Annotated in this window: 50 protein-coding genes (1 of these 50 running past the window's edge); 36 read left to right on the forward strand and 14 right to left on the reverse strand. The window is 41.6% G+C overall.

Translation table 11 applies throughout. The annotated features are described in order from the left end of the window. The 7 genes from G327_RS27030 to G327_RS0105630 form a co-directional block, all read left to right on the forward strand. A partial coding sequence (locus G327_RS27030) for a transposase (RefSeq protein ID WP_019613778.1) occupies nucleotides 1–984 on the forward strand: 984 nt, incomplete at its 5' end. A 526-nt stretch (nucleotides 985–1,510) separates the two neighbouring features. Beyond that, nucleotides 1,511–3,133 (forward strand): alpha-keto acid decarboxylase family protein, encoded by a 1,623-nt coding sequence (locus G327_RS0105605; protein WP_019613779.1) that lies wholly within the window; start codon nucleotides 1,511–1,513, stop codon nucleotides 3,131–3,133. 46 nt (nucleotides 3,134–3,179) lie between these two features. Continuing rightward, nucleotides 3,180–3,845, forward strand: coding sequence for a hypothetical protein (locus G327_RS25610; protein ID WP_019613780.1), 666 nt, complete (start codon nucleotides 3,180–3,182; stop codon nucleotides 3,843–3,845). Between the two features lie 315 nt (nucleotides 3,846–4,160). Continuing rightward, nucleotides 4,161–4,676: a cytochrome b gene (locus G327_RS0105615; protein WP_026339202.1), complete on the forward strand. Its 516-nt coding sequence runs from the start codon at nucleotides 4,161–4,163 to the stop codon at nucleotides 4,674–4,676. An 878-nt stretch (nucleotides 4,677–5,554) separates the two neighbouring features. After that, nucleotides 5,555–6,094, forward strand: coding sequence for a hypothetical protein (locus G327_RS24025; RefSeq protein ID WP_019613782.1), 540 nt, complete (start codon nucleotides 5,555–5,557; stop codon nucleotides 6,092–6,094). Nucleotides 6,095–7,190: 1,096 nt separating this feature from the next. Beyond that, complete coding sequence (locus G327_RS0105625) at nucleotides 7,191–8,111, forward strand: phosphatidate cytidylyltransferase (protein WP_019613783.1); 921 nt, start codon at nucleotides 7,191–7,193, stop codon at nucleotides 8,109–8,111. Between the two features lie 123 nt (nucleotides 8,112–8,234). Next, nucleotides 8,235–8,492 (forward strand): DUF2999 domain-containing protein, encoded by a 258-nt coding sequence (locus G327_RS0105630; protein ID WP_019613784.1) that lies wholly within the window; start codon nucleotides 8,235–8,237, stop codon nucleotides 8,490–8,492. Between the two features lie 170 nt (nucleotides 8,493–8,662). Here the strand turns inward: G327_RS0105630 and G327_RS0105635 are convergent, their stop codons facing one another. Both G327_RS0105635 and G327_RS0105640 read right to left on the reverse strand, forming a co-directional pair. Continuing rightward, nucleotides 8,663–9,196, reverse strand: a complete 534-nt coding sequence (locus G327_RS0105635; RefSeq protein WP_019613785.1) for a hypothetical protein — start codon at nucleotides 9,194–9,196, stop codon at nucleotides 8,663–8,665. Between the two features lie 578 nt (nucleotides 9,197–9,774). Continuing rightward, on the reverse strand, nucleotides 9,775–11,034 hold the full coding sequence (locus tag G327_RS0105640; protein WP_019613786.1) for a GGDEF domain-containing protein: 1,260 nt from the start codon (nucleotides 11,032–11,034) through the stop codon (nucleotides 9,775–9,777). A gap of 538 nt (nucleotides 11,035–11,572) precedes the next feature. Here G327_RS0105640 and G327_RS0105645 point away from each other — a divergent pair. Continuing rightward, complete coding sequence (locus tag G327_RS0105645) at nucleotides 11,573–12,340, forward strand: substrate-binding periplasmic protein (protein ID WP_019613787.1); 768 nt, start codon at nucleotides 11,573–11,575, stop codon at nucleotides 12,338–12,340. 123 nt (nucleotides 12,341–12,463) lie between these two features. Continuing rightward, entirely contained in the window at nucleotides 12,464–14,326 is a 1,863-nt protein-coding gene (locus tag G327_RS0105650; RefSeq protein WP_019613788.1) for a TIGR00341 family protein, read from the forward strand. A gap of 94 nt (nucleotides 14,327–14,420) precedes the next feature. Here the strand turns inward: G327_RS0105650 and G327_RS0105655 are convergent, their stop codons facing one another. Both G327_RS0105655 and G327_RS0105660 read right to left on the reverse strand, forming a co-directional pair. Then, nucleotides 14,421–14,720, reverse strand: a complete 300-nt coding sequence (locus G327_RS0105655; RefSeq protein WP_019613789.1) for a hypothetical protein — start codon at nucleotides 14,718–14,720, stop codon at nucleotides 14,421–14,423. Between the two features lie 392 nt (nucleotides 14,721–15,112). Next, nucleotides 15,113–16,456, reverse strand: a complete 1,344-nt coding sequence (locus tag G327_RS0105660) for an MATE family efflux transporter (RefSeq protein ID WP_019613790.1) — start codon at nucleotides 16,454–16,456, stop codon at nucleotides 15,113–15,115. Between the two features lie 238 nt (nucleotides 16,457–16,694). Between G327_RS0105660 and G327_RS0105665 the strand changes: the two genes are divergently transcribed. The 5 genes from G327_RS0105665 to G327_RS0105685 all read left to right on the forward strand — a co-directional run bounded on the left by G327_RS0105665 (nucleotide 16,695) and on the right by G327_RS0105685 (nucleotide 25,935). Next, nucleotides 16,695–19,382 carry a bifunctional acetate--CoA ligase family protein/GNAT family N-acetyltransferase gene (locus tag G327_RS0105665; protein ID WP_019613791.1) on the forward strand — a complete coding sequence of 896 codons (2,688 nt, stop codon included), beginning with the start codon at nucleotides 16,695–16,697 and terminating at the stop codon, nucleotides 19,380–19,382. Nucleotides 19,383–19,673: 291 nt separating this feature from the next. Next, complete coding sequence (pepN, locus tag G327_RS0105670) at nucleotides 19,674–22,316, forward strand: aminopeptidase N (RefSeq protein WP_019613792.1); 2,643 nt, start codon at nucleotides 19,674–19,676, stop codon at nucleotides 22,314–22,316. A 165-nt stretch (nucleotides 22,317–22,481) separates the two neighbouring features. Beyond that, entirely contained in the window at nucleotides 22,482–23,900 is a 1,419-nt protein-coding gene (locus tag G327_RS0105675; RefSeq protein WP_019613793.1) for an SLC13 family permease, read from the forward strand. Between the two features lie 45 nt (nucleotides 23,901–23,945). Then, complete coding sequence (locus tag G327_RS0105680; protein ID WP_019613794.1) at nucleotides 23,946–24,422, forward strand: response regulator; 477 nt, start codon at nucleotides 23,946–23,948, stop codon at nucleotides 24,420–24,422. Nucleotides 24,423–24,513: 91 nt separating this feature from the next. Continuing rightward, nucleotides 24,514–25,935, forward strand: a complete 1,422-nt coding sequence (locus G327_RS0105685; RefSeq protein ID WP_019613795.1) for an SLC13 family permease — start codon at nucleotides 24,514–24,516, stop codon at nucleotides 25,933–25,935. A 137-nt stretch (nucleotides 25,936–26,072) separates the two neighbouring features. Here the strand turns inward: G327_RS0105685 and cysZ are convergent, their stop codons facing one another. Then, nucleotides 26,073–26,852: a sulfate transporter CysZ gene (cysZ, locus tag G327_RS0105690; protein ID WP_019613796.1), complete on the reverse strand. Its 780-nt coding sequence runs from the start codon at nucleotides 26,850–26,852 to the stop codon at nucleotides 26,073–26,075. 187 nt (nucleotides 26,853–27,039) lie between these two features. Here cysZ and zipA point away from each other — a divergent pair, with 187 nt between their 5' ends. The 4 genes from zipA to G327_RS0105715 all read left to right on the forward strand — a co-directional run bounded on the left by zipA (nucleotide 27,040) and on the right by G327_RS0105715 (nucleotide 31,260). After that, nucleotides 27,040–27,975: a cell division protein ZipA gene (zipA, locus tag G327_RS25935; RefSeq protein WP_019613797.1), complete on the forward strand. Its 936-nt coding sequence runs from the start codon at nucleotides 27,040–27,042 to the stop codon at nucleotides 27,973–27,975. An 86-nt stretch (nucleotides 27,976–28,061) separates the two neighbouring features. Then, on the forward strand, nucleotides 28,062–30,068 hold the full coding sequence (gene ligA, locus G327_RS24035) for an NAD-dependent DNA ligase LigA (RefSeq protein ID WP_019613798.1): 2,007 nt from the start codon (nucleotides 28,062–28,064) through the stop codon (nucleotides 30,066–30,068). Nucleotides 30,069–30,143: 75 nt separating this feature from the next. Then, nucleotides 30,144–30,404, forward strand: a complete 261-nt coding sequence (locus G327_RS0105710) for a DUF5062 family protein (RefSeq protein WP_019613799.1) — start codon at nucleotides 30,144–30,146, stop codon at nucleotides 30,402–30,404. Between the two features lie 91 nt (nucleotides 30,405–30,495). Next, nucleotides 30,496–31,260 carry a DUF4344 domain-containing metallopeptidase gene (locus G327_RS0105715; RefSeq protein ID WP_019613800.1) on the forward strand — a complete coding sequence of 255 codons (765 nt, stop codon included), beginning with the start codon at nucleotides 30,496–30,498 and terminating at the stop codon, nucleotides 31,258–31,260. 11 nt (nucleotides 31,261–31,271) lie between these two features. Here G327_RS0105715 and G327_RS0105720 read toward each other — a convergent pair whose 3' ends face one another. Beyond that, nucleotides 31,272–32,462, reverse strand: coding sequence for a benzoate/H(+) symporter BenE family transporter (locus G327_RS0105720; RefSeq protein ID WP_019613801.1), 1,191 nt, complete (start codon nucleotides 32,460–32,462; stop codon nucleotides 31,272–31,274). A 78-nt stretch (nucleotides 32,463–32,540) separates the two neighbouring features. Here G327_RS0105720 and G327_RS0105725 point away from each other — a divergent pair, with 78 nt between their 5' ends. Continuing rightward, nucleotides 32,541–33,092 carry a helix-turn-helix domain-containing protein gene (locus G327_RS0105725; protein WP_019613802.1) on the forward strand — a complete coding sequence of 184 codons (552 nt, stop codon included), beginning with the start codon at nucleotides 32,541–32,543 and terminating at the stop codon, nucleotides 33,090–33,092. Between the two features lie 25 nt (nucleotides 33,093–33,117). On the opposite strand, the gene G327_RS0105730 is transcribed toward G327_RS0105725, so the two are convergent. From G327_RS0105730 to G327_RS0105745, 4 genes are all read right to left on the reverse strand, one after another. Beyond that, entirely contained in the window at nucleotides 33,118–33,732 is a 615-nt protein-coding gene (locus G327_RS0105730; RefSeq protein WP_019613803.1) for an HAD family hydrolase, read from the reverse strand. A 111-nt stretch (nucleotides 33,733–33,843) separates the two neighbouring features. Then, complete coding sequence (locus tag G327_RS0105735) at nucleotides 33,844–34,284, reverse strand: hypothetical protein (protein WP_019613804.1); 441 nt, start codon at nucleotides 34,282–34,284, stop codon at nucleotides 33,844–33,846. 79 nt (nucleotides 34,285–34,363) lie between these two features. Beyond that, nucleotides 34,364–35,278, reverse strand: coding sequence for a LysR family transcriptional regulator (locus tag G327_RS0105740; protein WP_019613805.1), 915 nt, complete (start codon nucleotides 35,276–35,278; stop codon nucleotides 34,364–34,366). Nucleotides 35,279–35,583: 305 nt separating this feature from the next. Further along, nucleotides 35,584–35,880: a hypothetical protein gene (locus G327_RS0105745; protein WP_026339204.1), complete on the reverse strand. Its 297-nt coding sequence runs from the start codon at nucleotides 35,878–35,880 to the stop codon at nucleotides 35,584–35,586. 187 nt (nucleotides 35,881–36,067) lie between these two features. Here G327_RS0105745 and G327_RS0105750 point away from each other — a divergent pair, with 187 nt between their 5' ends. The 7 genes from G327_RS0105750 to G327_RS0105780 all read left to right on the forward strand — a co-directional run bounded on the left by G327_RS0105750 (nucleotide 36,068) and on the right by G327_RS0105780 (nucleotide 44,451). Then, entirely contained in the window at nucleotides 36,068–36,769 is a 702-nt protein-coding gene (locus G327_RS0105750; RefSeq protein ID WP_019613807.1) for a response regulator, read from the forward strand. 16 nt (nucleotides 36,770–36,785) lie between these two features. Then, the gene (locus G327_RS0105755; protein ID WP_019613808.1) at nucleotides 36,786–38,072 is read left to right on the forward strand and encodes an ATP-binding protein; all 1,287 of its coding nucleotides are present in this window, start codon (nucleotides 36,786–36,788) and stop codon (nucleotides 38,070–38,072) included. A gap of 197 nt (nucleotides 38,073–38,269) precedes the next feature. Continuing rightward, the gene (locus G327_RS0105760; RefSeq protein WP_019613809.1) at nucleotides 38,270–38,881 is read left to right on the forward strand and encodes a MarC family protein; all 612 of its coding nucleotides are present in this window, start codon (nucleotides 38,270–38,272) and stop codon (nucleotides 38,879–38,881) included. Nucleotides 38,882–38,953: 72 nt separating this feature from the next. Continuing rightward, the gene (locus G327_RS0105765) at nucleotides 38,954–41,356 is read left to right on the forward strand and encodes a DNA polymerase II (protein ID WP_019613810.1); all 2,403 of its coding nucleotides are present in this window, start codon (nucleotides 38,954–38,956) and stop codon (nucleotides 41,354–41,356) included. A 245-nt stretch (nucleotides 41,357–41,601) separates the two neighbouring features. Beyond that, nucleotides 41,602–42,378, forward strand: coding sequence for a substrate-binding periplasmic protein (locus tag G327_RS0105770; protein ID WP_019613811.1), 777 nt, complete (start codon nucleotides 41,602–41,604; stop codon nucleotides 42,376–42,378). A gap of 276 nt (nucleotides 42,379–42,654) precedes the next feature. Beyond that, the gene (locus G327_RS0105775) at nucleotides 42,655–43,431 is read left to right on the forward strand and encodes a substrate-binding periplasmic protein (protein ID WP_026339205.1); all 777 of its coding nucleotides are present in this window, start codon (nucleotides 42,655–42,657) and stop codon (nucleotides 43,429–43,431) included. Nucleotides 43,432–43,674: 243 nt separating this feature from the next. Beyond that, nucleotides 43,675–44,451, forward strand: coding sequence for a substrate-binding periplasmic protein (locus tag G327_RS0105780; RefSeq protein WP_019613813.1), 777 nt, complete (start codon nucleotides 43,675–43,677; stop codon nucleotides 44,449–44,451). Nucleotides 44,452–44,540: 89 nt separating this feature from the next. Here the strand turns inward: G327_RS0105780 and G327_RS27510 are convergent, their stop codons facing one another. Together G327_RS27510 and G327_RS0105790 are read right to left on the reverse strand one after the other, a co-directional pair. Further along, a complete protein-coding gene (locus G327_RS27510) occupies nucleotides 44,541–45,041 on the reverse strand; it encodes a pilin (RefSeq protein WP_019613814.1) in 501 nt (166 codons plus the stop codon). Nucleotides 45,042–45,824: 783 nt separating this feature from the next. After that, nucleotides 45,825–46,445 carry a LysE family translocator gene (locus tag G327_RS0105790; protein WP_019613815.1) on the reverse strand — a complete coding sequence of 207 codons (621 nt, stop codon included), beginning with the start codon at nucleotides 46,443–46,445 and terminating at the stop codon, nucleotides 45,825–45,827. Between the two features lie 264 nt (nucleotides 46,446–46,709). On the opposite strand from G327_RS0105790, the gene G327_RS0105795 reads away from it, so the two are divergent. Beyond that, nucleotides 46,710–47,633, forward strand: coding sequence for a LysO family transporter (locus G327_RS0105795; protein ID WP_019613816.1), 924 nt, complete (start codon nucleotides 46,710–46,712; stop codon nucleotides 47,631–47,633). A gap of 110 nt (nucleotides 47,634–47,743) precedes the next feature. Continuing rightward, nucleotides 47,744–48,028: a nitrogenase-stabilizing/protective protein NifW gene (locus G327_RS0105800; protein WP_019613817.1), complete on the forward strand. Its 285-nt coding sequence runs from the start codon at nucleotides 47,744–47,746 to the stop codon at nucleotides 48,026–48,028. Nucleotides 48,029–48,123: 95 nt separating this feature from the next. Here G327_RS0105800 and G327_RS0105805 read toward each other — a convergent pair whose 3' ends face one another. Further along, nucleotides 48,124–48,855 (reverse strand): DNA/RNA non-specific endonuclease, encoded by a 732-nt coding sequence (locus G327_RS0105805; RefSeq protein ID WP_019613818.1) that lies wholly within the window; start codon nucleotides 48,853–48,855, stop codon nucleotides 48,124–48,126. Nucleotides 48,856–49,397: 542 nt separating this feature from the next. Here G327_RS0105805 and G327_RS0105810 point away from each other — a divergent pair. The 3 genes from G327_RS0105810 to G327_RS0105825 all read left to right on the forward strand — a co-directional run bounded on the left by G327_RS0105810 (nucleotide 49,398) and on the right by G327_RS0105825 (nucleotide 52,188). Then, nucleotides 49,398–49,613, forward strand: a complete 216-nt coding sequence (locus tag G327_RS0105810) for a thermostable hemolysin (RefSeq protein WP_019613819.1) — start codon at nucleotides 49,398–49,400, stop codon at nucleotides 49,611–49,613. A gap of 262 nt (nucleotides 49,614–49,875) precedes the next feature. Further along, nucleotides 49,876–50,478 carry a DUF4082 domain-containing protein gene (locus G327_RS0105815; RefSeq protein ID WP_019613820.1) on the forward strand — a complete coding sequence of 201 codons (603 nt, stop codon included), beginning with the start codon at nucleotides 49,876–49,878 and terminating at the stop codon, nucleotides 50,476–50,478. Between the two features lie 699 nt (nucleotides 50,479–51,177). Beyond that, nucleotides 51,178–52,188 carry a substrate-binding domain-containing protein gene (locus tag G327_RS0105825; protein WP_019613822.1) on the forward strand — a complete coding sequence of 337 codons (1,011 nt, stop codon included), beginning with the start codon at nucleotides 51,178–51,180 and terminating at the stop codon, nucleotides 52,186–52,188. A 65-nt stretch (nucleotides 52,189–52,253) separates the two neighbouring features. On the opposite strand, the gene G327_RS0105830 is transcribed toward G327_RS0105825, so the two are convergent. Next, a complete protein-coding gene (locus tag G327_RS0105830) occupies nucleotides 52,254–52,679 on the reverse strand; it encodes a universal stress protein (RefSeq protein WP_019613823.1) in 426 nt (141 codons plus the stop codon). Between the two features lie 559 nt (nucleotides 52,680–53,238). Here G327_RS0105830 and G327_RS0105835 point away from each other — a divergent pair. From G327_RS0105835 to G327_RS0105855, 5 genes are all read left to right on the forward strand, one after another. Further along, nucleotides 53,239–53,754, forward strand: coding sequence for a PEP-CTERM sorting domain-containing protein (locus G327_RS0105835; protein WP_019613824.1), 516 nt, complete (start codon nucleotides 53,239–53,241; stop codon nucleotides 53,752–53,754). Between the two features lie 350 nt (nucleotides 53,755–54,104). Then, nucleotides 54,105–55,745 (forward strand): dihydroxyacetone kinase subunit DhaK, encoded by a 1,641-nt coding sequence (locus G327_RS0105840; protein ID WP_019613825.1) that lies wholly within the window; start codon nucleotides 54,105–54,107, stop codon nucleotides 55,743–55,745. A 50-nt stretch (nucleotides 55,746–55,795) separates the two neighbouring features. After that, the gene (sixA, locus tag G327_RS0105845; protein ID WP_019613826.1) at nucleotides 55,796–56,248 is read left to right on the forward strand and encodes a phosphohistidine phosphatase SixA; all 453 of its coding nucleotides are present in this window, start codon (nucleotides 55,796–55,798) and stop codon (nucleotides 56,246–56,248) included. Between the two features lie 56 nt (nucleotides 56,249–56,304). Then, nucleotides 56,305–57,276, forward strand: coding sequence for a nucleoside hydrolase (locus G327_RS0105850; RefSeq protein WP_019613827.1), 972 nt, complete (start codon nucleotides 56,305–56,307; stop codon nucleotides 57,274–57,276). Between the two features lie 258 nt (nucleotides 57,277–57,534). Beyond that, a protein-coding gene (locus G327_RS0105855; protein ID WP_019613828.1) for a GNAT family N-acetyltransferase crosses the window boundary here: on the forward strand, nucleotides 57,535–57,671 show its 5' end (the start). 364 nt of this gene lie beyond the right edge of the window; the window shows 137 of its 501 coding nt (coding positions 1–137); it begins with the start codon at nucleotides 57,535–57,537; its stop codon lies beyond the right edge, outside the window.

A 57,671-nucleotide genomic window follows, 5' to 3' on the forward strand; every position in this document is an offset into this window, starting at 1 on the left:
CGTGAAACGCAAGTCTCATTGGTTGATACTCCTTATTATCACTGTATTTCGCGCTGTGTCCGCCGTGCTTTCTTATGTGGCGAAGACAGGTACACCGGAGAAAGCTTCGAGCACCGTCGCCAGTGGGTCGTTGAACGGATGCATTTTCTTGCTGGTCTGTTTAACATTGATATCTGTGCTTATGCGGTGATGTCCAATCACTATCACCTTGTTTTACATGTGAATGAACAGGCAGATCAAAAATTAAGTGATGAAGAGGTTTGTTTACGCTGGTGCCAGCTGTACTCTGCCCCGCCTTTGGTGGATAGATGGTTGAAAAATCAGTTAGTTTCTCAATCAGAACAGGAAGTGGCGTTGGAAATTATCACTAAGTGGCGAAAACGGCTACTTGATATCTCATGGTTTATGCGCAGTTTAAATGAGTTTATTGCACGTAAAGCGAACAAAGAAGATAATTGTAAAGGACGGTTCTGGGAGGGGCGTTTCAAATCTCAAGCATTATTGGATGAAAAAGCTTTATTAACCTGCATGGCTTATGTTGATTTAAATCCTGTCCGGGCGAAAATGGCTGAAACAGTAGAAGCATCAGAATACACCTCAGTATTTGAACGTATTCATGGAGCGGCGAGTTACGAAAGTAAAGATGCACAGGATAATGTCACTAAACCTTTGCTGGTTTTTGTGGCTGCTGAATACAACGAACAACCACAAGGTATCCCCTATGCATTATTAGATTATCTTAAGCTGGTTGACTGGACCGGACGCGTTATGAGAGGTGACAAGCGCGGTGCAATTAGTGAACGAAGACCGAGTCTGCTTAGCGTACTGGGCTTAGAAAGCGATACCTGGATAGAATTAGCCAGCAGCTTTGGTAAAGAGTATCACGGCGCCGTCGGTTCACTTGAAGAATTGGCTCTGTTTGCAGAGCATACCGGTAAACGCTGGATATCGGGAAAAAGCAAGCTACAACGAATACTTCATTAATAACTCGTTTACTACTGATTGATTCCATTAGTTATAGTCGTTAAGCCTTACTAAGGATCAGTGTGCCTGTCACTTCGCTTTATTTTCTTTTTCTATATCAAATATTCATTTTCGTAGGTCAATTATAGAAAAATGTACTGAAATACAGTCGAATTAAATTTTCAACTTTGCCTGCTCTGTACAGGAAAAGCTTTGGGGGTCCGCTTTTTTCATTTTTCAACTTTGCCTGCTCTGTACAGGAAAAGCTTTGGATGTCCGCTTTTTTCATCCAATTAGATCATATTTTTACTTAGATTGGTATTAGATAACATAATCGACTTTGAGGGGGGGAAACCTGATAAGGTACTTAAACGAAACAAAAACAGTTAGTTATGTTCCATTTCACAATGAATTTAATCAATAATTTCCTTCGCTACTGTATTATAAAAAATAAATAGGGTCAGATCTTGTTTTTTGTTCTTAAAGGAAAAGCGCAAGACCCGAACTTCAATTTTTTCTTTAAACGACAATAGCTAAGGAGAGTAATATGTTAGTTTCCCGTTTTCTTATTGATTGGTTAGAAAGAGCTGGTATTCGGCATGTAATGGGGGTTCCCGGAGATTACATTCTGGACTTCTACAGTGAACTTTGGGATTATGAAAATATAGAAGTCATCAACAATACTGATGAAAATCATTCTGGATTTGCTGCAGACGCTTACGCACGAATAAATGGCATTGGTTGTGTCGTTGTGACTTATAATGTTGGTGCGTCTAAAGTCATCAACGCTGTTCAGTGTGCCTATGCAGAAAGATCACCCCTTGTTATTATTTCGGGAGCTCCCGGAATGAATGAACGAAACGAAGATTTTTTGTTGCATCATATGGTTGGTAACTTTAATTCTCAAAAAGCTATATTTGAGAACATTACATGTGCAAGTATTGTTCTAGATGATCCTGCCACGGCTGAGTATGAGATTAAGAGAGCTTTTGAAGCTTTACATCGTTATAAACGGCCCATTTATATTGAACTTCCTCGAGATGTCGCTAAGCAGTCAATTATTGAGGGGGCCTGCAGACCAATCCCCGTGGCGCCGGCCTGTAAAACAGAAAATCTTTATGCTGCTCTTAATGACGTAACAAGTTGGATTGAAGAATCCAAACAGCCAGTTATTATTGCTGGTGTAGAGCTTGGAAGATATGGACTGGAAGAGGAGTTAATGCGTTTTGCAGAGCGGACAGGCATTCCGGTCGCTACAACGCTTCTGAGTAAGTCTGTTTTTAATGAACGTCATCCTTTATTTGCAGGTATATATTCCGGTAACAGTAGTAATGAAATAACACGCCAATTAATAGAAGAATCCGACTGTCTTCTTATGTTTGGTGTGATGTTGACAGATATGACTTTGTGTTTTAGACCTGCAAAGTTCAGCAAGAGGCAAGTCGTGCATTCAACGGTTGAGGGCTTGCAAGTTAAAAACCATAATTATGCAGACGTTCAGTTCAGCGATTTTTGCTCTTCACTGTTTAAAATGGAGTTCGTTAAAAAAACTTTGCCTGTGCTTCCTGTAGTAAAAGAAAAGGAAGCTTTTGAAGCAAAGGATATTTTAGTAACTACACAAAGAGTGTTTGAGGCTGTTGAGTCTATTTTGGATGAAAACATGGCTGTTATCGCTGATGTTGGTGATAGTTTATTTGGAGCTGCTGGTTTGACGATTCATAATAGAAATCATTTTTTGAGTCCTGCTTTCTATACTACTATGGGGTTTGCCGTTCCTGGTGCTTTGGGGGTACAAACAGCAAGCCCTGATATTCGTCCAATTGTGGTTGTTGGAGATGGCTCTTTTCAGATGTCGGCTACTGAACTCAGTACTATTGTTCATCGTGGTCTTAACCCTATTGTTATTGTTTTAAATAATGATGGATACACAACTGAGCGTTTTCTTTTAGATGGAGATTTCAATAATATTCATCGTTGGAATTATCACAATATCACTTTGTTAATCGGTGGGGGAGAAGGGAGGTTAGTTAAGACAGAAATCGAACTTTTTGATTCACTGAGAGAAGCCCTAGACTCTAAAATACTTTATGTGTTGAACATTGAAGTTGAAAGAAGCGATATTTCAGAGGGCCTAAGAAGAATAACGAGGGCTCTGGCCAAGAAGGTTTAGAGGGATAAAAACTGTAAAATTAATAGGATCAGATCTTTTTTGAGCTATGTCTGAGTTAGCTGTTGCGGTGTTCGCCCAACAGCTTCAAATAAGTAAACATCTGGTGTTATCTCTGCTTGATATCTCATGGTTTATGCGCAGCTTAAATGAGTTTATTGCACGTAAAGCGAACAAAGAAGATAACTGTAAAGGACGGTTCTGGGAAGGGCGTTTCAAATTTCAAGCATTATTGGATGAAAAAGCTTTATTAACCTGCATGGCTTATGTTGATTTAAATCCTGTCCGGGCGAAAATGGCTGAAACAGTAGAAGCATCAGAATACACCTCAGTATTTGAACGTATTCATGGAGCTGCGAGCCGCGAAGGTAAAGATGAACAGGATAATGTCACTAAACCCTTGCTGGCTTTTGTGGCAGCTGAATACAACGAACAACCACAAGGTATCCCCTATGCATTATTAGATTATCTTGAGCTGGTTGACTGGACCGGACGTGTTATGAGAGGTGACAAGCGCGGCGCAATTAGTGGCCGAAGACCGAGCCTGCTAGGCGCACTGGGCTTAGAAAACGATACCTGGATAGAATTAGCCTGCAGCTTTGGTAAAGAATATCACGGCGCCGTCGGTTCACTTGAAGAATTAGCTCTGTTTGCAGAGCATACCGGTAAACGCTGGATATCGGGAAAAAGTAAGTTACAACGAATACTTCATTAATAACTCGTTTACTACTGATTGATTCCATCAGTTATAGTTGTTAAGCCTTGCTAAGGAGCAGTGTGCCTGTCACTTCGTTTTATTTTCTTTATTTATTTAAAAACCACCTACAGATGTTCATTCTTTTACAATCTTTACATATGACAGTATTGCTATCTTTCGGGGTTTATTTATACTAGATCAACAACTTGATAATCATTATCATTTGCTGGTGGCCCTGTGAATAATAAGGCTATCTATTACTTATTAAGCCTTATATTTTGCATTTCAAAGTATGATGAGTAATAAGTGTCCATTCTATATTGGGTAAATAATATGAACAATAATCTATCGAAACCAACAATATTATTTCACTGGCTAACAGGCGGGGCTTTCATTTTCGTATTTTGCTTGGGTCTATATCGAGATATGTTACCTGAAAGCATGAATATAATGAATAACCATAAATCACTTGGTGTGATTGTTTTTGTGATCGCTGTTCTACGATTATTGTGGCGCTTTAAAGAAGGTGCTATCACTAGCATCACTAAACTGAGCAAAGTGCAGTCAGTGGCTGCTAAAGTTGTTCACTATCTATTACTGCTCGCAACAATTGTAATGCCGTTATCTGGAATTTTAATGAGTATTGGTGGTGGCAGAGCAATTTCAGTTTTTGGCTTGGAGCTAATAGCATCGGGTGAAAAAATTGAATGGCTTGGTTCAATTGCTCATAGTTCCCATATCGCTTCAGTGGATTTTATAATTGTAATTTTATTTTTACATGTTGCCGGCGCATTGAAACATCAGCTTATCGATAAAGATGGAACACTAAGTCGAATGTTAGGCAGGTAATCACAACAGTCACTTTTTGCAATGGTGAGTGTGTTAGAAGTAATTATATATTACCCCCCTGATCAGCTGGGGGGCTCGCATAGGTTTCAGCGTAACAACGATAGGGGGCTCAATCACGTAACACCTTAGTTTCCTTAGAAGATACTCCTTATTACCACTGCATTTATCGTTATGTCCAGCGCTCAAAGTTTTGATCATCGCTGACAGTGGATGGTTGGCCATATTCATTATCTAGCTAATATTTTTGCTGTTGACCTCTGCTCTTACGTCTAATCACTATCACCTTGTTTTACACATTAATGAAGCTTGGTTAGTTTTAGCCTGCAGTTTCAATATAGATTGCCACGGTGCGCCTGGCTGCCTTGATGAACTTGCTTTGTTTGTTGAGCATACGGGAAAACGCTGGATATCTGGCAAAAGGAAATTACAGCGTATGCTTCATTAATTCACGGGGTAACAAATTATTAACGTAATCAGCGGTACTCGATAAGCATTGTTAATGGGTAATGTTCCTATTCTTTCACTTCACTCTATCTTGCAGTATCAAACATGATATTGAGGGCGGTAAATAATTAAAATGTTATAAGTTGCTGATTTAAAATATACTTAATTTCGTGAAATTAAATAAAGAGGGAAGTGTTCACTTCCCTCTTTGTGTTGCAAGTTTGAGGGGCTGGCCTTGTTTTTGCCTTTAAAATACAAAATTTCATAATTTCCATTATCGCAATCATCGTGTTATGAGATAAAACACCTTCTCAGTTAACATTTTCTTTACATTTTGTTGGCGAAGAACTTGTGTCCTTCTATACTTTATTTTATTCCTATGTTCTGTGATCCGCCGCTTCTTTTTAATAATAATTAAGTCGAGGAGTTGTACCATGAATAATTTGAGACTAGTTGGTCTAGCTGGTGTACTTTTCTTAGCGAGTATTTCGAATACCCAAGCTTCTGTTTTTGATGCTGATGTTTTTCAAATTGGTGACTGGAGTCGTGCAGATCCTATTCTATTTTTAGGCATTAAGTCTTACCATATTCAAAAGAGTAGTCATGAACATCTTAATGAGAATAATCCGTCAATAGGTATTGAACTTTGGGATATTAGTGTTGTGTATGTTAGCAAGAATAGTTGGAATGATACTTCAGTCTTTGTTACATATGTTCCTGATTATGAAGTGAATAACTATTTATCATTAAGAGCGTTTGTAGGTTTTGCAACTGGTTACTATGATACGACTTCACTGAGAGTTCAGTCTGGTGAAAATGAATATACAACCCTCACTCCTTCAGTTAGCTCTTCTAGTGGAGTAATACCTATAGCTGGAGTAGGATTAACCGTATACCCTCTAGGCAGTAATTTTGGTATAAATGCTGATCTAACTCCTGACGTTTTGATGTTTTCAGCTTCTTATAAGTTTTAATAACTTGAACTTAACATATTGGCACAGATTATTAACCACTAACTAGCTAGTTTTCTTGAGGCTGATCCCTTTTCGTTCTGCTCTTAACTGCTTGGTACACTTGTCCATTGTTTATTTACCCACGTTCGTTGCTGTAGTGGCTTCTCTTACAGAATAACCTTGAACAACCAAAAATTAAGCGGATTCTAACTAAAATTCCAAGGGGTAATTACGCTTGCCTGTTCACCTCATTTAATCACCTATATTATTGATTAGATGAATAATATCAGCGTTAATTAGGTGGCAAGAATTACTGTGTCACTACAAAAACGTGATATTACCAAAGCATTTAGCAGCCTACTTTTTATACCGATCCGCTTAATATTATGTTCTGTTTTAGGAAGTGAGGCTTTAGCCTCGCCTCTTGTATTGCACGGTTAAAACCGCACTTCCAAATAAAAATACAGATCAATTGATTAGGCGAAATTGTATTAGATCTTAATCTCCGTAATTACGTCACAGACATAGAGTGGAATTCTATATGCTTCTAATCGTTGTTTTAAAATTCTGATATTTCTGAAGCTGCTTTTTAAGGCACCAAACACGTGAACGATATGTGACTGCCAAACTGGCGAACACTTAATATGTGCCGGCATGTAAAGGGCAGATAAAATCATGATCCGCCAGGTTATTCCATCGCTCAATATTTCCCTGCTGAACTAGAGCTCTACGCACAGTGTAAAGTTTGTCAACTGCCCGCCAAGGCTCAAGCCTGAAAATGGATTTATTCGGTGCTCTGCCTGGCGGCTGAAAGTATTTTAACCTTGGCAGAAAATTTCCGGAATAAATGGCGGGCAATGGAGCGATTGAAAAGGGCACTAAAAAGACGATCACAAAGTCGGTTATCGTTGTGTGGTGATTGCGCCACAGCTATTAAAATTTGGGCCTCAGAATATCCATTTGATAATTTCCTGTTATAAGCATTACTAGTGCCTGCTTAGTAATGCTTACTATTGAGCAAGCATAGGCTCATTGTGTACGGTTTCTATAAATTTATCAGGAACTGCTACAATGTTGAAATATAATCATTCATTGTTGTATTATCAGGATTAATTGTATGTTTCAGATGCTTACAATTGAAATAGGGTATGTGATGGCCGGGATTGTGGTTACGCTCCTAGCGGGCTCTGTTGCCATTGTCTTACTTCGGCCGAAATTTTCCGCTGAAACAGGCGTGAAGCATCTGGCCTGTATGAGAACGTGGTGGATACTTGTTTTTCTTTTCTTTCTCGCAATATCGTTCTCAAAGTATATTTATATCGCTTTGTTCTGTGCTCTTGCGTTGTTGGCATTCAGTGAGTTTTGTCATTTCTCCCGAGCTCGATTTAATAATTATCCTATTATATGTTGTTTTATACTTATCTGTACCCACTACTTTGTAATTAGTCAGTACAGCTATTATTACTTTTGGGGAATCGCTGCCGCAACCCCATTTGTTATTGTTTTGGTCGTTAAATATACTACTGGATCTTCTAAGGTCCTGCGGCTTTCTTTTAAGCTAGCTGTTGGTGTATTGATCTGCGGGTTCATGCTTGGCCATGCTGCTGTTGTTATTAATCTTCTGCCGGCAGACAGTTACGCTTCAGCCGGAGCTGTTCTTTACCTTGTACTCCTTACTGAGCTTAATGATGTATGTCAGTATGTCTGGGGTAAGGCTCTGGGGAAACATAAGGTGGTTCGAGTGTTGAGCCCTAATAAAACATTAGAAGGTTATGTCGGTGGAGTTATCTCTACCGCTGCTGTCGGCGTGGTTATTTATCCTATGCTGGTACCTTTTTCTTTTTACCAGTCTTTTGTCGCTTCGCTTATTATCGCTGTTGGTGGTTGTGGCGGTGATCTTTTGATGTCGTCTCTGAAACGCTATTTTGATGTTAAAGATACCAGCTCTATTCTTCCCGGACATGGCGGAATACTTGACAGGCTTGATAGCTTGTGTGTATCAAGCCCGTTTTTCTTCTATTATTTTCTGAGTTTGTAAGTAATTCCCTATTGCTTCTACAATTCAGGTCTAACTGAATAGGGCACTTTAATTCTGGATAATATCGCAATCAGCGTGAGAATAAGGTAAATTGTGGCGCATCAATATTAAAGAGAAAATATAATGAATCCAATTATCCAGACCCTAAAAGATCATAATGTAAATGATGAGAAAATCACGGAAGTATTTCAAGCCTTAACGGAAAACCCGTTAGCGGCCATGACTATCATACAAAGCTTAGGTATTCCTCAAGAAAAATTGCAGCCGTTGATGATGATGGTGATGACCAACCCCGATTTGATCAAACAAGCCGTTGAAGAGTTAAATTTAGATTTTTCGAAAGTAGAAGCTGCAAAAGCTAAACTACAAGAGAGCAAATAACTGCTTGCTAAATATTACAAAGCCTCAACACTGCGTTGGGGCTTTTTTAATGGGCGGACAAAGTACCTTAACTTTTAAATAATTTGAGTGCTTTTCTTTAATATCATTATTTAAAAAATTGAAGGTATGGGGGGCCTGCCTTTTCTGGTGGAAAAGACGACATTACCTCGCTAAGCCGCTGTCGCAGACACTGGGCTTGGTGACTCTTCGTTGTTCTTTTCATTCTCTGTTTCGAACATATCTTCTTGAGAATCAATTAGCTGCTTAATTAACTCAGGAAGTTCGCGGCGGTAAAAGGCGGCGTTATGATCACCCGAGGCGTAAGGCAGCGAACGAACAAATAAGCTAACTTGTTCTTTTCCAAGATCGTAGTTAATACTATCGGGACCACCAGTCGGCATTGCGCCGATAATTGTATTAAGGAGCTGTTCACAATAGTTTAAGTTTTTTGTGGTAACTGGTTGAAAAACAAAAAAGTTATTGGCGATTCTAAAGACTGCATTATGTTCATTTACCGTTAAAACTTCTTGTTCGACTAGTCGTTTTAGATCTGTCTTAAAATTATTTTTTATTGTCGCAACACGTAAAACAACGGCCTTCTTATGTTCTTCTATGATCTTTCTTTTTTTTGTTTCTACATAAAAATAAGCAACGATAAGTATAACTAAAACGGGTATTACAAAATATACAATAACTTCTAACATTAAATATATCCAACATTCAGCATCGTCCAGGCAGCTGATTAATAAACTAACTTAACCGGACCAAAAATTTATCCCAGCTCAAGTTAACAAGCTCAGCCGGCAATTTACCACAAAAATAGATCTTCAATTTTTTGTGCATTTATCTATAGATTAACAAATACAATTTTTTCGATGATGTATTCGTTAGAATCAATGTCTTAACAGTACGTATTTTGATTGAACGAATCTGATTATCAAAATTAGACTAGTCTGTAACTTTATAATTAATGCTAAACCATAGATAAGGTTGAGGATTATGATCTATTTTACGGATCGTTCAAGTTTTTTTAAAGATCTCTAAACATTCTGTATTGAAGTACAGCGTTCGCTGTTATCTCAGTGAGTGTTTTTTAGCCAAGGTGAATTAATTAAGCTTGGACCGGGTTATAAATCCAAAAGATTCGCAAATATATATTATGCAGAAGATGTTGTGAGTGACGAAGATTGGCGTTTTTTTGTCTCCGAGATTTTCAAACAAATCTGTACGTAATGAGGTAAGGATTGAACCAATCGGTAAACGCATAAGAACCGCCCGGTAATCAATGGACACAAATCTGATTTCGTCTAGATCTTATCGCATTGTCCAATGCTGTACTCGCTTCTATCATGAGCACTTTCATCGAATTATTATTGCTTGGCAAGAGACTCGAGATACCAAAACTTAAGGTAATATAATTGCTGACCTTCGAATGTTTATGCTCAATTGCTGATTTAGCAATATTTTTTTGTATGCTTTGAGCGATATTCAAAGCCTTTTTCTTACAGCCGCCTTTAAATAATATAATGAAATGTTCGCCGTCCATATAAAAGATAACTGCGTTTGCTTTTTCACAGACCTCCTGCATTAGACATGCTGTACTTAGTAGTACAACCTCACTGGAGTGCACGCCGTAATTGGCAATGTAAGGCTTAAAGAAATCAATCTCGCAGATAAATATGGATAATAACTTTTTCTGTTCAAGGCTCTCTTTCCAAAGCCTCTTATAGTCGGGCTGAAAAGTACTACGCTCAGATATGCTTTTGATTAACATCATCTGTTTAAGCGCTGACTGCTTAACAACGGGGGCTTGTATGGTTTGTTGTTTTATATTTACTGTTCTTTTATTTACTGTTCTTTTATTTACTCGGGTGAAATCTTCGCATATTTTATTGCGCCCGGAATCTATTGCTTCGGACAAAGTGCTTTGCGCTTGGTTGATTAAAATTTTTTTTGTGTTTGGATGAACAGACGACAAACCTATGCTTAATGTTACGATTTTACTGACGCTTGAATGCTTATGCTCTGTATTAGTTTCTTCTACCGCTTGACGTAAACTTTCAGCAATTATCTGACTTTTTATCTGATCGCCGCCTTTTATTAAAACGACAAAATCATGGTTTTTATAGCGAGCCAAAAAGGAGTCGTGTTTTTCACATATATTTTTTAAAGCAAGGCCGATCACAAGCAGCATAAATGATGAAGCTTGATGTCCGTAATTATCATGATAAGATTTAAAACAGTCAATATTACATCTCAGCACCGAGAGCATTTCATTTTCATTAGCGGCTTCTTGCCAGGAACGCGCCAGGTACACATCAAAAGCAGCTCGATCGGCGATATTCATTTGTGACATGGCCTGATCAAAAGCAGATGATTCTGTATTTACGGCCTGCTTTGTTTGTTTATAGTTAGTTATATCAATGACGGGTTGGTAATCCTCTTCAGGTTCCATCACTAGATAAATATCACTCTGACCTTGTGACTCAAAATCGATGCTGTCAACACCAAGCTTCTCTTGTGTGTTTTTATATTGCCCCATAAAATATTCCTTTATCATATCGGCTGTAATTACTCAGGTGAGTATTTTCCACTGCGGTTTTATGCTGTATTTTATATGCACAGCACAATGACATAAGGTGCTGTTAAATTAATAAAACTTGGTAATTCCTGTACCCGGTTATTCTCCTTTATTTTAGACAGGAATTAATGTAAGCGCTTTCTTTTGTGTTGTAAATGCTAAAAAAGTCTAATTATTATTTACATCGCTTTTATTTGTTCAAAATAAGATCTAGGTTGCCAATACGTAGAGACACACAGATAAAAGGTTACATAGGAAATATATTGGTTTCATAAAGTGCAGAATTAAGTTTCCTGTTTTGTTCCTGCCCGGCTGTATTCTGAGGCGATTAAAGAAGGGGGAATATAGTTGTTTTTTACTTCTTCGCCTAATATTTGTGTTAAGTGCAATATTCGTAAATTACAAATGATATGGACGTGTGCTTTTTTAGTTATAAGCACAGGGAATATGAGCTTAGTATTTTACGCGTGTTATTGAAATGTGAGCGTAGGATACCGTTATGAAAAAATTCCTGTTAATCGCGATGGTGTTATTTTTTAGTATAAGCGCTTTCTCCGCGGATAATGTTATTAGGGTGCGCGTGTCTGAGTTCCCGCCGCTGTATTACATGGACGATAGCGGTAAATGGACAGGCCTTGATGTTGAACTTGCAGATGCGGTTATAAAAGAAGCCGGCTTTAAGGCCAAATATATACCTACGTCATGGGTGGCAGGATTGCTGCATATCGAGAAAGGCTCTCTCGATATGATGATGAATATGGGGAAAACCGCAGAAAGATCTAAATATGCTGACTGGATAGGACCAGAAAGAAATACGCAGATGGTTCTGGTTGTAAGGGAAGCGAACCAGAGCATGCCGATAAAAGAGCTGGGTGATTTCATCAGAGTTTCACAAATTTATAAAATTAAATTTGGCATTCAAGCCAATGTGCATTACTCAGATGAATTCAATAATAAAATGAAAAACTCTCAATTCATGAACTGCTTTGAGTTTGTTAAGAACCTTAAAATGAGCCACCGTAAGGTAAAGGCAAATCACTTACTAGGTTTTTTTGAAGAGAAAATCGGTATGGTTTACAAGATTCAAACTGATCCCAGCTACGACGGTTTAGTTATTCATCCTTTCGTTCTTCAAGAAGAAGATGTTTTTTTCGGAATAAGCAAAAAAACTTCCCGGGAAGTATATGAAAAGCTGCAGGAAGCATTTAAGAAACTCGAACAGGACGGGACATTACAATCTATCAGAAAGCGTTATCTGCACCTGTGAATTTATATTCTGTTTTTATTTTTTTGTTGTAAAAATAACTTCCAAGAATCTCTACTTGTTGCATAAATATCAAATAATTACCATACTGACCACGCAGTTTGTATTTCCAGTAGAGAGCTCACAATGGCAGACAGTTTCTTAGTATTTGATAAAGATAAAAAAGATCATGTCAGTAACAGTATACTGGCTCTTTTTAATGAACCGGTATTACCCCGAGTCTGGTCAACTAAAAGTGCACTCAGCTTTGCAGCAGAAAGTCGGGTTTTTGCCTATGTTAATGATCAACAAGCTCCTGCTGTTATCGAAGCTGCTGTTAAAGGCAACTGGTACCTGGCTCTTTTACCTCACCCCGATGCAGGTTATTCCCGCCGTGGTTTTTGTATACAAAAAGACCTCGAGAAAGCGATTAGTGATGCAGAAAATGCTCAACCCCAAAAGGTAGATATATTACGCTGTAACGGCGAACTGGTATTAAGTTCAGTTGTTATCGGTCATGGTTTTAATTTCCGTCCCGACGGCCACAGCTATATCCGCCAGGAGCAGCTAAAAAGAACATGGCACAACATTCGGCATATAAATGATTTTTTACCGCAGAAGCTTTCTTTCAGTACCGCTAATGAAGGTTGCTTCACTACTGCCGCTGTTGGTGTGGTAATCGCAGAGCATCTCCATGGCTGTTCGCTGCCGGGTAATACTTTATCTGACAGTTTTATGAATGACGGTATGTGTCATACCATGATCCTGGCGCCGCGCAGCGTAATGGAAATACTGTACTTTTTTGTTACTGCTCCGTTTCGCGGGGTAACAAAACAGCCTGAATTTCTCGGGCTGGTAAAAAGCCAGTCGGTCACTATTGCTAATAATAAAGAACTTTTATATACAATTGACGGGCGCAGTAAAAATGCATCCGAGTTAATTATAGATACTGAGCCTAATGTATTGAATTTGCTGGCCTGCGATGATCTGCCGATTTCCGAGAGAGCGCCCAGCAGCAAAGAACAGCGGAAAATAAGCCGCCTTCCTGCTGGTGAGGCGGTGACAGCGATGGCCAGTAAACCATTGCCTTTTATTGCACATGCCGCAACGGAGGAGTTTAAAGAGCTGTATCAGTTATTGCGGGAAAACGCAGTTATCTCACCGGTATTTTTAACCCTGATGGTTTTATCAACACTTCTGGCAACTATCGGTCTTTATGCCAGCTCTGCGCCGGTCATTATCGGTGCAATGATTTTAGCGCCGTTAATGGCGCCGATTATTTCCTTAGCCATGGCGTTAACCCGGCAAGATGCCAGTCTGTTAACAGCCAGTTTAAAAACGCTGTTTACTGGTTTATGTACGGCGCTGTGTTTTGCCGCACTTGCTAGTTTTATAATGCCGATGGAAATCATTACCCCTGAAATATCCAACCGACTTAGTCCTAGTCTGTTAGATTTAGGTGTGGCGGTTATTTCCGGGGTTGCCGGTGCTTATGCGCATGCCCGTGTTAGTGCGGCTAAAAGTATGGCTGGCGTGGCCATTGCTGTTGCGCTAGTGCCTCCGCTGGCAGTGACAGGTATCGGTTTAGGCTGGCTGGATTTTCATGTTGCATGGGGAGCATTACTGCTGTTTTTAACCAATCTCGCCGGTATTGTTTTTGCCGCATCATTAACTTTTCTGATCTTAGGTTTTGCGCCTTTTACGCGTGCTAAAAAAGGTTTAAGCATTGCACTTATCGCGGTGATTGTTGTCAGTATTCCGCTGCTGCTGAGTTTTATACGTCTCTCTGATGAAGCTGAGATAGTACAAAAACTGCAGGGGCAGGTTATCGGCAATGTTGTTATTCGTAATATCCACGCACGCGCTGTTGAGCCTCTGCAGTTATCGATTCAACTGGTTACTCCAACGTCACTGACAGGTGTAGAGCTTGACAGTATTAAACAGGCCATTGAAGCAAAGTTACAGCGCAAGGTGATTATGGAGGCACAGGTTATTATTCGCCGTGAGTAATTAGCTAAATCCTATGATGAGAAAAAGGAGCTAAGCAGCTCCTTTTTAACTGTTTTGTATGCATGCTCAGCAGAGCTGAAGGGCAAGGTGCAGCCTATTGGTGCTTATCCATCTCTCGGACAAGGTATTCCTCGACAGATTTTAAAAGAACAGTATCTGCCTGCTGTAGTGTGTTGAACATCAACCAAAGATAGGGGTCTTTGTCGTACCAGCGCCGACGGTACAGTGAAAGGGGGAAATCAAACGTTTTTTCATAACAAAGCAGACTTGGATCATGTTTTTTTACCAGATCCATCACCCCTTTTAAAAGTGGATCCATGACTTTTTGATCCATTTCATTAAATGCATCCAGTCTTTTGCCCAGTACTTCATATTCGTCATACCATCGATTCATTATATCCTCTCTGATTCAGCTTGTTACTTAGTCTGTTTTCATCCTTGAGGTTTCATCTTGTTAACTGCGATAATAGTGTAAAGCTACTGATAATTATAGCGCTATAAATAAAATAGACATATAAAATATGTATCTAATACTTATTTGCAACTCTATGATTTAAGGGGATTTATAGTTGGCTTCAGTTTTAAATACTCGCACAGTCAAATAAATTGCACGATATTTGACCATAACATGATGATTTAAAAGTTAAAATCATCATGTTATGGTGTCGCATCTGCTAACGCAGTGATCACTATAGAACCACAAGAGATTAATCTCAGCCATGACTAAAATTGGCGGGTAAACTAAGACCGCTGTTATTGTAATAACAGCGGTCTTTATTTTTAAAGTTAAGCGCTTAGTTTCCGCTGTACAGTATGCAGGCGCTGTCCTAATAAAACGGCGGCTACGGTTAAACCGACGGTGATACCAATCCAGAATCCTTGTGCACCTAGCGGTTCAGTCAGAAGATCTGTCATGCCGAGCAGATAACCTAAGGGTAAACCAACTAGCCAGTAAGCAATAAAAGTTCGGGTGAAAATCGACACCATCTCTTTATAGCCGCGTAATGCGCCGGCGGCAACAACCTGAATTGAGTCAACACACTGATACATTGCCGAGAACAGCATTAAAGTGACGGCTAAGGTGATAACTTCCGGGTTGCTGGTATAAAGCAGTGCGATATCTTCTTTGAAGATAACGGTTAATATCGCCGTGATTATCGACAGACCCAGACCGGTAGTAAAACCAGCATAACTTGCATTTTTAGCTCCCTCGGGATTGCCGGTGCCTAAATTAAAACCGACGCGGATACTAACGGCATTAGCAACACTCATCGGCAGCATAAATACCATGCTCGAGAAGTTCATTGCTATCTGGTGAGCGGCCACAATCATTGAGCCTAGCGGCGCAATCAATATTGCAATACCCGCGAAGATAGTGACTTCAAAAAACAGAGCGATGGCCACAGGTAATCCGAGTTTGAAGATCGACCCGATTTGGGCATAGTCCGGTTTACTAAAAGACTTGAACAGCGGATAGTGCTGCAGCTTTTTGGCGTATAAAACGTAAATCAGCAGTGCCAGCAGCATCACCCAGTATACTATGGTAGTTGCAACACCACACCCCGCACCGCCTAACGCAGGCATACCGAATTTACCGTATACAAAAATCCAGTTAAGCGGAATGTTAGTGAACAGGCCGATAAACGCGATCACCATTGCCGGTTTGGTCAGCGATAAACCTTCAACATAATTCCGCAGTGCCTGGAATAGTAAAAAAGCAGGTACCGCCGCCAGCACGGCATATAAGTACTGTGTGGTGATTGCTTTTAATGCCGGCTCAATATCCATATAGTTAACAATGGCGCTGGCATTATATAACACCACCATAATAGGCAGTGACAGTATTAACGCTAGATAAAGTCCCTGTTGTCCGGTCTGCGGGATCCTGTCGGTCTGCTGTGCGCCGTGTGCCTGAGCTGTAAGCGGTATTAATGCCATTAATATACCAACACCAAACAAAATACAGGGCAGCCAGATACTGGCGGCAATGGAGACGGCCGCCATATCGTTAGCACTGACACCACCGGCCATGACGGTATCAACAAAACCCATTGCAGTCTGCGCAAACTGTGCAAAAAAGATAGGGATCGATAATTTGAGAATTTTGTTGATTTCTAGTGAGTAGGACACGAAAACTCCGAATGAATGGATCAAATAGGTAAGCTCTGAATCTGCTTGTTCATAAAAGCCGAAGTGTATGCCTAAGGCCCTGTTGTGGCAATTAAATTTATGTTAATTATCGCAAATTAATAATTCGATGATAGGCATCTTATTTTAGTTAAAAAGTTCGGTCAACACTACAGCGAACAAGTACACTGATTAAGCGCATCCGTGACTACTGTCGTTATCAAATAATAGGCGTTTTATTATGAGCTTACAGATACTGAAACATTTCTTTAATCCCAAATCAATCGCGGTTATCGGTGCTTCTGTTAATCCGCATCGAGCCGGTTATCTGGTGATGAATAATCTACTGGCAGAAGGGTTTAACGGGCCGATTATGCCGGTGACACCTAAATATGTTTCGGTGCACGGGGTCTTGGCTTATAAGAATATCGATCAGCTGCCGATAACGCCGGAGCTTGCGGTTATTTGTACTAATGAATTTCGTATCCCGGAAATTCTGCATGCGCTGGTTAAAAAAGGCTGTAAAGCTGCGATTGTGGTGACCACTGAAAATGAGCCGAAAATTGCGAGTGAGATTTATGCGCTGGCCAGACAGTATAATATTCGCCTTTTAGGTATGAGCAGTTTAGGTATTATTAATCCGCATACTCAGTTAAATGCTAGTCTGGCTCACTGCGGCGCTTTAAAAGGAAATATTGCATTTGTCTCTCAGTCTGCGGCTGTATGCACCACCGTGCTGGACTGGGCAAACAGTAAACAGATCGGATTTTCAGCCTTTGTCTCTTTAGGGGATGCTCAGGATATCAGTTTTGCTGAGTTATTAGATTATCTCGCGCGTGATACAAAGACTAAATCGGTTTTACTGTATGTCGACAGTATTTCAGATGCGCGTGCATTTTTATCGGCATCTCGCGCTATTGCGCAGCATAAGTCGGTATTAGTGATTAAATCCGGAAGCTCTTTAATAGGGGCAAAAGCGGCTGCTTTACATAGTAACGGCCGATACGGTCATGACAACGTTTATGATGCGGCTATTAAACGAGCCGGTATGCTGCGGGTGCATGATCTGCATGAGCTATTTGCCGCTGTTGAAACACTTGCATATTCGAATCATCTGCACGGTGAACGTTTAGCGGTTATTACTAACGGCGGTGGTTTAGGTATTTTAGCGGTTGATGATCTAGCGGCAATGGGCGGCCGTCTTGCTGAGCTTGATGTTGATTTAAAAACTAAGTTAGACAGTTGCCTGCCGAGTAACTGGTCGCATAATAATCCTATCGATATGATCGGAGATGCCGATCCCAAACGCTATGCGACAGCGTTAGGTCATCTTATGGACAGCAGCCAGGTTGATGCGGTTTTAATTATGCACTCTCCTTCTGCCTTATCAGACAGTGAAAACAGCGCGCAGGCAATTATTGATGTGATCGCTAAACACCCTAAGCGTAAGCAGATTAACATTTTAACCAACTGGACGGGTGAAACGGCTGCTAAACCTGCCCGGGCTTTATTTGCTCAGGCAAAAATACCGACATTTAGAACCCCGAAAGGCGCTGTTACCGCTTTTATGCACCTGGTGCAGTATCGCCGTAATAAAAAGCTGCTGATGGAAACCCCCGCCAGTATTCCGGATCATCTGGTTTACGATATTAAAGCGGCGGCAGAGTGTATTCGCCAAAATGTTAATCCGCAGTCTCTGTCCGCCCGCCTTAACACCTATCAGGCCAAACCTATATTAGAAGCTTATCATCTTAATACTATTGAAACTGTGGTGGTAAGCTGCAGTGAAGAGGCGCTGCACAAAGCTGCTGTGATTGGTTTTCCATTAGCGGTAAAGATAAATTCGCCGGATATTGAATATAAATCACAGGTCCATGGTGTAATGCTCAATATTAACAGCCGGGAGGCACTGAAACTGGCGTTAACTGAAATTAAGCAGCGGGTTGCCGCTTTTCTGCCAGATGCGCGTTTAACAGGGTTTACTCTGCAGAAGATGCTTGCCAGCGGTTTGGGTTTAGAGCTTAGAGTGATGATTAAACAGGATCCGATTTTTGGTCCGGTGATTGCTGTTTCTCAGGAGAGTGATGCCCGCGATTTACAGACAACCCTGGAAAATGCGGTTGTTGCGCTGCCGCCGTTAAATATGGCGCTGGCACGTTACCTGATGATTCAGGGGATTGCAGATAAAAAAATCAAGATCAAACGGGGCATTCAGGAGTTTGATATGGATGCCGTGTGTTTAATGCTGACTAAGATTTCGCAGATGCTAATGGATAATCCCGAAATCAAAGATCTCGATCTAAACCCGGTATTAGTGTGTGCCGAGCAGGTCACTATTTTAGACAGTCAAATGCAGCTGTCGCTTGCGCCGGAAGGCTACCTTAATCAGTTTGCTATCAGTCCGTATCCAAAACATCTGGAAGAAAACATTAAATTAAAAAATGGTCAGACAGTGCTTATCCGTCCAATTACCCCTGAAGATGAAGGGCGCCATCAAGCCTTTGATGCGGCTTTAACTGAAGAAGATCGGTATAAACGTTATTTCTCGCAGCGCGGTAAAATGACCCATGAAGAGATGGCGATTTTAACTCAGATTGATTATGAGCGGGAAATGGCATTTATCGCGGTTCGTTTAGATAAGCACAAAAACCAGGAAACCTTAGCGGTTATTCGTGCTTCAATTGACCCTGATAATCATGATGCAGAGTTTGCCATGATTGTGCGCTCAGATCTGCAGGGATTAGGGCTGGGAAATATATTATTAAATAAACTGATTAACTACCAGAAAACCAAAGGTACAACTTATTTAACCGGCATGACCATGATCTCCAATGTGGGGATGGCAGCTTTGGCTAAAAAACTGGGTTTTTCTGTTGAGCGGGATATTGAAGAGGGGGTGATTAATATGTCCCTAGCGCTGCAGAGTTGAGCATAATATAAGGTCTTTATAACCGTACGTAGAGGAAACATGCCCGGATGACCTGATTATTTAACAAATACTGTTATTAAGGGCTTAGCAATCGGCAGACCTTCTTGTATATTAGAGGGCTGTTTATTTTAAAGTTTGTCCTGCTGAGTTTAAAAGTCTCTTCGAAGCAAAAGAGCAGTTATTTTTTATTGCCGGGTTACTGCACTGCAGAAACAGTCGCCGGCAGAAGCAGACAGTAAAGGACGCGTTCCGCATAAAATTCAATTTATAGCAAAATAAGAGTGTATAAAAATGAGCCAAGTTGCCTCCATCGAAGAAGTTACACAGAAAAACCCGCAGGAAAAGCACCTTTGTGATTACCGTGCTTGTGATTTCGCTGTCAGTACATTAGATCTTGAATTTGATCTGTTTGATGAATGTACGCAGGTTAAAGCCGTTAGTCATATCAGCCGAAGCACTAGAAGCGAAACACCGTTATTTTTATTTGGTGAACAGCTGAAGTTAGTTTCAATTTTAGTCAATGATAAGCCTTATACTGATTTTGAGTTAGTTTCAGGCGGGCTGCAGATTAATCGACTCCCGGATGAGTGTAAATTAGAAATTAATACTGAAATTAATCCGGCCGCCAATAAAGCCTTTGAAGGTTTGTATAAATCCGGTGATGCATTTTGTACACAGTGTGAAGCGGAAGGTTTCCGTCGTATTACCTATTATTTAGACCGTCCCGATGTGATGGCTAAATTCACTACCAAAATAACTGCAGATAAAAGCCTTTACCCGTCATTACTGTCCAATGGTAACCGTGTTGACCAGGGAGATTTAGATAATGGACGTCACTGGGTAAGCTGGGCCGATCCTTTTCCGAAACCGGCTTATCTGTTTGCGTTAGTAGCCGGTGAGTTTGACTGTTTAACAGATACTTATACCACAAAAAGCGGCCGCTCCGTTGCTTTAGAATTGTTTGTGGATAAAGGAAATCTGGATAAAACCGCACACGCGATGCTGTCATTGAAAAAATCCATGTTATGGGATGAGCAGCGTTTTAATCTTGAATATGATTTAGATATTTACATGATTGTGGCGGTAGATTTTTTCAATATGGGCGCCATGGAGAATAAAGGCCTGAACATTTTTAATTCAAAATTTGTTTTAGCCAACTCTCAAAGCGCGACAGACCAGGATTACTTAGGTATTGAAGCGGTTATCGGCCACGAATATTTCCATAACTGGACAGGTAACCGTATTACTTGCCGTGACTGGTTTCAGTTAAGTCTTAAAGAAGGTTTAACAGTATTTCGCGATCAGGAGTTCAGTTCAGATCTGGGCTGCCGCAGTGTTAACCGTATAGCGAATGTTAAAATTCTGCGTAATCATCAGTTTGCTGAAGATGCCGGTCCGATGGCGCATCCTATTCGTCCCGCGTCAGTCATGGAGATGAATAACTTTTATACGGCAACTGTGTATAACAAAGGCTCGGAAGTGATCCGTATGATGCATACTCTGCTGGGGGAAACAAAATTCCAGGCAGGCATGCGGCTGTATGTTGAGCGTTTTGACGGACAGGCGGTGACCTGTGATGATTTTGCCGCCGCTATGTCAGATGCAAGCGGTATTGATTTATCGTTGTTCAAACGCTGGTATTCACAGTCGGGTACACCGCAGGTCAATGTGACCGATCATTATGACAGTACGACGCAGACTTATCAGATAACCTTTAAACAGAAGAACCTGCCGACTGCGGATCAGCATATTAAGCAGACACTGCATATCCCTATTGATATTGAACTGCTTGATGAAAGCGGCCGGGCACTGGATTTAGGTAATGGTAAAACGAATAACGTACTCAGTTTGACTCATAAAGAACAGACCTTTGTTTATAAAAATGTTTCGGAAAAGCCAGTTCCAAGTATTTTCCGCGGTTTTTCTGCCCCGGTTAAGTATCAGTATGCCTACAGCGATCAACAGCTGCAGCATTTAATTACTTTTGCCAGTGACGAGTTCTCTGCATGGGACGCTGGACAGACTTTATTTAATAAATATCTGCTTAAAAACGTACAGTCTCTACAGGCTAAGCAGAGCTTAGCGCTGCCGGCGGCCTTTACTGATGCCTTTAAGGCTGTTTTAGTTAATGACAGGGTAGATCCGGCTTTAATCGCTGATATGTTTGATTTTATCAGTGAAACAGGAGCAATGGAGTTATTTGAACGTGTCGATATTGAAGCGCTGCACCAGGCACGTGATTTTATGCTGAAACATCTGGCGGCGGAATTAAAAAATGAGTTTGTTGATGCTTATAATAATCATCAGGTGAAAGGTGAATATCAGCCGGACAGTGCCGATATCGCTAAGCGTAAACTGGCCAATACTGCGCTGCGGTATATTAGTAAAGCAGATCCGCTATTAGCTGATCAACTGGTGGTTAAACAGTTAGAAAACTGTAATAACATGACCGATCACCTCGGTGCTCTGGCTGCCGCCAACAGCGGCCTGCTGGATTGTCGTGAAAGTGTCATGGCTGAGTTTGATGATAAGTGGTTTGAAAACGGACTGGTGATGGATAAATGGTTTAGTCTACAAGCCAGCCTGCCGAGTGCTGAGGTGCTGAATAATATTAAAGCGCTGTTTAACCACCGCAGTTTTGATTTTAGCAATCCGAATCGATTACGTGCCTTAGTCGGCGCCTTTGTACAAAATAATGCTTATCATTTTCATGCGCCAGACGGCAGTGGTTATGAGTTTTTAACTGAGCAGCTGATTAAATTAAACAGTCAGAACCCGCAGGTAGCGGCACGTTTAATTACGCCGCTTATTCAGTTTAAACGCCTGGATCAGCCTCGTATTGAATTAATGAAAACCCAGTTAAATCGTTTACTTAAACTAGATGATTTGTCTCTGGATTTGTACGAAAAAGTATCAAAAGCGTTAGCGCAATAATATTCGCCGTTTTAGCGGTACAATTAGCGTGATCCACTCAGCCTTTCTGGTAATTCAGAAAGGCTTTTTTTTATCCCCTTGATCTGATTCATATTATTTGCTGTGTGTAAGAGGAAAATCAACTTTAGGTTGATCGTCATTAAAACACCAACAATAAGAAGTCAGATGATGAAAAAATATTTGAAATATCTGTTACCAGTCCTTGTGCCGTTTATCATTTTATTATTACCCGCCAGTAGTTTCGGTATTGATGGAATGACCTTGGTTGAACAGCGGGTTATTGCCATTTTTGTAATGGCGACCTTATGCTGGGTGTTAGAGCCGATTCCTATTTATGCCACTTCAGTGTTAATCATTGTTTTACAGCTGCTGTTAATCTCCGATAAGGGGTTATGGTTTACTAAGAGTGCACCTGCAGAAGAATTAGGTCATTTAATCAGCCATAAAGCGCTGATGGGCACCTTTGCTTCACCGATTATAATGCTCTTTCTCGGCGGTTTCTTTTTAGCGATGGCCGCCACGAAATACCGCTTAGATGTTAATCTGGCGCGTGTGCTGCTCAAACCTTTCGGACAAAACCCCAAATTTGTGATGCTCGGGTTAATGATGATAACTGCAGTTTTCTCCATGTTCATGAGCAACACGGCAACGACCGCTATGATGCTGTCTATTTTAACCCCGGTTATTGCACTTTTTGGACGTGACGATTTAGGTAAAGTTGCCTTTGCACTTTCGGTTCCAGTGGCCGCAAATATCGGCGGTATCGGCACACCGATCGGAACACCGCCTAATGCTGTTGCGCTGAAATATTTAGTCGATGAGAACAACATCAGCTTTGGTGAATGGATGGTATTCGGCGTGCCGTTTGTGGTGGTGATGTTATTTATTGCCTGGCTTTTACTGACCACTTTGTTTCCGGCTTCCATTAAAGAGATCAACCTTAATATCAAAGGGCGCTTCTTGAAAACACCGAAAGCCATAACTGTTTATGTCACTTTTGTGATCACCATTCTATTGTGGCTAATGGGCGGCCTGCACGGCATGAATTCTTATGTTGTCGCCTTGATTCCGGTTGCGGTCTTTTCTATGTTTAAAATCATAACGAAAGAGGATTTAAAGAAAATTTCGTGGGATGTTTTATGGTTAGTTTCAGGTGGTATTGCGTTAGGTGTCGGCCTGGATAAATCAGGGCTTGCCGCCAATGCCATTGAAGCGATTCCATTTGCTGAACTTCATCCTTTACTGTTAATTGCCGGTGCATCGGCATTGTGTTTATTAATGGCTAATTTCATGTCACATACCGCAACAGCCAATTTACTGTTACCACTGGTTGCCGCGCTGGGGGCATCAATGCATTCATTATTACCCTATGGAGGGGAAGTGGTGCTGATTCTAGCTGTTACATTTGCTGCATCACTGGGTATGTCGCTGCCGATTAGTACACCGCCGAATGCACTTGCTTATGCATCGGGACATGTTGAAACCCGGCAGATGGCAAAGGTCGGTGTTGTACTCGGTATTATCGGACTGCTGATCACTTATGCAATGCTGTACGTACTTAATCAGCTTTCATATGTTGGCTAAACAGCTGTAAATAATCATTTATACATTTAATTTCAATGGGGACCTATGGATAAAATCAATATAATCTGCGTCGATGATGAACGCGAGGTGCTGGAGTCTGTCAGCCGGGATCTCGCCTACTTTGCCGACATGTTTAATATAGAAGAGTGTGAATCAGCTTTTGAGTGTGAGGAGTTGTTAGAAGAGCTTGATGCGCAGCAGGAATATGTCGGGGTGATCATCTCTGATCACGTTATGCCGGAAAAATCGGGAGTAGAGCTTCTTACTGAAGTTGCTTTAGATCATCGTTTCCTAGGCACTAAAAAACTGCTGCTGACCGGTCTGGCAACACAAGCTGACACTATTCGTGCAATCAATAATGCCAAGCTGGATAATTTTTTAGAGAAAGTCTGGGATCCGCAGGAGCTGCAGCAGACGGTTAAAGAGCTGCTGACTGAGTATATTGTCGAAAAAGGCCTGGAGTACGAAGACTACATAGAAAAACTGGATCCGCCGACCTTGTACCGTTTAATTAAATGTTAGTGACCAGCCCGTTTTAAATAATACTGCCATAAGTAACCGTTAAGCCTTCCTGAGCATTCAGGAGGGTTTGCTTGCGGCAAAGGAGTGCTTAATGATAAAACCATATTTAAAGTACATTTTACCTGTTATCCTGCCTTTAATTATTCTTCTGCTTCCTTCGGACAGTTTCGGCATCGATGGTTTAACGCTGGTGGAACAGCGTGTTATTGCTATTTTTGTTATGGCGGCCCTTTGCTGGGTACTCGAGCCGATTCCTATCTATGCGACTTCGGTATTAATTATTGTTTTTGAACTGCTGCTTATTTCTGATAACGGTTTATGGTTTGCCACCAACGGTCATCCGGAAGTACAGGGGACCCTGATTAAGCAGAGTACCATTATGGCGACCTTTGCCTCGCCGATTATTATGCTCTTTTTAGGTGGTTTTTTTCTCGCGATGGCTGCTACAAAATACCGCTTGGATGTGAATTTAGCGCGGGTATTATTACGCCCCTTTGGCTCCAGCCCTAAGTATGTGATGCTCGGTATTATGATGATAACGGCAGTCTTTTCGATGTTTATGAGTAATACCGCAACCACTGCGATGATGCTGTCTATTTTAACCCCGGTAATTGCACTGTTTGCTAAAGAAGATATTGGTAAAGTTGCTTTTGCGTTGTCGGTGCCGGTGGCTGCAAATATCGGCGGCATCGCAACGCCGATCGGTACACCGCCTAATGCCGTTGCCTTGAAATATTTAGTCGATGAATACAGTGTCAGTTTTGCGCAGTGGATGGTAATAGGCGTGCCTTTTGTTGTGGTGATGCTGCTGGTTGCCTGGGTATTACTAAACCGCTTGTTTCCGGCAGATACTAAAACCATTCATCTGGATATCGAAGGGCAGTTTTTGAAAACACCCAAAGCTTATTTAGTTTATGTCACCTTTGCTTCTACTATTATATTATGGTTATTAGGCGGCGTACACGGCATGAGTGCTTATGTGGTGGCCATGCTGCCGGTAGCGATATTCTCTATGTTTAAAATTATTACCAAGGAAGATTTAAAAAATATTTCCTGGGATGTTTTATGGCTGGTATCGGGCGGTATTGCACTGGGCGTTGCCCTGGATAAATCCGGGCTGGCGTCTAATGCGGTTAATGCTATTCCCTTTGACAGTTTCCATCCGCTGGTGCTGATTGTCGGTGCATCTATGATGTGTCTGGTGATGGCGAACTTTATGTCTAATACCGCGACTGCGAATCTGATCCTTCCTCTGGTGGCTGCTCTGGGTGCATCAATGACTTCATTAATCCCCTTTGGCGGTCAGGTGGTGCTGATTCTTGCGGTGACTTTTTCTGCGTCGTTAGGCATGTCTTTACCAATCAGTACCCCGCCTAATGCATTAGCTTATGCATCCGGGCATATTAAAAATACGCAGATGCTTAAAGTGGGCGTCATTCTCGGCAGTATCGGTTTACTGGTAACCTTTGCTATGTTGTTTATATTAAATAAACTCGGAGTGGTGGGGATTTGATTCTGCTATAAAAAATGACTCCACCAAGCTGGTGGAGTCATTGAAGATTTAACTCTTGTTTTATCTGTTTCCCGCCGCTTAATGATTTCTGCTTATAGACATCTACCCGGCAGGCGGGGTTGTGGAGAAATTAAGCATTACTGCTGGATCTGTTTTTCACCGTTTAATATCTCCTGCTTATAGACATCTACCCAGAATGCGGTTGCTCCGCACACTGCTGCCGGCATAATAATAAAATTAACCACAGGTATAGTGGTGAAAAAACTGACCAGCATACCAAAGGTCAAGTTTTTGCCTAAGCGTCTGCTTAATGCGCTTTTCATGGTGTTAAACGGAATTTTGTGATTGTCGAAAGGGAAATCAGCATACTGAACGGCCATCATCCAGCCAGCAAAAACAAACCAGATAAAAGGCGCGGCCGTCTGGCCGAAGACCGGGATAAAAAATAATACTCCACAGAACAGCATACGCGGTAAAAAATAAGCCAGTTTCTGCATCTCGCGTTTAAAAATCCGTGGTAGATCTTTTAACAGGTCAGTAAAACCATCGTCATTAAGGCGCTCATTAGTCAGCAGATTTTCTGTTTTTTCAGCGAGCAGGCCGTTAAACGGTGCAGCAATAATATTGGCGACGGTTGAAAAAATAAAAGAAAAAGCAAATAAAATGGAAACGACTAAAATCGGCCAGACAATATAAGACAGCCAGTTTAAATAGTCAGGTAAAGCTGCAATATATCCATCAATCCAGTCCATAACTGCAGTGAATAAAAACCAGAAAGCTCCGGCAAAAATGATGGTATTAATGACAAGCGGGATTAAAACAAAAAGCCGCAGTTTTGGATGACTCAGCAGTTTTAAACCTTTGAGCAGGTAGCCGATTCCGGAAAGCGGCTGCTTAACAAGCGTATTTGGTAACATAGATAACTCTTATTAAAAAATTGAATGGGCGATTCTACGCTAATAAACGTACAAAAATCTCGCGTTTGCTTTAACGCATAACAATTTTATAAAAAAAAACAGGCAATATATAGACGCTTTGCCTTATTCAAGGTAGTTTATTGGGCATATGCTTCAATTTTCATTTTGTTAATCAAGAGAAACAATAATGCAACATTTCCAACCAATCTTAATTGCTATCGGTTTACTGGCCATCGCTGCTGTTTTAATTCATGGTTACCTGCTCAGTCGTAAAGAAAAAATGCAGGCAGTTGAAAACACAACTGAAACGGATATTTTCTCTGAAAAATCCGTAACTCCAGAAACCGAAGAGGGCATTATTGGTGATGTAAGAATTATCAGTGACAAGTCGGACAGAGCAGAGCAGAGCATCGATTTCTCAGTGGCTTTAGATGATGAAAAAGAAGTGCATATTAATTTTTCTCCTGCAGCCGCTCCAGTTGAAAAAGACTCTTTCGATATACAGTCCGTTGATACAGCAGCAGATGAGCCTCGCGCAGAAGTGCAGCATGAGCTTGTTTTAGAGGTAGAGTCGAGTGAGACTCAGACTGCTGATGACAACAATGACAAACTAGAAAATCCAGCGAAGCCGGATCAAGTACTGACTGAAGCACCGGACGAAGTTGTTGAGCATACTGTTAAACCTCAGGTTGCGGTTAAAGGGCAAGTCCAAGAACCAGATATTTTTATCTTTAATGTAGTTGCAAAAGGCGAAGGGCGTTTACGCGGCCATGAGCTGCTGCAGTTTTTCTTAACGGCCGGTTTTCGTTTTGGGGAAATGTCTATTTTTCACCGCCATCTTCACTCCGACGGAACCGGACCGGTTTTATTCAGTATTGCTAATATGATGGCTCCCGGTATTTTTGAACCTGAACATATGGAGCAGTTTAACTCCGAAGGCGTGTCGTTTTTCTTAACGGTACCGAACAATGAAATAAATGTTAAAGAAGCATTTGATATGATGTTAACGGCGGTTGAGCAGATGGCTGAAGAATTTAACTGTTTAGTTTTAAATGCAGAGCGTGAACCGTTAACCGAACAACAGTTCAGAAACTACCATGAGCGTTTATTACATTATATTTAACAGCAGTATGGTAAACTTAGCTGCACATGAAAACCTCGTTTAACGAGGTTTTTTTATAATTAAATTTTCAACCAGCTGGTACAGGCATGACAGTCAAAAATAAGATTAAAGAATTAAGCGCATTATTAGAAGAATATAACTACCAGTATTACGTACTTGATCACCCAAGTGTACCGGATAGCGAATACGATCGTATTTTCCAGGAATTACAAAAACTAGAGCAGGAAAATTCCGATTTAATTTCCCCTAACTCCCCGACACAAAAAGTAGGCGGAATAGCACTGAGCAAATTTGAACAGGTCACCCACCGCATACCTATGCTCAGTCTGGATAACGTATTTGAAGCGCAGACCTTAAACGATTTTATGCAGCGTGCCATGGATAAATCATCTCTTGCCGAAACCGCATTCTGTATCGAACCAAAACTTGACGGTTTAGCCGCCAGTATTATTTATGAAAACGGTTTACTGGTACAGGCGGCGACTCGCGGCGACGGTCAGACCGGTGAAAATGTCACTGAAAATGTTAAAACTATTGCGAATATCCCGCTTAAGCTTCGCGGCGAAAATATCCCGCCGTTATTAGAAGTGCGTGGTGAAGTGTTTATGCTTAAGGCCGGCTTTAATAAATTAAATGAAGGTCTGATTAAAGCGGGTGAAAAACCTTTTGTTAACCCGCGTAATGCCGCTGCCGGCAGTTTACGTCAGCTTGATTCAAAAGTGGCGGCCAGCCGTCCTCTAGCATTTTACTGTTATGCGGTCGGAGTCTTTGAAGGTGATGATTTAGCGGGCAGCCAGTTTGAACGTATTCAGCAGCTTAAGGACTGGGGCCTGCCTGTTTCCGAAGAAGTAAAACGTGTTGTTGGTGAAGACAAGTGTCATGCATACTATCAGGCCATTCAGGAAAAACGTCCCGATCTAGCTTATGAGATTGATGGTGTTGTTTATAAAGTTGATGATATCAGCGTGCAGGAAAAACTAGGTTTTGTAGCGCGTGCACCTCGCTGGGCTACGGCTTATAAGTTCCCGGCTGAAGAAGCGGTTACCGAGGTTGAAAATGTCGAGTTTCAGGTCGGGCGTACCGGAGCAATTACGCCTGTGGCTAAACTGAAACCGGTTTTTGTCGGTGGTGTTACCGTGTCCAATGCAACACTGCATAATAAAGATGAAATTGAACGTTTAGGTATATTGATTGGTGATCAGGTAGTAGTGCGCCGTGCTGGTGATGTTATTCCGCAGGTTGCGCGGGTCTTAACTGACAAACGTGAAACACAGACTACCCGGGAAATTGAATTTCCTGCTGTGTGCCCGGTTTGTGAAAGCACCGTTGAACGTATCGAAGGGGAAGCTACGATACGCTGTGCGGGCGGTTTATACTGTGAAGCACAGCGTAAGGAAGCGATTAAGCATTTTGCCTCGCGTAAAGCTTTAGATATTGACGGCTTAGGTAATAAACTAGTTGAGCTGCTGGTGGATGAAAAAATGATCCAGGATCCTGCGCAGTTGTTCAGCTTAACTACTGCGCAGGTTTCATCGCTGCCGAGAATGGGTCAAGTTTCTGCGAAGAAATTGATTAACAGTCTGCAGGTTAGTAAAAAAACCACACTGGCACGTTTCCTGTATTCCTTAGGTATTCGTGAAGTTGGTGAAGCAACTGCAAATAATTTAGCCGGCCACTATAAAACGATTGAAGCAATTGAAAAAGCCGGTGTTGAAGATCTGAAAAGTGTTTCCGATGTTGGTGAAATTGTAGCTAAGCATATCTATTACTTTTTCCGTCAGGAACATAATATAGAGGTGGTCAGCAAGCTGATTGACGCGGGCATTCACTGGCCGCTTATTGAAGATGTTCAGGAGAGTGAATTAGCCTTATTAGGTCAGACTTTTGTGATCACCGGATCATTCGATAAAATGTCCCGCAGTGATATTAAACTTGCGCTGCAGGCGTTAGGTGCAAAAGTTGCCGGCAGTGTGTCGAAAAAAACCACAACAGTTGTTGCGGGCGCAGCTGCCGGCTCTAAGCTGACTAAAGCACAGGATCTTGGCATTGAGATAATGGATGAAGCTGCTGTACTTAGTTTGTTGAATGTCTAAAAAATTAACAGTTGATCACTGCATTTATTCTATAAATCAGTAGGATATTTATTATCTTAAAAAGTTGGGGAACACATGAAAAAAATTAAAAATGAATCTCAATTATTACAACATGCCACCAAATTAGGTGCGGCGTATGCGCTCAAACGTGGTTATGTGGGTATCGACGGCACTACATCCGCGAAAGATAAACAGGAGTGTATTTACCGTTTGCTAGTACAGGACAAGCTTGTTTCACCTCTAAGTAAGGAGGATGAAACAACAGCGAATATTCGCCATAAGCTGGTTCTATGGATTATGAAGCACCTGCCTCCGGAGCATTCCCTCCTCAAGTAATCAATATCCGCATTGTTCAGGTAATGCGGATTATTTTCGCTTACACTGATATACATCGTATAATTAAACCTTATGTTTAAATGGAGTTATGATGTCCCGCATAAAACTTGTAATCACTTTTCTCTGTTGTGTTTTTTTAATCACTACAGCTTACGCTAAACAAACAGCTGTGGTTGTGTATACAGATCCGGTAAATGCGCTGGAAAAATCAATACAAAAACAACTTCAGGTTTCTGATACTGTTGAGTCCATGGTGACTTTAAGCAATGATACATTTAAGTTGAACAAGCAGCTGAGCATTGTTTTCGGTGGCGAAGAGGGACCGCTGTTTGATCCTGAAACAAATGAAATTCTTATCCCCTATACATTTATTGATGAGATTAACCGTCGTTTTAAAGCAGTAAAATACGCTGAAACCGGTGTGAGTATTGAAGACGCTTCATCAGATGTATTGATGCATACACTTTTTCATGAGCTTGCTCATGCGCTGATATCTATGTATGAGCTGCCGATTGTCGGCAAAGAGGAAGATGCGGCTGATTCATTAGCTGTACTGCTGCTGGTCGAATATTTTGAAGACGGCGCAGAAATCGCTATCAGTGCGGCAGACTTGTTTGATCTGGAAAGCATGGATAACGAGATAATCGAAGAGCAAGACTTATGGGATGAGCATAGTCTCGATGCGCAGCGTTTTTATACTACCTTATGCCATGTTTACGGCAGCTCCCCAGAAAGCTATTCCGATATACCGAAACAGCTTGGTTTTTCACAAGAACGTGCCGAATTCTGTGTTGACGACTATGCAAATATGCTCAACAGCTGGCTGACGTTATTAAAACCGTATATTAAAAATTAACGCGGCATGATTTAAGAGCCGCTTATTGTATATCGCGAAGGTGCTGCAATACGCTGTATCATCAGTATTAAACATCCCGCTGCTAAGCCCCATAATACAGAGCTTAATCCCCATAATGTCAAATCTGAAGCGCTGACTAAAAAGGTAATTAATGATGCTTCACAGCGACTGTCTGCGCTGCTGAGTGCCTGTATAATGCTCTGTTTGATCGTAGCGAATAATGCAATACCGGCTAATGCGTAAATTAATGTGCCGGGTAAACCTGCAAAGATAATCATTAGATAACCTGCCGACAAGCCCATTAATATGTAAAAAAGGCCTGCAGCGACAGCTGCTCGATAGCGAAGCTTTGGGTCTTTGTCTACATCTTCAGTCATGCACAAAGCTGCTGTGATCGCCGCTAAATTAATTGCATAACCGCCGAAAGGGGCCGTCAGTAAATTCGTAAAGCCGGTAACAGTGAGGATTGTTGATACCGGCGCAGGGTATTTATGCGCTTTTAATACCGCAATACCCGGCAGGTTTTGCGCCGCCATGGTAACAATAAACAGCGGCAGTCCAATATTGAGCAGTACTTCAAGGCTGAACTCCGGTGAGGCATAGCTAAAGGATGCCACCTGCCAGTGAAGGTCTGTGTTTATCAGCAGGCTCTGCTGCCAGGAGAAAAATACACTGATTATCAGCACCAGCAGTATGGCAAATTGGGGGAACAGCTGCCTGCCTAATAAATAGGTGATAAACATAACCGCCACAAGCAGCGGCTCTGCGTTCATCTGGTTAAAAACGTCAATACCAAAGTTAAGCAGAATACCGGCCAGTAATGCAGATGCAAGATGAAAGGGCAGTTTAGTGATTAATTTCTCAAACCAGCCGCTGATACCACAGATCAAAATCAACAGTGCAGAGCAGATAAATCCGGCGGATGCTTGATTAAGGGTAAAGCCCTGGGCCGTCGAGATAAGCAGGGCTGCGCCGGGAGTTGACCAGGCGATTAATAGTGGAATGCGGTAATAAAGCGATAAACCGATAGAAGTAACACCCATAGATAAACCTAGTGTTAATAACCAGCCGGCGGCCAGTGAAGCATCGCCGCCTAAGGTAAGCACGGTCTGATAGATTAATGCCGCCGAGCTGGCAAACCCGATCACTACTGCAACAAACCCGGCAGCCGCCGGACTAAAATGACGATTGACCAAAGACATAAATACTCCCATAATCACTTTATCATGTGCGTTATTGCGCACAAGTTAACATTGTATGTTATAGCGCACAAGGTATATATGACTGAAAATTTAAACAAAACGCTGGCACTGCAGTTAAAAAAAGCCCGTACAGGCAAGGGCTGGAGCCTTGATACAACCAGTAAATACTGCGCCGTTTCTAAGGCGATGCTCGGACAGATTGAGCGTGGCGAGTCCAGTCCGACAGTGGCAAGATTATGGAAAATAGCGACAGGATTTGAACTGCCTCTGTCGTATTTTTTTAGTTGTGATGAGCACAATGCTTTATCTGACAGAAGCCTGCGCACAGAAGCGGGGATAACTATTTCAACTTTATTTGTGTTTGATCCGGTTACTAAAATGGAAGTTTTTTCATTAACCTTAGCGCCGGGTCATGAACAGGTTTCAGCAGCACATAACAGCGGTGTTATCGAACACATACTGGTGACAGAAGGAGAAATGGAATATTTTCTGGATAATAAATGGCTGCCTTTGAACTCTGGAGAGGTAGTGAAGTTTAAGGCAGAACAGGTACACGGTTACCGAAATGTCAGCGCTCAGGCTACGGTATTTCAGAATATAATCTGTTATCCGTCAGGCAATGAAAGTTAACAGATTCCGGAGCAGCAGATGCTGTTTAAGTTACGTTGAATCCAAATTCAATGAGGTTTTGTTTTACTTCTTCAAACCCCTGAACTTGTCTGGCGATAAAGCCTTGTTTTTGTGCACCGGCAATATTACCTGGGTTATCATCAAGAAAAAGAATATTTTCAGGAGCAAGCTTTAATTCATTGGCGACATAGATAAATCCTTCGGGATCTGGTTTAGCAAAACCTATCAGGTGGGAAGCGAAACAGTGTTCAAAAAGCTCAGCCAGCTGCATCTCCTGCATTAATCGTGACCAGTGTAGACTGTTGGTATTGGAGTAAATAGCAATTTTAGTTTGTTTTTTGAGTTTTTCAATCAGGGGGAAAACGCCGGGAAATAATGGTCCAGGCCATTTTGTAAAGGTATCAACAAAGTTATCTACGCTGGTATCCAGGGAAAATTCTGCAATGCTAAATTCAGCAAATTCTAAAGCACTGGCTCTGCCGGTTTGAAAGTCTGTTACTACTTCGGAGTGGTCCCATTGGTGCAGGTTTGGCAGCCGGGCTGGATCTTTAAACCAGTTTGTTTCAAAGGGCAGACCGTTAAGTTGTACCAGTACACCGCCTAAGTCAAAAAGTACCAGTTGAATGTCGTGCTTGAGCATTTGTTATTACCTCTTTAAATTGATGATTATCCCTTTGTTTACAACTCCCTATAAATTTCTCTAAAATAGATTAAAACTTTAATTAGCTTTAAGCAAGGTTGTTATGCTGAGTTATGACTGCTGCTGTGCAGCGTCTAATTTTTGCTGCAGCAGCTCCATCAGCTGTGCATTTAATGAGGCTAATTCAATTTCTATTGATTTGCTTTTCTGAACTGACTGCTGGTCATCTTTTGATCTTAAGCTGGATAATTCTTGAATGAGTTCAGCGATTTTTTCCTGTAATGCCGCGATCATCTGATCCAGCTGCTCTGTCTCTGATTTCTCGGTTTTTTCTGTTTCTCCATTACCCGCTATTTTTCGTAATGCCTGTTGATTTTGCTCCTGCATATTTTTCTCTTTTGCTTGTTTAGAGATTTCCACCTGATCATTCTGCAAAGAGTCGTTTTGTGAAGCCGCTGCACTTACTTCTGCGGGGGCCGTATGAACCGAAACACTTTGAAGCTGACGATACTCTTGAAAAGAGGGGCTGATTGTAACGGTCATTTTTTCCATTAGCTGCACCATAATTAAATGTGTATAGACATTTTGTCGGCACCTGAACCGTAAACTTTAGCCTTTGCTATTCAGGTGCTTAGCACTCGCCCCTGCGTGTATAATCAGCAAAGTTGTTGACCACAAAATTAATAAAAGTCCGCAGTCTGGCGGGTTGAAATTTGTCCTGCTGATAAAGTAAAAAAAACGGGGTAGAAGGGATCTCCCAGTCTGTAAATACCGGAATTAATTGCTGCTTATCAATTTCGCTGGTGCAGTAAAGGCGAGGTAAACGAATGATGCCGCCGCCTGCTTTTGCACTGTTAAGCATGGCGCGTCCGCTTTTACAGCGGAACGCTCCTTTAATCGGAATTTCTACCTGCATCTGCGGATCGTTTTTATGAAAAAAATGCCAGTGATTAATGGATCCGGTAATGCACTGGTGATCAGGCAGAGCTTTCGGGTGTTCGGGATATCCGTGCTGCTGCAGATAAGCGGGACTGGCTAGTGTATCAATGGGAATATCCATTAACTTCCTGGCAATTAAGCCTGAATCCTGAAGCTCACCCATGCGGAATACCAGATCAAATTCATCTTCAATCAGATCGACTCTTTGACTGCTGAAATCTAAGTTAATTGTAATATCCGGGTACTGCTTAAGGAAATCATTAATCATAGAGCAGATTATCTCTTCGCCGATTATACCGCCGACACTGTTGATATTAATATTACCCTGCAGCTTTTGGGCATTATCAACAGCAGCTGCAACCGCCTGGTTAATGCCCTGCAGCGAGGTTAAACAAGAGTCAAAAAACTGTTTACCCAGGTCAGTTAAACGTTGTGAACGGGTAGTTCTGGCAATTAATTTCACACCTAACTGAGCTTCCAGCTGGTTTAGCTGTTTGGACAGGTGGGAACGGGAGCAGCCGAGAATTTCAGCAGCTTTAGTAAAACTGCCCTGCTGTGCAATCAGTACAAAGGTTTTAATATCAGCCAGATTTATCTCTTTTTCCATTAAAGCTTCTCTGTCGGTCAATAAGTCGGAATTAACTTCGTAGTGTAAATATTGCGAGGATTATATAGGTAAAATGCAGATGCGGCTCCGTTGTGAGCTTTATTTTCATTTTTATGCAGATAAAATAATTGGGTAAATTGGCGGGCTTACACCTGGATGCTGTTGATCAAGTGTTGCAGGTTACATGAATAGTGCCTCTGTAGGTTTGTCTCGGGTGAGGGCAGTGGACGCTGTGAGGCTTAATATAATTTTAAATGACCTTCAATCACTAGAAGGTCATTTTAAGCATAAACTGAGGTTTTAGCTTATTCCTTGACGATAGAGCCGTTAATAGTGGTTTGATCAACACCAATAATACGGTTTAATACACCGCTTACTGACGTTACATCATTAGGGGTAGTAGTGATGGTTTCAATTTTTGCGCCTTCAGGGGCAAGGGCTAATGCACGAGCCTGTGTATCTGACGGCGGGATTTGTAAAAATAAGATATTGAAGCTTTCTGCATGTGTTGTAAAAGTTTCTTCATTTGTACGGTGGCCGGAACATCCTGATAGTCCGATAACGCCGGCAGCACATACAGCAGTCAGTAAATATTTTTTCATTATTTCATCCTTAATAGTTTCTTTACAGGTAGTTGATGGAGAAATATTAACGGCTTTGATTATTTGAGTCTGTCCGGCTTTGTAATGCATTGTACGGGTTTGTATGGTTTTGCCGGATCCCGATAGATTAAACTGGTGAAATAATGTTAAATTTGTCTTCTAAAATGCTATATCTGCCTAGGAACATATGACCAATATAAAAGCTGTACTTGTAGAAGATGATCTGAAGATTTGTGAGCTTCTGAGCAGTTATCTGCAAAATAACCATTTTGATGTTACCTGTATTAATGACGGGGCAAATGCGGCTGCCGTTATTATCGCGCAGCAGCCGGATATTGTTATTCTGGATTTAATGCTGCCCAATGCCGATGGTTTTACTATTTACCGGCAGATAAAGTCTTTATACCATGGAAAAATTTTGTTTTTGACCGCCAGTGAAGACGACTTAGATCAGGTAATGGCGCTGGAGATGGGCGCAGATGATTTTGTTAATAAACCCGTGCAGCCAAGAGTGCTGCTGGCACGTCTAAGAATGCTGCTGCGCAGGGATAACGAGCAGAAAACAGCCGCACCGATCGGTAAAAGCATCCATTTTGGTGATCTTCATTTAGATAATCAGCGTAAACAGTGCTGCCTTGCGGATGCTGATATTAAACTGACCAGCAGTGAATTCGATCTGCTGTGGCTGCTGGCCAGCCATGCTGAAGAAGTCCTGTCGCGAGAGTATCTGGTTAAAACACTGCGCGGTATCGAATATGACGGTATTGACCGCACCATAGATAATAAAGTGGTCATACTGCGTAAAAAGCTGGGCGACAATCCGGCGTTACCGCGAAAAATTATTACCGTAAGAAGTAAAGGTTACCTGTTTGTACCTGAGCGCTGGTAATATTTAAGGATAACTTATGAAGAAGTTGTTTATTCTTACTTACCTTTTTATTGTAGTGACCTTTTTTGTTGCTGTTATTCTGATGGATCAGTCTGAGATTTTTTCTAGTGATCATTGGGAAGAGCAGAGTTTACAGCACGATATCAGCGCTGCGAGTTACCTGCTTAATGAGATCGCTTTAAGTCATGATCAGGAGTACGCAGAACAGGTTTTAGAAAAGTATCTGCGCGAGATGCATTTTAAACTGACCGTACTTAATGTAGTGGATCCTGAGTTTGATGCAGAATTAAAAGATAAAGTCTCTGCTGACAAGATCGTCGTTGAAGATTCGGATGATCTTCTTGCTTATTTTACTTTTGGTAATGAAAAGCATATATACAAAGTTGAATTAGATATGCAGTCCGAATTCTGGCAGGAGGAAAGTCGACTGGAGCTCCTGACGCTGCTGGAGATCTGTGCTGCATTAGCATTGATTACATTTATTGTACTGTTTATGCTGAGCCGGCGATTACGGCGTTTTGAAAAAGCCTGTATTGCTTTTGCTGACGGCGACCTTGATGTCAGAGCATCTACCAAAATGCTTCATAAAGTGGGGAATTTGAATACGACCTTTAATTTTATGGCGGAGCGTATTGGTCAGCTTATCCGCAGTAATCGTAATTTAACTAATGCGGTTGCCCACGAATTTAGAACACCGATTTTCCGTATCCAGTGTAATCTGGATATGCTCGATGATTCCAGCGTGCGTCCAGAGCAGATGGTCTATCTTGAAGGTATGCAGGGAGATCTTAACGAGTTGTGCAGTATGGTCGAAGAGCTGCTGCACTTTGCTAAGATGGAGCGCCTAGATATCCATTTAATTCTTGAAAAAACGGATATACACAGCCTGCTGGATGCGCAGCTGCGCCACCTGCAGTTTGAAACAGATAAAAAGCTTACTTTAGAAACCTCCGAGGTGTGTTATGCATCGATTGCAGTACGCCCGTTTCAGCGTGCGGTGAGCAATATTATCCGCAATGGTTATAAATATGCACAGTCAGAGGTCAGAATATCACTACATAAATCGGCTGCTGCGGTCCACATTTGTATTGAAAATGACGGCCCGGTCATTCCGCTTGAAGATCGTGAAGCCATATTTGAACCCTTCATTCGTCTTGAAAAGTCCAGAGACCGGCAAAGCGGCGGGCATGGATTAGGTCTCGCTATCGTCAAACAAATAATAAAGCAGCATAAGGGGCGTGTATATATTTCCGACGGCCAGAGCGGCCCCTGTTTTAATATTATATTACCCTTAACTCATTAGCTGTTTATCCGCTATACAAAAAATACCAGCTTCTGTTGTAAAGAACCTGTTATGTGGATTTCTGTACGATGTTTATTAAGTAATAAAGCTGTAATACAAAAATTTACACTTAACGTATTTTGTGGATAAAGCGGGGTGTTAACCGCTGCTGTTTCGTGAGATAGTCTGCCGGAATTTAATGATAAGGAATATTTATTATGGAAAATACATTTCCAATACTGTCAACGGCTATTCTGATCTTTTTTATCCTGGATCCTTTCGGAAATGTGCCTCTGCTGCTGAGTATTTTAAAAAATGTAGATAAAAAAAAGCACTCTAAAATTATTATTAGAGAGATGCTTATCGGCTTATTTATCTTAGTGACTTTTCAGTTTTTTGGCGAAAAGTTTTTAAGTATATTTCATCTGGAAACCCAGGCGATTACCATTGCAGGGGGCATTATCTTTTTTGTCATTGCATTGAAAATGATCTTCCCTGATCCGGGCGGTGAAGATATATTTGCCGCTAAAAAAGGGGATGAGCCGCTGGTTGTGCCGATTGCCGTGCCGATGATTGCCGGCCCCGCCGCCTTAGCAACACTGCTGGTCTTAGCAAAAACGAATGCGGAGCATGCAGGCGGGCTTTTTATCTCTCTTTTTCTCGCCTGGCTTTTAGCTTCACTGGTACTGCTTTTCTCTCCGCTTTTATATAAACTTCTTAAAGTAAAAGGCCTGGCTGCTTTAGAGCGGCTGATGGGCATGCTGCTTCTGATTATGTCGGTACAAATGTTTATTGACGGGATTAGGGCACTGCTGCCGACTTTTTCATAATACTGTCAGGTCCTCAGTGCAGCAGTACAAGCTGAAATTAATCTCTCACAATTTACGCGGTAGATATTGTTAATGTCCGAAAATCAATTATCCGAGCTGCAGGGCTTAATTCTATCCAGACAGCAGCGTGAAACAGTACAAGGTGTAGACCTGATTCTGTGGCTCGCCACCGAGCGAGGGCCTTGTCAGATAATGATACCCGGTCAGCGATATGTGTTTATTGTGTGTCAGCAGGATATTACGCAGGCAGTTGATTTATGGTCTGAAAAAGGCCTGCTGGCGCAGGAGATCCGACGCTTAACCTTAAAGTCATTTAATCAGCAGTCTGTTGCAGCTGTTTACAGCCTGACTCAAAAACAATTCCGAGCGATGCAGGATGTGTTAACCGCTGCGTCAATTGCATTTTTTGAAGCTGATATTAAATTAACAGATCGTTATTTGATGGAGCGGTTTATTTACGGTTCAGTAAAAGTGACTGCTGATATTCAGTGGAACGGCCGTTACTGGTTTTGCCGCACAGGTAAAATATCGCCGGGAAATGCAGTACCTAAACTTAAAATGGTTTCGCTGGATGTGGAATGCAGCCCTCGCGGTGAGTTATATTCGGTTGGTCTAAGCTGTGGTAATTTCCCATTAGATGAAGAGGGCGGGCAGTATGCTGCGGTCTTAATGATTGGTACAGCACAGCCCGCAGAGGATATTAATATTCACTGGGTAAAAGATGAACGTAGTCTGCTGCTTGCTTTACAGGAATGGTTCAAACAATATGATCCCGATGCCGTTATCGGCTGGGCGGTGGGCAGTTTTGATATGCGTCTGCTTGCTGAACGGGCTGCAGTGCATAATATACAGCTCAAAATTGGGCGAGACGGCTCTCCGTTACGCTGGCTGACACATCGCAGTGATCCGCAGCAGGGAGCGGTGATTTTAAACGGTAGGGTGATCCTGGATGGTATCGATCAGCTGAAAAATGCCAGCTGGCAGTTTGAAAGTTTTAGTCTTGAATTTGTCAGCCAGGCCATGTTTGCTGAAGGAAAACTGATCACGGATGTGCAAGATAAAGGTTTAGAAATTAAACGCCAGTTTGAACAGGAGCCGGTTTCACTTGCTCGATATAATCTCCAGGACTGCCTGCTGGTGGAACGTATTTTTGATAAAGCCCAGTTAGCAGAATACTGCATACAGCGTGCGCGTTTAACCGGTTTAGCGCTGGACCGGCGCGGTGCCTCCGTCGCGGCTTTTACTAACCTTTATCTGCCGCTGCTGCACCGCAGTGGTTATATTGCGCCGAATATTGGTGATATCGAAGCGCAGCATTCACCGGGTGGTTTTGTTATGGACTCCACACCGGGGCTTTATTCCTGGGTGCTGGTGCTTGATTTTAAATCCCTGTATCCGTCGATTATCCGTACTTTTAAAATTGATCCTATGGGTCTGATTGAAGGACTGCTAGAGCCGCAGTTAGACTCTCTTCCTGGATTTAGAGGGGCGAGATTCAGCCGTATTAAACATCACCTTCCTGGAATTATTGATAAATTAACCGCCGCTAGAGAGCTGGCTAAAAAGGAAAATAACCAGCCGTTTCAACATGCAATTAAGATCATTATGAACAGCATGTACGGGGTACTGGGCTCTGCAGGCTGCCGCTTTCATGATACCCGTCTGGCCAGTTCGATTACCCTGCGTGGTCATGAGATAATGTGTGAAACGCGTGATTTTATCGAGTCTTTCAATGAACAGGTGATTTATGGTGATACTGACTCGACCTTTGTGTGGCTGCAGGGCTGTGATAATGCACAGCAGGCGCAGGCTCGCGGTCAGATGCTGGCAAAACAGATTAATGAATACTGGACGAAGAAACTTAAAACAGAGCTGAATCTCGATTGTTATCTGGAGATAGAGTTTGAAACCTGTTTTAGTAAATTCTTTATGCCGACTCTACGGGGGTCAGAAACCGGTTCGAAAAAGCGCTACGTTGGACTGAAGCAGACAGATGCCGGTGAAAGCCTGCTGTTTAAGGGGCTGGAAACAGTACGTTCAGACTGGACCGAGCTGGCACAGGAGTTCCAGAAAAGCCTTTATACAAAAGTGTTTGCCGAACAGCCGGTTGAGCAGCTGGTTATTAATACGGTTAATGAATTAAAATCTGGAAATTTTGACCACAAACTTGTTTACCACAAACGTCTGCGCCGTCCGTTAGATGCTTATCTAAAAAATGTACCGCCGCAGGTCAGGGCCGCCCGCCTGGCTGATCACAATAATGCACAGCTTGGCCGGCCTTTGCGTTATCAGCGCCGCGGACGGATTGCCTACCTTATTACTCTTAACGGGCCGGAGCCGCAGGAATATCTCAGTTCAGCTATTGATTACCAGCACTATATTGATAAACAGCTTAAACCGATTGCAGAAGCCATTCTGCCGTTGCTCGGTAAAGATTTCGATCAGCTCATTTCTGATCAGATGTCCCTGTTCTAAAGAAACTTCATTGATTAAGCGTAACAATGCAGCTGAAACAGTTTTCATGTTCAATCTGGACACAGTTCAAATATAAACTGCTCCTGGACGCCGCCTGTTTGACATGATTTTTTAAATGGCCTATACCTCAATAAGATACTTGCTAAAGCATTTTATCCGTTACGTTCATTAATGACAGCAGCTTGGGAATTTAATGTATCAAGATGAAGGAATTACTGAATATTTAATAATTAGAGGGAGTTATCATGTTACTTATTCATAATTGTAAGAAGATCTTAACGGTTCTGGCCTTAATATTGTTTGGCGGTGGTGCAAATGCTCAGGGCTTAAATGAGATTGAAGTGTTGACGGAAGCATATCCTCCCTACAACTTTCGAGACGGAGGAATACTTAAGGGAATTGCCGTAGATCTGCTGGTGGCGGCAACCCATAAGGTGCAGAGCCCTATTAAACGTGAACAGATAAAATTACAGCCTTGGGCTCGTGCATATCGTAGAGCGCTGGACGGCCCTAATGTTGCGCTTTTTTCAACAACCCGCAGTGAAGAGCGTGAAAGTAAATTTAAATGGGTGGGGCCTATCACAAAAACACGCATTGTGATTCTGGCTAAAAGAAGCAGCAACATAAAAATTTCGTCGGTAGAGGATCTTAATAAGTATAATATCGGGGTTATCCGGGATGATATTGGTGAACAGCTGATTATAGAAGCCGGAGTGCCGGAAAGTAAAATACAGCGGGCAACCAAAGCCGATTCACTGGCAAAAAAACTCAATGCCGGGCGTGTACAGCTCTGGGCCTACGAAGAAAATGTGGCTCGCTGGTTTATTAAAACCAATAATCTTGAGAATGATGATTTTGTGGTTGTGCATACCTTAAAAGAAGGTGAGCTGTATTATGCATTTAGTAAAGATGTGGATGATGCGCTGACTGATAGCCTGCAGAAGGGCTTAGATCAGGTGAAATCAGCGCCGGGTAAAATCGGTAAAACCCTGTATGATGATATTTTGAGTAACTACTTGTAATAGAAACAGCCGCTTTATCTTTAAAAAAGCGCGTTATACATATAATGCCTGTCGTTCTGCTTCAGGCATTTTTTTGGATTATTGCGAGATCTTTTCAGTTAATAACTTTCACATTATTTATCCCCTAAAGTTTTAAAATATGGCTGTTAAATCAACTATATTCAGTTTGACATGGTTTTTAATCGTAACCTACACTTAATAATATTGTTGTGCAGCATCCTGGACACTAAAGAGTGAGATATTTCTGATTATTTTTTAACAATAGGAAGGACTGTCGTGTTAATTATTCGTACTTGTAGAAAAATATTGACTGCTTGCCTGTTAACCATAAGCTGCACTGTTTCTAATGCGCAGGATTTACAGGACGTTCAATTACTGACTGAAGCGTACCCTCCCTACAATTACAGCAGCGGGGGAATACTTAAGGGAATTTCAGTCGATCTGCTGATAGCCGCCTCTCATAAAATGGAGACGCCTGTCAGGCGGGATACAATAAAGCTGCAGCCCTGGGCTAGGGGCTATCGTAAAGCGGTTGAGGGGCCTAATATTGGTCTTTTTTCAATGACTCGTACTGAAGCCCGTGAAAACAAATTCAAGTGGGTTGGACCAATTGCCAAAACACGCATTGTGATTATCGCTAAAAAAAGCAGCGCGATAAAAATATCATCGCCGGATAATATTAAGAACTTTGAGATCGGCGTGATTAGAGATGATATTGGTGATCAGATGATTACTGCTTTAGGCGTACCGGAAGATAGAATCCAAAGGGGCGCGAGTGCTAATTCTCTGGCAAAAAAACTCAATGCCGATCGTATACAGCTTTGGGCATATGAAGAAAATGTGGCACGACTGTTTATAAAAACTAACGATCTGGATAATGATGATTTTGTTGTTGTGCATGTATTAAAAGAAGGCGAGTTGTATTATGCATTTAGTAAAGATATCAGTGATCAGCTGATTGAAAAACTGCAGAAGGGCTTAGATCAGGTGAAAATGTCACCGGGTAAAATAGGCAAAACACTTTATGATGATATTTTGAGTAATTACTTGTAAGTAAGATCAATCGCTGAATTTAGAACAAAGCTTATTGAAGGTTTAATGCCTGCAGTTGTACTGCAGGCATTTTTTATTTATTACGGACAGTTTCAAGTTTGTTTTAACATGCACAAGTGCAAGGATTAATATCCGTTTTACATGATTTTTAATCGTAAACTACACTTAAAATTAGTGTAAAAACATCCTAGACGCCAGAGAGTAATATATTTGTGAGTCTTTTTAATATTAGGAAGGACTATCGTGTTAATCATTCGTATTTATAGAAAAATATTGACTGCTTGTCTGTTAACCATACTCTGCGCTGCGTCTAATGCGCAGGATTTGCGGGATGTTCAATTTCTTACCGAAGCGTACCCTCCTTATAATTATAGTTCCGGCGGAAGACTTAAGGGTATAGCTGTAGATCTGCTGATAGCTGCTTCGCATAAAATGGAGGCGCCTATTCGCTGGGACAATATAAAGCTTCAGCCCTGGGCTCGGGCTTATCGCAAGACGCTGCTGGGGCCTAATATTGCTCTTTTTGCAATGACCCGCACTGAAGCCCGCGAAAACAAATTCAAGTGGGCCGGGCCTATTATCAAAACACGCATTGTTATTCTGGCTAAAAAGAGCAGCGCTATATCAATATCATCACCGGCTAATATTAAGAACTATGATATCGGCGTAATTAGAGATGGTATTGGTGATCAAATAGTTACGGCATTAGCTGTACCTGAAGATAAAATACAAAGGGGTGCGAGTGCCAATTCTCTGGCAAAAAAACTCAATGCTGACCGTATACAGCTTTGGGCATATGAAGAAAATGTAGCGCGTTTATTTATCAAAAACAATGGTCTTGATAATGATGACTTTGTTGTTGTGTATGTATTAAAAGAAGGCGAGTTGTATTATGCATTCAGTAAAGATATCAGTGATGAAGTGATTGAAAAACTGCAGAAGGGCTTAGATCAGGTAAAAGTATCGCCGGGCAAAATAGGCAAAACGCTCTATGATGATATTTTGAGTAATTACCTGTAATCAGTTGGTTTATCATTTAATAAAAGGGATGCCTGATACTTAGCAGTTTCAGGCATTTTTTTATTATCGTTTTAGCAGACTAATTGTATTCAGCATCCGTCATAAAAACGGTTTATTTTTAAGTCACCAAATACAATCGGTTCACCTGAAACTTGAGTTGAGGATCTGGTTAATTGAATAAAGCACTGCTTTTGGCGTAACTCTTCCATGGTTAATTCGTTTTCACCAGGGTAAATATAAGTCGTCGGCAGAAAGCTTGTTTTATAGTCAGTTGCCGTAAAACCATCAAAAAACATGGCATTTTTTAGATGTTCTGGTGTGATGCTCATATGATCATTAAGCACATACAGATCCGTTCCTGGAATATTGGTAATAATGTTGGAGTTTTTAATGTTGGCAATTTTAGCTTTGCCCATCACCATACTGTTGGTTGATCTGACCGCGCCGGTAAAACTGTTCAGGGAAGCTTTTTGGGCATCTGCAGACAGATCTATAAATTTGGGGATAGCCACTGCTGAAAGAATACCTAGAATCACAATGACGATGACTAACTCGATTAAGGTAAAACCTTTATTATTATTGAACTTCACTATAACTACCATTTTCAAAATTGGATTAACGATTGAGATATCATCTCAATCTGCATAAGCTGTCAGAAACAGGTCTGACAATCTGCTTTGTCACTGCGCAAGGCTCTGAAACTTGCTGACAAAACAGCCTAGCTGTTGTTCAATCCGTGAAACCAGAAATCATGAAGAAATTCCGATACTAAAAAGAGGGGGCTGTTCTTATTAAAAGTAATTACAGCATCTCTTTAATGCATCAGTCATTCTAATATTTCTTATTCTTAACTGTTTGATTTGTTATGAAAATGTAGAGGTTGTTCATAAAAAAACAATCACTGTCTAACATTTGCACACATAAATTTAACACCTGAAATATGGTCGTCATTGTGCCAGTAAAAGGCGCATGAGCAACTCATATTTTTAATGTATTTATGTGAAGTAATTAGCCCTATATGGCTGCTTTTTTTGCGGTGTGGATTAACTTTGCTTAAACGCAGCAAACTGCGCTTAATAGCATTTATATACCCATGATACTTCAAGATGCAAAGTCAGCAAGGCAAATTATGCCGAGATGTTAGGCATAAAATTGAAGTATAGTTATTCTACATAGAGATTTTATAACAACGCAGATTGGTGTAAGTTGCCTTGCCCTACGGGGCGTTAGCTCGAAAACCAGCCCTGCGTTGCAATAATCGAAAAGTGAATAACAATTACCTCATATTGCGCCTTGCTCTGGTATCCGAGCTAACGCCTGACAAAGCATCTTGAGGTAACATGGGTATACAACAGCGATGCAGCCTGTCTTTATTACGCTGCTGTTAACCATAGTGCGACCCCCATCATCAGAGTGCCGGCAACTCTATTCATGGTCGTAACGCTGCCGCGCTTTTGTAATATTGTGCGTAGTGTACGTCCGCCGGCAGCATAAAGAAGCAGACAGATTAGCTCAAAACATAAAATAATACCTATCAGCAGCACTGCCTGCTGGGGAAGGGGGTGGTCAGGATTAATAAACGGCGGCAGCAGAGATATCATAAATGCCCAGGCTTTCGGGTTAGCTATAGCAGTGATAAAGCCCTGGCTGACCAGGGCTGGCGGTGTGACTTTATTCTGTATTTTAAAATCAGTGCTGATGGCCATTTTCCCTCGTGAACGCCACATCTCTACACCCAGATAAAACAGATAAGCACCGCCTAAATATTTCAGGGTAAGAAACATATTCGGTCGAGCCAATAAGACAGTGGCTACGCCGATCAATGCTGCACTACATACCAGAGCCACACCAGCCAGTTCACCTGCAATCATCCATAAACAGCGGCGTACACCAATGGTCATTCCCAGTGTCATCGCCAGAGTCATACAAAGCCCCGGGGTAGCGGATACGGCAAAGAAGGTCGGTATAAAAAGCAGCAGGGCAGAGTTATCCATCTAGGTTCCATAATAAACAGCTGAAAAAGGAAGCACAGTGTAGTTAATGATTTGGTGTAGTCAACCTGTACCATTATTGCCTGCCTTTTATAAACACTAAACAACCTTGACAGGAGATTGAACCGCCATTGTTTATTACACTTTACTGCTGCCGGTATTATCAGAAAAATTATTGGTGGGAGCAAATAAAGCGATTTATTTAGTGTATCCTTCGTACCCTTAATAAAAGTGACTGATTCTTTCGATTTGAGGAACTCTGTTTTTATGCTGACAATTTTTTATTCCACTATGCCTATTCTTGTTGCCCTTATCCTAGGTTATGCCGTCGGTAAAAGCAGACCGCAAAGTTTCCCGGTTATTGCCGGAAAGCTGATAGGTCCGCTGGTATGGCTGCTGCTGCTGTCAATCGGCGTTGAATTTGCGGAAGTTTTTAAAGATCCGGCAACGGCGGGCAGGAGTATATATTTAGCGGCTGTATTTTCACTGCTGACTACTTTCGGCTCCTGCTTACTTATTTATATTTTTTTCTACAAATCAAACGGGCAGTCACAGAGCATCTCTTCTACTCAAGGTAAAAGCAATTTTATTGAACCGGTGAAAGAGTGTCTTATCGCCTTTTCCATGGTTTTTATCGGTGTCTTACTTTCTTCTCTGCCGTTTTCAACGGGAGATGTTTTGGCACACCTGCCGATTACCGATTCGCTTCTGTACACCTTAGTTTTCTTTGTAGGTATTGATATTGTAAATGTACAACTGACTACAGTATGGCGTTCTGCAAAGGTTATCATTATCCCGGTTTTAGTTATTATCGGCTCTCTGATCGGCGGCGCGGCAGCTTCGTATATTTCTCAGGAAAACCTCAATACATCTCTGGCATTATCCAGTGGCTTCGGCTGGTTTTCACTCTCTGGTGTGCTGGTTTCTAGTAAGTTGGGAGCTGTTTATGGCACGGTCGCACTGCTGACCGATCTGTTTCGCGAACTTCTCGCTATTCTTCTTTTATATCTGTTCGGGCACAAATATGCCCGCGAATGTATTGGCGCGGGAGGGGCTACCTCATTGGATACGACACTGCCGATAATTAAACAGAGATGTGAGTCTGATCTTATCCCTATTGCGCTGGTCAGCGGCTTTATTCTGACTTTAATCGCGCCGGTTTTAATGACCTTTTTATTATCTGCTGCTTAGTTAACTGCGCATCTTTTTATTAAGTTTGTTTTACATATAGATACAGCTTAAGGTTTAAATGAAAGAGTGATACCTTTGATTATCATAAATAAAGTCGGCGGCAGTTTTTTATGAGCCACAATAAAGCAGGCAATATACAAGAGCAGATTCGTTCTTTCACCTCGATTGAACAGGCTTTAAATTTTTTCGAAATTAGTTTTGATCAAACCTTTGTAGACTCATATCGGCTGGAATTGTTAAAACGTTTTCTCGGTAATCTGCTGCTTAGTAAAGCTGCAGACTGGTTTGACGGACGACGCGCTTTGAAAAATGCCTATTGTAAAATTCAACGCGGCAGATTAGATAAAAAAAGCCGCTCAGCTTGTAGAGGTTGTACCTCCTGTGAGCGGCGTTAACTGCTATAATAAGTGACAGCCGGGGCTGTTATCATTTTAAGCCTCACAGCCAGTTAATTTAGTCAATAATCAGATAGTTATTCTGACTGCTGGTGCTACCACATTTCCCATTCAACCGCTTCGATGCTGTTTTCTGTATTGTCAGGTAGTTCGCTGAAGAAATCCAGGTTAGTCAGTCTTTCTACTTCATCAACCGTAGTAATAAAGTCGGCTAATTCTGAAGAAGATATTTTTCTGTGCGGTACGATAAAAGCAATGGCATCATTGTAATAAGGGTCAAGAATTACCTTGTAGAAAGAATTTGGAATATAGATACCGTTGCCGATATATGTTTCATTACCGTCCCAGATTGGACCCGTTACTACATATAATTCATCATAGGCATTAGCCCATGTACGCACTTTTTCTTCCAGGCCTTTCCAGCCGCCGCGGTTAAAACCAGGAAGCTGTGGTGACATATTTGACATCAGGAAGCTTTCTTTCATCGCGTCTTCAGTGAAATCCATCGTGCCGGATGGTGCAAGGTGACCGCGATCATAACCTGTCTTAGTGTAATCACCGCTGGTAGCGCGATGAGCTGCCGGTAATTCATAATCTGTTTTAAAGTTGTTTGAACGCTCAAAGAATGCATTTACGCTGTCACGGGTAACGTGGTACGCAACCCAGTCGGCGACTTTATACTGATAGTTATAACCGACGGCATATCCAGTTCGGCATAACTGCTGATCACTGGCACTTGGTGCGCCTTGTTCCAGATGCTTGAAACAGGCTGCATTTGCTCCTAGGGATAAACAAAGTCCGAACAAGGTAATTAGTATTTTCTTCATTTTAAAACTCCATTGTGTTTACTTAACTAACTGCGACGGATAAGGGATGTTTCTGCTTTGTCAGCACAGCGGACATTGATAAATGTTTCTGTGTTAACTCCATGCCGAAGAGGTTTCCTTATCCATTTGGCGTAAATAAACCGGCTGCCGGCAAACGTTTTATATTTATCTATCACGATTGCCGGCTGCTCAATTTATGGCCGGGGAGTTTATTTTTTAAGCAACAGCAAAAGTGTGAGTTAAAGCAATAGAACAATAATTTTTACAAATATATTTTTTGCGATTACAAAATCTGTTGTTGATATATAGGCCATCTAATTGTTTTTGTGATGATGGGCATGTTTTTGTTTTTTATTACTATTTTCTCTTTTGTGTTATCTGTCACGGCTTGTGTGTTTTAGGTAATTGTTATCTTTTGTTTGTCCGTTATGGAATCTAAAGGGCAGGGTAAGAGTCTTTTTTGCCATTATTTATTCAATATTAAGTGTTTCTTAAGTATTCAATCTTAAAGTTACTTTAGACAGTTACTTGGGAGGAATAATGTGAAACGTGAATCGCGCATAAAGTTAAAGGTGATTAACGCCGAACACTCTTTGAGGGCGGAAGTTGTGCTTTATGATGAACAACACCAACTGCTTTCAGTTTGCGGTTATCGGGCTGCTGGTGATGAGCCGTTATTTCTTGAACAGTATTTAGACTGCCGCGTCGAAGAGATATTAACCGCTCAGTTTAATACGCCTGTGTATCGTTTCAATTGAATTCGGTCAACTGGCATCCTTTTATAAAGGTATGTCGCCCGTACATTAATTGAAATTTTTGCAATGCCGCCCGTTCATCTTTGTTGTTTCATATGTCGAATTTATTTACAAAATGTAATAGTTAATGTCATTTTTTAAAAATAATTTCTTATAAAACAAAGAGATTTCCTGTTGGTATTATAATTGCAGTACTTGCAGGTAGTCGTATATACAGGCTGATATTCCATGGGATTCAATGGATTGATAATTTATGGAGAATAAAATGAAAAAAATAATGTTCGCTATCATATTGATGTTGAGTAACATTCAAGCTTACGCTGGCCCCATTCTTAGTTCTTTTACTTCACCAGCCGTTTTTTTTAGTCAGAGCCATACTCTTGGTTATGCTTTTTCCTCTGATAGTAATGCATCAGTGTCTGCACTGGGCTTTTGGGATTCATCTTTAGATGGATTCGCATCTAGTCATCGTGTTGGGCTTTGGAATGGTGTAGGAGCCTTGTTAGGGCAAGTCAGTTTGTCAGCAGGTACCGGAAATACACTTATTAATGATTTTCGTTATGCAAGTCTAAATGCTGCGGTTAATCTGAATGCGGGCGAAACTTATTATTTAGCCGGCACCACGGCAAATGATGCCTGGGTATATCAGGCAAGCAATATTGTAATGGATACCGGTATTAATTACCTCGGCTCATATTTTGTGAGCAATACATTTGATTTCCCTGCTAATTTTGCTTCTGACCGTCAATACATGACAGTCAATGCGATTATCTCTGATGTACCAGAGCCAAGTGCTCTGCTTCTGCTTACTTTTGCGCTGGCAGGAGTTGTTTTTTCGAGAAAAAGAAAACTGATTCGTCGAAATTAGATTTACCTTAAAATGATTAGAAGGCATTATTAAAACACCGAATGTGTGCACATTCGGTGTTTTTTGTGGCTGTAGTGAGGTAATACCAAATCCATTAATTATCTATTCATTTACGCCTAAATAGATCATCTAATTAGTGGAATTGGTATAATCAGGCTGCTCTAATCATTAATGACTTGAATACTGTCTAAAATTAAAGCTGTATTGTCATATTATTTTATTTTGTCCGACGATAAACCTCCACTGTTCGCCCATGTGATTTCTCATTTGAAAACAGAATAACTATTCCTCCTTCCATTAGATATAAGTCGTTACAGGATAAAAAGTGGTCATAAATAGGTTATTTTTGAATTCCTGTTATATTTGCCTGTATTTTAAAATTCATTAAAACTAAACTTCAATATTCTTTTTAGGATAGACAGGTGATGCTGCAAATAAAAGTGGAGTTATTGTGCGCATGTAGACCTGTATCATTTCCACGGCTGTTTTATTTACTATGCAAAATGCAGCTAAACCGGCATTTAATATAGCGAGACAGCCCACAGCTAACACTTGTTTTATTGAGTTATGAATTAGTTTGATATATCAACCGCATACGTACAGCAGATTGGCTTCTATAATATAAAAGCAGGTTATATTCCAGTTTGAATCTGCCGGGCACGAAATTACGAGCACCTTAAGGAAGGAGTTGCACGAAATATGGGGAAAAGCACCGTAAAATGGCTCTTACTCTTACTAATGATAACCCTGTTACCAGTATTTTCAGCTAGTGGAAAAACATTGAAATTTGCAGTTGTTGCAAAATTTCAGGGGGTGTTTTTCGACCAAAGTGGAGATGGCTGTAGAGAAGCAGCAGCAGCGCTTCCGGAAGTAGAATGCATATACCTGGCACCGAAAAAAGGAGATGTACGCATACAGGATAAAATGATTGAACAGCTGATCAATGACGGTATCGATGGTATCGCTGTCGCCGTGACAGAATCAGGTTTTCTGGCTAGAAACAGTATGCAGAAAGCTATTCAATCGGGAACTCCTGTTGTTACCTATGACTCAGATTTTGATGCCCCTACTCGGGATAAATATAAAAACTTGCGCCGGGCTTATATAGGCACAAATAATTTTGAGCTTGGCAGAGCGTTTGGCGAACAGTTAAAAAAATTACGACCAAACGGCGGTAAACTTATTATTCAGACTGGACGGCCGGATTCTCCAAATTTGAATTTAAGGGTTATGGGGATACGCTCTGCTTTATCCGGAAAAACATATCTGACTCCTCCTGGAGAAATACTCAAAAACGACAATGGCTGGTCTGAGGTACGTCTGCCTATCCCGAATTATGACAAGATAAAACGGGCTGTTAAACAGATGGAGTCTATTCTTAAGGCCCATCCTAACCAAGCTGACTCCTTTATCGCTGTCGGCGGCTGGGCACAAAATGATGAATATCAATACCGCAGAATGATTGATCCGTTTAAACAGAAGCTTGCAGAAAAGGAGATGGTGGTTATTATTTCTGACGCGTCAGAAGGGCAGCTAGCTATGCTTCGGGACCATCTTGCACATGGGAATGTAGGGCAGAAGCCTTATGAAATGGGCAGACTGGCGATTTCCACCCTGCTTAAAATTGTTAGAAAACAACCTTATGAAAAAATGATCTACACGCCTTTGTCATACTGTACCCCTGATAATTACGCTGTTTGTACTCATTAAAAGAGGTTCGCTTCAATTACTTTCAGCACCCGTACTTATAGAAACTCGGGTGCTGAATAGGATAATTACAGCTGGATAACTAACAAGTCGGTTACTGTAGTGTTCAGCAGCTTGCGCACGGATGAGAGCAGGCGGCTCCAGAAATCATGATGGTGGCCGCACACCAGTAAATCTGCATTTAAGTTTTTGAGCGTTTCGTTAAGCTTTTTATTTAAATCACCGGTTACACATAAGCAGTTTGCAATTGGGTATTCAGTTTTATCGGCTAACATCTGCAGTTCTTTATGCACAGAATCACTTGTCGGACCGCACGTTTCCAATTTATTAAATTCTGCATAAGTTAATCCTGTGTAATGTGCCGCATAATCTATGTCGACATAGATTAGTGACAGTGTCGCATTGAAATTTTTCGCTAATGAAACGGCTTTAGCAATAACAGCTTCACTAGTTTCTGATAAGTCGACAGCGACCAGTATGTGTTTATAACTCATAGTGTTTCTCCTGATTAACAGACTCTGTTACAAGCCTAGCACTATCACGGCAGCTTTCATGTAAGTCTGATGAATTACCAGTTTTAAAGTCGTAAATAAGAAGTATGCAGTGTAATTGTGCACGCAGACAGTGTGCTACTGAATCCCAGGTACTTGTCTTTAACAGCGTAAATAAGTGTCGAATTAATATACTAGTTGGTTCGAATCGTTCATAACAATATTGTGACCCGTATAGTTGTTTGCCGTTAATGGTATTTTCTTGAGTAATCCCTTTGTCTGTAGGGCTGGTAAATCTGCGAACTGAGACTTAATCAATACGTTTTGTACTGTTTTTATTATTATTGCACGTCAGTATTTCGTTAAAATAATTTGTACTTCCACTGCTGCTGGTTGTTAATAACCAAGTTAAAACCTGTCGGTTTATTTTACAGTCTTACACTACTCATTTAAATGTGCCATTAAAATTCAATTGGTTACAATTTGGTATTATATATGCTCACATCTTTATCGGGAGAAAGGTTTTAGCTTTTTTAACATTTACTAAGATAGGGAGATTAATATGAAAATTGTAAAACTGGCTTTGCTGCTTACTTCATTTTTTGTAGGCTCTGCTAATGCCACCCTTATTACCAGCAGCGTAGGCGCTTTTGACGGTTTCGATTACACAGGGGCTGATTATACCTACGATTTAGCAGATTTTGTTTATGCACTAGACGGACCAATTCTATCTGCATCACTGTCAGGTGTATGGGGAGAAACTGATACTTACAGCGGTTCAACAGCACACGCTGAATTATATGTTGATGGTATGTTAGTAGCAGATACGCATGATCCTGCTTTAATATGTGACCCATACTCTTGTGTTACACCCTGGTCATACACTTTTGCTGATTTTAGTTCATTACTTGACGGCACATTAGACTTTAAAGCAGTACAAACATCGTATACATATTTACGCCTTGGTGCGACAGAGCTTTCTATTGAAACAGGGCGCCCGGTTCCAGCTCCAGCAGGTATTGCATTGTTAGCACTTGCTGTATTCGGATTCGGTGCAGCAAGAAAAAGAACTAACTGATATACATTAATGATGTCTTGATAAAACCCCGTTAAGTTTCGGGGTTTTTGCGTTAAAGCACAGTTAAAATATTACTGTTTTAACTACATATTTTCTTCTCTGATGCACCGCGCCATACGCGGTATTTTTGATATGAGTGAATTATGCTTAGCTCTATGGTTGAGTTGTTCAAAAATTCTGCTGCACATCACTAAAATGACAGCGTGTCCGCCTGTTTATATTTATCTAGTACTATGATTTCACAGGATATACCCTAGGTATATTTTTGTTTCTTTGATTTTTAGGCGCAGTCGAACAATCAGGTTTACCGCCATTTCCATCTAGTATTAATGAGACTTAACGGAGCAGATATGAGCCGATTTTTTATCAACAGCAAAGCAGCCTTAGTAGGTGATGCAATTGACGGTCTGTTGTACAGTAATAAACACAATAATCTGGCACGCCTTGATGTTGATGCGCAGATTAAAATCGTTGTCCGAAATGACTGGAAGCAGGATAAAGTCGCCATTATTTCCGGCGGCGGTTCCGGTCATGAGCCTGCACACGCGGGTTTTGTGGGTAAAGGTATGCTGACAGCAGCAGTATGTGGAGAGCTGTTTGCTTCACCAAGTGTTGATGCCGTACTGAATGCTATTGTCCATGTGACCGGTGAAAACGGCTGCTTGGTTATTGTAAAAAACTATACCGGTGACCGTTTAAATTTCGGACTGGCTTGTGAAAAAGCCAAGAAAATGGGTCTGAAAGTGGAGATGGTGATCGTCGATGATGATATCTCCATTCCAGATAATATTAACCCCCGAGGCATTGCCGGCACGTTATTTGTGCATAAAATTGCAGGTTACTCAGCTGAGCAGGGCGCCGCATTAGCTGAAGTAAAAACTGCCGCGCAGGGAGCAGTTGATGCTGCATCAAGCATCGGTGCCGCATTATCCTGCTGTTCATTGCCGGGTGAAGAAACCAGTCAGCGCATTGCCGAAGGTAAAGTTGAGCTGGGGCTTGGCATCCACGGTGAGCCTGGAATTACTACCGTTGATCTCACTGGCTGCCGTGATCTGGTGGATCTTATGGCAGCTAAACTTAAAGCCTGTTTATCTTGTGCGGATGCCAAAACCGCCGTACTGATCAATAACCTCGGTAGTGTATCACCGCTGGAAATGAGTTTGATCTGCAAAGATATTCTCGAATCAGAACTGCGCGATAATATTCATTTAGTTGTGGGGCCGGCGGCGCTGATGACCTCCATTGATATGAAAGGTTTCTCAATATCTATTCTGGAGCTAAGCGATGCACATCGACAGGCTCTGTCGGCACCTGTCGAAACCGAGGCATGGATCCCGCCGCTGGAATTACGCCAGTTAAATGTAGTGAAAAAAGCTAAAGTCGCAGTTAATTGTGCTTTTGAAGCATCGGAAAACACAGCCGCTGGTTTTGTTGTGACTAAGGTAACCCAGGCGTTAATTACGGCGGAAAAAGAACTGAATCATCTTGATTCTCTGGTGGGAGACGGTGATACCGGATCTACCTTTGCTGCTGGAGCTCGTCATATTCTGGCACTGCTTGAGGATAAAAATCTGCCGCTGAATGATACTGGTGCCTTACTGAGTATGGTTGGAGAGCAGCTGGCCGCCGCGATGGGGGGCTCATCGGGTGTGTTATTTTCAATATTCTTCACGGCAGCGGGCCGCGATTATAATCAGCATGGTAATACAGTGACGGCGTTAAAAGCCGGCCTTGCGCAGATGATGCAGTACGGCGGGGCAAAACCCGGCGATCGTACCATGATTGATGCACTGCATCCGGCCTTTATCGCCTGGGAAAAAGAAGGTTTACAAGCCGCTGTTGAAGCCGCCCGCATTGGTGCAGAAAGTACATCAAGTATGCTTACAGCGAAAGCCGGTCGTTCCTCTTATTTGAGCAGCGACAGTCTGCAGGGAGTTAAAGATCCGGGCGCACTGGCTGTTGAGCGGGTATTTGCGAGCTTTAAGGAATAAAAAAACAGCGGACAGATATTCACTTCTTAACTGCATAGAGGATTTTTAATATGAAAACACTTTATTTCGTTCAGCATGGAATTGCAGAGTCTAAGGATGTTGAGCCGAAAAGACCCTTATCGGATGCTGGTAGTGAGCAAGTTAAAAGAGTTGCCGGTTACTTAAAGGCTCATAACATTGTTATCCGTAAAATTTGTCATAGCGGAAAGTTACGGGCCGCTCAGACTGCAGTTCTGTTTTCTGAAATACTGGCTGTTGATGATGTCTCAGAACAGGACGCAATGAATCCTAATGACAATCCGGCTGAGCTGATTGAGAATATCTGCGATGATGCTGTTATGTATATCGGGCATTTACCCCATATCCAGAAGACTGCAGCTGAGATTATTACTAACAGCACTGTTTATCCGGTGCTTAAATTTCAGAATGCTGCGGTTGCCTGTATTGAAATTGAGAAAGGTGTCGGCTGTATAAAATGGTTTATTACACCTGATATGTGTTAGCTGCAGACGGCTTAGTTTTTATTTTAAGTACGGTAATTAATAGAAGGTGTAAAAGTATGGTAACAAAAATTATTCTAGATACGGATCCGGGAATAGATGATGCGATGGCGATAATCTTTGCCGAGGCAAGTCCTGATATTGAACTTATGGCAGTTACGACGGTTTTTGGTAATGCAACCATTGAAAATTCAACGCGTAATGCTTTGTACTTAAAACAAAAATATAAATTAAAGGCGGATGTAGCTCAAGGTGCCGATAAACCGCTGAGCAGAGCGCCGGTTGGCGCGACAACGGTTGTTCATGGTGAGAAAGGATTAGGCACTGTTGAGGCTCCAGAGCTGCTCGAGGTTGAAGCCGATTCCCGCCCTGCTTATCAGTATATTATTGATGCACTGACTGCAGAGCCCGGCGAGATCACGCTGGTTGCCGTCGGACCGCTGACAAATCTGGCGTTAGCATTAGCAGCAAAGCCTGAAATTGTTGATCTGGTAAAAGAAGTGGTTGTTATGGGCGGGGCATTTGGTGAGAACGGTCATAGAGGAAATGTATCACCTTATGCTGAAGCGAATATTTATGATGATCCTCATGCCGCCGACAGAGTATTTTCTGCAGACTGGCCGGTGGCGATTATCGGCCTTGATGTGACCGAAGAGAGTTTCTTCAGCAGTGAATATCTAGATCAGCTGCGGGATGATGCGGGTCAAGTTGGTCAGTTTATCTGGGATGTAAGCCGCTATTATCTTAAGTTTTATTGTGAAAGAGTGGGGCTGGAAGGTTGTCATGTTCATGATCCTTCGGCTATTGCTTATGTGATAAATCCGCAGCTGTTTACTATGCGCAGAGGTCCTGTACGCGTTGTCACCGAGGGCCCGGCTGCCGGGTATACGATACAAAAGTTTGAACAGCGAAAATATATGCATGATCAGTGGAAAGAAGGCGGCTCGCAGCTGGTGGGAGTGAAAGTACAGAGCGAATCTTTACTTGATCTTTACCGCCGGACCATTATAGATTTTAGTCAGAAGTTGTGAAAAGTGACAGCCGCTAAACAGGAAAAATAGCGAATCAAAGCATCCATTCTGCATTGATTCGCAGTCCGGTAAGTACTGCTCCCTAAGCCGCAAGTGCCGCAGTTTCCTGTATCCCTTCCTTAGTTGATCAATCTCACCTATTCCTACATGATAAATACCTATTAATTGAATATAAGTATTTGATCAGATTAGTGTAAAAAGGTAACGTTAAAGAATTAACGGACACTTCCAGCTGCGCTGACGGCCTAAGGAGACTCAGTGGAAAAAGTAACGGTTAGACATAGTGACAGTAATGATATTGCAGCCATTAAAGAGATCTATGCTGGTGAGCTGGCTTTCGGCGGTACATTGCAGCTTCCCTTTCCGTCACTGCAGAAATGGCAGTCACGGTTAAA

It is taken from the genome of Psychromonas ossibalaenae ATCC BAA-1528 (assembly GCF_000381745.1).
GTDB classification, from domain to species: domain Bacteria; phylum Pseudomonadota; class Gammaproteobacteria; order Enterobacterales; family Psychromonadaceae; genus Psychromonas; species Psychromonas ossibalaenae.

Excerpts from the sequence above, each read along its gene's own strand:
- G327_RS0105605 (WP_019613779.1), top strand. The coding sequence starts at position 1,511 with ATGTTAGTTTCCCGTTTTCTTATTGATTGGTTAGAAAGAGCTGGTATT.
- G327_RS25610 (WP_019613780.1), top strand. The coding sequence starts at position 3,180 with ATGTCTGAGTTAGCTGTTGCGGTGTTCGCCCAACAGCTTCAAATAAGT.
- G327_RS0105615 (WP_026339202.1), top strand. The coding sequence starts at position 4,161 with ATGAACAATAATCTATCGAAACCAACAATATTATTTCACTGGCTAACA.
- G327_RS24025 (WP_019613782.1), top strand. The coding sequence starts at position 5,555 with ATGAATAATTTGAGACTAGTTGGTCTAGCTGGTGTACTTTTCTTAGCG.
- G327_RS0105625 (WP_019613783.1), top strand. The coding sequence starts at position 7,191 with ATGTTTCAGATGCTTACAATTGAAATAGGGTATGTGATGGCCGGGATT.
- G327_RS0105630 (WP_019613784.1), top strand. The coding sequence starts at position 8,235 with ATGAATCCAATTATCCAGACCCTAAAAGATCATAATGTAAATGATGAG.
- G327_RS0105635 (WP_019613785.1), bottom strand. The coding sequence starts at position 9,196 with ATGTTAGAAGTTATTGTATATTTTGTAATACCCGTTTTAGTTATACTT.
- G327_RS0105640 (WP_019613786.1), bottom strand. The coding sequence starts at position 11,034 with ATGGGGCAATATAAAAACACACAAGAGAAGCTTGGTGTTGACAGCATC.
- G327_RS0105645 (WP_019613787.1), top strand. The coding sequence starts at position 11,573 with ATGAAAAAATTCCTGTTAATCGCGATGGTGTTATTTTTTAGTATAAGC.
- G327_RS0105650 (WP_019613788.1), top strand. The coding sequence starts at position 12,464 with ATGGCAGACAGTTTCTTAGTATTTGATAAAGATAAAAAAGATCATGTC.
- G327_RS0105655 (WP_019613789.1), bottom strand. The coding sequence starts at position 14,720 with ATGAATCGATGGTATGACGAATATGAAGTACTGGGCAAAAGACTGGAT.
- G327_RS0105665 (WP_019613791.1), top strand. The coding sequence starts at position 16,695 with ATGAGCTTACAGATACTGAAACATTTCTTTAATCCCAAATCAATCGCG.
- pepN (WP_019613792.1), top strand. The coding sequence starts at position 19,674 with ATGAGCCAAGTTGCCTCCATCGAAGAAGTTACACAGAAAAACCCGCAG.
- G327_RS0105675 (WP_019613793.1), top strand. The coding sequence starts at position 22,482 with ATGATGAAAAAATATTTGAAATATCTGTTACCAGTCCTTGTGCCGTTT.
- G327_RS0105680 (WP_019613794.1), top strand. The coding sequence starts at position 23,946 with ATGGATAAAATCAATATAATCTGCGTCGATGATGAACGCGAGGTGCTG.
- G327_RS0105685 (WP_019613795.1), top strand. The coding sequence starts at position 24,514 with ATGATAAAACCATATTTAAAGTACATTTTACCTGTTATCCTGCCTTTA.
- cysZ (WP_019613796.1), bottom strand. The coding sequence starts at position 26,852 with ATGTTACCAAATACGCTTGTTAAGCAGCCGCTTTCCGGAATCGGCTAC.
- zipA (WP_019613797.1), top strand. The coding sequence starts at position 27,040 with ATGCAACATTTCCAACCAATCTTAATTGCTATCGGTTTACTGGCCATC.
- ligA (WP_019613798.1), top strand. The coding sequence starts at position 28,062 with ATGACAGTCAAAAATAAGATTAAAGAATTAAGCGCATTATTAGAAGAA.
- G327_RS0105710 (WP_019613799.1), top strand. The coding sequence starts at position 30,144 with ATGAAAAAAATTAAAAATGAATCTCAATTATTACAACATGCCACCAAA.
- G327_RS0105715 (WP_019613800.1), top strand. The coding sequence starts at position 30,496 with ATGTCCCGCATAAAACTTGTAATCACTTTTCTCTGTTGTGTTTTTTTA.
- G327_RS0105720 (WP_019613801.1), bottom strand. The coding sequence starts at position 32,462 with ATGTCTTTGGTCAATCGTCATTTTAGTCCGGCGGCTGCCGGGTTTGTT.
- G327_RS0105725 (WP_019613802.1), top strand. The coding sequence starts at position 32,541 with ATGACTGAAAATTTAAACAAAACGCTGGCACTGCAGTTAAAAAAAGCC.
- G327_RS0105730 (WP_019613803.1), bottom strand. The coding sequence starts at position 33,732 with ATGCTCAAGCACGACATTCAACTGGTACTTTTTGACTTAGGCGGTGTA.
- G327_RS0105735 (WP_019613804.1), bottom strand. The coding sequence starts at position 34,284 with ATGGAAAAAATGACCGTTACAATCAGCCCCTCTTTTCAAGAGTATCGT.
- G327_RS0105740 (WP_019613805.1), bottom strand. The coding sequence starts at position 35,278 with ATGGAAAAAGAGATAAATCTGGCTGATATTAAAACCTTTGTACTGATT.
- G327_RS0105745 (WP_026339204.1), bottom strand. The coding sequence starts at position 35,880 with ATGAAAAAATATTTACTGACTGCTGTATGTGCTGCCGGCGTTATCGGA.
- G327_RS0105750 (WP_019613807.1), top strand. The coding sequence starts at position 36,068 with ATGACCAATATAAAAGCTGTACTTGTAGAAGATGATCTGAAGATTTGT.
- G327_RS0105755 (WP_019613808.1), top strand. The coding sequence starts at position 36,786 with ATGAAGAAGTTGTTTATTCTTACTTACCTTTTTATTGTAGTGACCTTT.
- G327_RS0105760 (WP_019613809.1), top strand. The coding sequence starts at position 38,270 with ATGGAAAATACATTTCCAATACTGTCAACGGCTATTCTGATCTTTTTT.
- G327_RS0105765 (WP_019613810.1), top strand. The coding sequence starts at position 38,954 with ATGTCCGAAAATCAATTATCCGAGCTGCAGGGCTTAATTCTATCCAGA.
- G327_RS0105770 (WP_019613811.1), top strand. The coding sequence starts at position 41,602 with ATGTTACTTATTCATAATTGTAAGAAGATCTTAACGGTTCTGGCCTTA.
- G327_RS0105790 (WP_019613815.1), bottom strand. The coding sequence starts at position 46,445 with ATGGATAACTCTGCCCTGCTGCTTTTTATACCGACCTTCTTTGCCGTA.
- G327_RS0105795 (WP_019613816.1), top strand. The coding sequence starts at position 46,710 with ATGCTGACAATTTTTTATTCCACTATGCCTATTCTTGTTGCCCTTATC.
- G327_RS0105800 (WP_019613817.1), top strand. The coding sequence starts at position 47,744 with ATGAGCCACAATAAAGCAGGCAATATACAAGAGCAGATTCGTTCTTTC.
- G327_RS0105805 (WP_019613818.1), bottom strand. The coding sequence starts at position 48,855 with ATGAAGAAAATACTAATTACCTTGTTCGGACTTTGTTTATCCCTAGGA.
- G327_RS0105815 (WP_019613820.1), top strand. The coding sequence starts at position 49,876 with ATGAAAAAAATAATGTTCGCTATCATATTGATGTTGAGTAACATTCAA.
- G327_RS0105825 (WP_019613822.1), top strand. The coding sequence starts at position 51,178 with ATGGGGAAAAGCACCGTAAAATGGCTCTTACTCTTACTAATGATAACC.
- G327_RS0105830 (WP_019613823.1), bottom strand. The coding sequence starts at position 52,679 with ATGAGTTATAAACACATACTGGTCGCTGTCGACTTATCAGAAACTAGT.
- G327_RS0105835 (WP_019613824.1), top strand. The coding sequence starts at position 53,239 with ATGAAAATTGTAAAACTGGCTTTGCTGCTTACTTCATTTTTTGTAGGC.
- G327_RS0105840 (WP_019613825.1), top strand. The coding sequence starts at position 54,105 with ATGAGCCGATTTTTTATCAACAGCAAAGCAGCCTTAGTAGGTGATGCA.
- sixA (WP_019613826.1), top strand. The coding sequence starts at position 55,796 with ATGAAAACACTTTATTTCGTTCAGCATGGAATTGCAGAGTCTAAGGAT.
- G327_RS0105850 (WP_019613827.1), top strand. The coding sequence starts at position 56,305 with ATGGTAACAAAAATTATTCTAGATACGGATCCGGGAATAGATGATGCG.